Consider the following 57671-nt stretch of genomic DNA (forward strand, 5'->3'; position numbering starts at 1 on the left):
GGCGCCGTCACAGGCCAGGTGGATCTTGGTGCTCAATCCACCACGAGATCGTCCAAGGGCGTGATCCGATTGGTCCGTTTCCCGCTGCCCCCTTTGGCGCCCGCGGCGTGCTGGTGAGCCCGCACGATCGTGGAGTCGACCGAGACCAGCCAGTCGATGTCGGCGTTCGCGTCCGCCGCGGCTTGGGCGGCGGCGAGCATCTTCGCGAACGTGCCATCCAAGGCCCACCTGCGGAAACGGGTGTAGATCGACTTCCAGGAGCCGTACCGGGCGGGAACGTCACGCCACGGTGCTCCGGAGCGGATCTTCCACACGATGCCGTTGAGTACCCGGCGGTCGTCCTCACGCGGGCGACCGCCGGTGATCACCGACGGCAGGTGCGGTGACAACGATTCCCACTCGGCGTCGGTCAGCTCATAACGGCGGATCACGCCGTACATCATCCACGGTCATGATCCTTTGAAGACACAACCTAGGCGCGGGCACCCGCCCGATCCCGATGTCCCGCCTCACCTCCGACCGCCTGGCCGCCGCCCTTCGCGAAGCAACCACCAACCCCCACCGACGAGCCCGAGCCCAAGCCGTCTCGGCCCAGCTGGCCGCCGAGGACGGCCCGTCCCGCATCCTGACCTGGCTGAACACCCTCAGCTGACCAACACAACATCCACACCCAACCCGCGAAGGAGGTGACGCTGCGAAGGCGGATGGCGAAACCGGCGCGGCGGACGGGACGCCACAGGTGCCCACGATGCAGGAGCCCGGGTCGGCGTCGCGGACGGCCTGGCGCGAGGGCCTGCAATGCCGGGGGCGCGAGGAGTGACGCCGCGTTGCGGGAGGTGGACGCGACGGGCGCCCCTCCGAGGTGGCCCTTCCCGGGCGCGAGTGCGTGGCGCGCCAGGCAGGCGCGAGTGCGCGACGCGGGCGCACGCGTCCCGCACGGCGCGAGCGCGCGGCGTCACGTGGTCGGGCATGGGCATGGCCGAACGGCGCGAGCGTGAGCGCACCGTGCGGGCGTGCAGCGCGGGCGGCGCGGGAACGGCGCGGCACGGGAACGGCGCGGCACGGGAACGGCGCGGCACGGGAACGGCGCGGCGCGAGCGCCCAGTGGTGGGGTGCAGCGCGGCGTAGCGCGGGCATAGCGTGGCGTGGAACGCGCGAGACGCACGGCGCGGGCACGGCACACGGACACGCCGTGGGCACGGTGCGGCATGGCGTGAGCGCCCAGTGAGGGCGTACAGCGCGGGCACAGCGCGGGCGCGGCGTGAGCGCCCAGTGCGGCACGCTGCGCAGCGTGACGTGGACGCGGGACGCACGGCACGGCGCCGGCACGGCACGGGCGCGGCACCGCGCGGGCACGGCGCAGGCACGGCACGGCACGGCGCAGGCACGGCACGGCGCAGGCACGGCATCGCGCGGGCACGGCACGGCGCAGGCACGGCACGGCGCGCGCCGGGGGCACGGCGCGGCGTGAGCGCCCAGTGCGGCACGCGGCGCAGCGTGACGTGGACGCGGGACGCACGGCACGACGCGGGCACGGCACGGCACGGGCGCGGCACCGCGCGGGCACGGCGCAGGCACGGCACGGCACGGCGCAGGCACGGCACGGCGCAGGCACGGCACCGTGCGCGCCGGGGGCACGGCGCGGCGTGAGCGCCCAGTGCGGCGCACGGCGCAGCGTGGACGTGGACGCGCGGGACGACGTGGCCGAACAGCGCGAGCGGCAATCGGCATGCATCGGCGGGTAACGCGGGTGCGGATGCACGGCGCGAACCTGATGCACGGCGCGAGCGGCGGCCGTGAGGAGGCGGGCGGGGAGGTTGCTGGCGGCGGGAGGGAGGGCCGGCCACGCGGGACAACCCGGCTTGTGGGCAAGGAGGGTGACCGGCGACGGCCCGGCGAGTGGGCCACGTGGGGTTGATGTTGGGCGTACCTGAGGAAAACGAACGGAGGCCGCGCGGGGAAACGAGGGCGGTCGCGGGCGGGCTTGCTGCGGGGGCTCGAGATGGTGGTGGCGGTGAGAACAGAACAGCCCCCGCCGGGTGGGCGGGGGCTGCGGCAGTAAAGGCCTGCGCGGTTAGCGGTTGGCGATGGCGACGAACTCGCGCTCGGCCTCGCCGGTGTAGAGCTGGCGGGGGCGGCCGATCTTGGTGGCCGGGTCGAGCATCATCTCGCGCCACTGGGCGATCCAGCCGGGGAGGCGGCCCAGGGCGAACAGCACCGTGAACATCTTGGTCGGGAAGCCCATCGCCTTGTAGATGAGGCCCGTGTAGAAGTCGACGTTCGGGTACAGCTTGCGGGAGACGAAGTAGTCGTCGTTGAGGGCGATCTCTTCCAGCTGGAAGGCCAGGTCGAGCAGCGGGTCGGGCTTGTCCATCTTGGACAGCATGTCCTGGGCGGCCTTCTTGACGATGGCGGCGCGCGGGTCGTAGTTCTTGTAGACCCGGTGGCCGAAGCCCATGAGCTTGACGCCCTTTTCCTTGTTCTTCACGCGGTTCACGAACGAGGCGACGTCACCGCCCTCGTTCTTGATCTGCTCGAGCATCTCGAGCACGGCCGCGTTGGCGCCGCCGTGCAGGGGGCCGGAGAGGGCGTTGATGCCGGCCGACACCGACGCGAAGAGGTTGGCCTGGGCCGACCCGACCAGGCGGACCGTCGACGTGGAGCAGTTTTGCTCGTGGTCGGCGTGCAGCACGAACAGCATGTCGAGGATCTTGGCGATCTCGGGGTCCACGTCGTACTCGACCGTCGGCAGGCCGAACGTCATGCGCAGGAAGTTCTGCACGTAGTCGAGCGAGTTGTCGGGGTACGGCAGCGGGTGGCCGATGCTCTTCTTGTAGGCGTACGCCGCGATGGTCGGAAGTTTCGCCATCAGGCGGATGCCGGAGATCTCGACCTGCTGCTCGTCGGTCGGGTCGAGCGCGTCCTGGTAGAACGTGGACAGCGCGGTGACCGCCGAGGAGAGCACGGCCATCGGGTGGGCGTCCCGCGGGAAGCCGGAAAAGAAGCTGCGCATCTCTTCCTGCAGCAGGGTGTGCACCCGGATCTGGTCGGCGAACGCGGCCAGCTCGGTCGGCGTCGGCAGCTTGTCGTGGATCAGCAGGTATGACACCTCGAGGAAGCTGGCCTTCTCGGCGAGCTGCTCGATCGGGTACCCGCGGTATCGCAGGATGCCCGCGTCGCCGTCGATGTAGGTGATCGACGAGGCGCAGGACGCCGTGTTGACGAAGCCGGTGTCCAGGGTGACGAAGCCGGTCTCTTTCAGCAGCGAGCTGATCTCGATGCCACCGGGTCCCTCGGTGGCGGAGCGTACCGGCATCGACAGCTGGCCACCGGGATGGTCGAGCTTGACATCCGTCATGTATTTCCCTCACTTCACCGGCAGATGTCCCCAAGAACGTGAAGTTCACCGTAAACCCTCAACCTGAATGGGTCATCAGGCGGCCAAAGCTCTGAGGAATAGATCACGAAGAGCAGGAAATCCTCGCGGGCATAGATAATGGTTCCGGAGGTGGGAGTCGATGCGGACCCCAAGACAATCCCCCGTGGTCGTGGGCGTGAACGGCTCCGCGGCCAGCCTTGCCGCGGTACGCCTGGGCGCGCGTGAGGCCGTGGCCCGAGGCCGGAAGTTGCGGGTGGTGCACGCCTTCACCTGGCCCGACTCCCGTTTCGGACGCCCACCTCAGGGGTACGCCCAGTCCCGCCGTGAAGCCAGCCGCCTCGTCGAGCGGGCGGTCGCCGCGGCCCAGCGCTCGACGCCGGGGGTGAAGGCCAGCGGCCTGGTCTCCGACGGCCTGCCGATCCGGGTGCTGATCCAGCAGAGCCGCGGCGCCGAGCTGCTCGTGCTCGGCGACGAAGATCACGCTCCGGTCGACTCCGTGCTGTTCCAGGCGGTGTCGCGGGCCTTTTGTCCGACCGTGGTGGCGCGTGGCCCGCGTCCGCCGGCCGGTCCGCTGCTGGCGGGGGTCGACGGCTCCGACGAGTCATTACAGGCGCTGCAGCTGGCGGCCGAGGAGGCGGCTCGGCGCGCGGTGCCGCTCGAGGTGGCGCATGTGATCAACCGCAGGACTTCCAGTTCCGAGGGACAGGAGGTGCTCGACCGGGCGCTGGCAGCGGTGCCCGACGTACACGACGCGACCACCCGGCTGCTGGTCGGCGAGCCGGGAACCGCCCTGGTCCGGGCGTCGCGGACGGCCCGGATGGTACTGGTCGGGCCGCGCGGGAAGGACGGAACGCAACTTTTGGGGCCGGTGGCTCTCCAGTTGCTGCGGCGCGGTGCCTGTCCGACCTTGTTTGTCCACGGAACCACTGCCACGGGGCATTGGTCACCGGGTACGGTGCCTTCGGCGGGAACCCGGGCTTCCTGATCATCGGCGCCAGATTGGGCCCGCCAAGGGGGCTCAGTGTCAGGATCCGCGGGCGCCTCGTCCGCCGGCCGGAGGCTGTGGCGAGTGTTCGCCATGGTCGGCCTCGTCGCGACCGTGACCTATCTGGTGGCGAGCAGCCTCGGGCAGCTCGAGGTCGCGCTGCTCGCCTTCGTGGTGATCGGCGTCGGCACGATCTGGGCCTGCTTCGCCGGGCCCCGCCGCTACGGCGCCGAGCCGCGGTCGGCCTGGCTGCTGCTGGGTACGACCGCCTCGCTGTTCCTGGTCGGCGTGGTGACCCGCCCGTTCGTCTCCGGCCTGCGGGTCCCGGTCTCGCTGATCGCCGACCTGGTGATCATCCCGGGTTACTTCTCACTGGCCACCTGTTTTGTCGTGCTGCTGCGCAGCCGCAAGAGCCTGGACTGGCTGGCGGTGCTGGACGGGATGATCGTCTTCCTGGCCGGCGGGCTGCTCGGTGTGCTGCTGCTGGCCGCGCCGACCGCGGCGATCGGCGACCGGCCGGTGATCGTCTCGGCGCTGGCCACGGCGTACCCGATCTTCGACGTGGTCCTGCTGCTGCTCGTGGTCAACCTCACCTTCACCGCGACCACCTTCCCGATCAGCATGCTGACCTTCATCGGCTCGCTGCTGATGCTGTTCGCCGGCGACCTGGCCTACGCGATCATCGGGTTGTCGGGCAAGACCTACGACTCGCCGCTGCTGGACCTTCCGTACATTCTGGGCATGGCCGGGCTCGGCCTGACCGCGCTGCACCCGTCGATGGTCCACCTCGGCCGCGCCGCCCGGCGCCCGGTGCAGGCCTGGTCGTGGCGGCGGATGACCCTGCTCGCCCCGGCCGTGACCGTGCCGTTCGTGCTGCTGGTGCTGGTCGGCGACGAGTCGGCGGCCTACCGGCTGACCATCGGGGTGAGCGGCGCGCTGATGATGCTGCTTCTGCTGGGGCGGGCGGCCACCGCGGTGCGGGCGCAGGCGGCGGCTCAGCGGCGCTCCGAGCACCAGGCCATGCACGACCCGCTGACCGGGCTGCCGAACCGGCGGGCGATGTCCGCGCACATCGAGCGGCTGCTCATCGAGACGCCGCCGCTGGACGACCGGCGGGTCTGGGTCTACCTGCTCGACCTGGACGGCTTCAAGTGGGTCAACGACTCGTGGGGCCACGACACCGGTGATCAGCTGGTGATCGAGGTGGCGCGGCGATTACGCGCGGCGGTGCCGCACGGCATCCGGGTGGCGCGGACCGGCGGCGACGAGTTCCTGCTGGCGTACGTGGGTGAGAAGCCCGGCGCCCTGCGGATCGTCGACGAGATCCGGAGCTGCTTCACCCGCCCGCTGGCCGTGCACGACACCGAGGTGGTGATCAGCGCGTCGATCGGCATCGCGCACGCGGCGGCCGACGGTGACGCGGCGGTGACCGCGGAGGCGCTGATGCGGGACGCGGACACGGCGATGTACCGGGCCAAGGCCGAGGGGCCGGGACGCTCCACGATCTTCGACACGTCGATGCACGACCGGGTCCGCGAACGCATCGAGCTGGAGGCGGAGCTGCGCAAGGCGCTGGCCGACGAGCAGCTGCACGTCGCGTACCAGCCGATCGTGCAGTTGGACACCGGGCGCCCGCTGGGGGCCGAGGCGCTGCTGCGCTGGACCCACCCGACCCGGGGGCAGATCCCGCCGATGTCGTTCATCCCGATCGCCGAGGAGTCGGGGATGATCGCGCAGATCGGGACCTGGGTACGCGAGGAGTCGCTGCGCCAGCTGGCCGTGTGGCGCGCCGACGGCACCGTGGCCGACGACTTCTACCTCTCCATCAACGTCTCGCCGCGCCAGCTCAACGACGCCGACCTGCCGCTGATCGTGTCGGCCGAGCTGATCAAGTACGGCGTGCCGGCCCGCGCGGTCGCCCTGGAGATGACCGAGTCGGTGATGGTGGACGGCTCCAGCGTCACCTCGCGCGTCCTGTTCGAGCTGCGTGAGCTGGGCGTACGTCTGCTCGTGGACGACTTCGGCACCGGCTTCTCGGCGCTCGGCTACCTGCGCCGGTTCCCGGTCACCGGGGTGAAGATCGACCGCTCGTTCGTCTCCGGCCTGGGCTCGAGCCTGGAGGACGAGGAGATCGTCCGGGCCGTGGTGGCGATGAGCTACGCGCTGGGCCTGACCATCGTCGCCGAGGGCGTGGAGAACCGCGGGCAGCGCGACGCCCTGGCCGCGGTCGGCGTCACCCAGGCCCAGGGCTGGCTGTGGGGACCGGCGGTGGCACCGGGCGACTTCGCCGCGCACTGGCACGCGGGTGGCCCGGCCGCCCGGGCCGCGGCGAACGTGCCGCCGGGCAAGAACCAGCGGTCGACCGGCGGCAAGGCCAAGAGCCGCAATCAGCTGGCCGCGGAGAACTCGTAGCGCCGTACGACCTCGACGCCGTTGTTCTGTGGCACGCGCCGAAGGTAGCGGACGGCCACCCGGTCAGGCATTATTCGCGGCTACGGAAAGGCTTGCGGTCGCGCGGGGCGCGCCGATGGGTTACACAGGTCTAAGGGAAGGAGGGCGAAAAGTGATCGGACTGATCGGCGCGGAGTGCAACGTGTGGCTCGTCGTCGCCCTGCTCGCACTGGCCATTGGACTCGGCGGTGCCCTGCTGATGGCCGTACGCGACCGGGTGAGTTCCCGCTAGAGCTCGTACGCTGGGCCGCATGCGCTTCGCGACTTGGAACGTCAACTCGGTGAAGGCCCGCCTGCCCCGCCTTCTGGAGTGGCTGGGCGACACCGGACCGGACGTCCTGATGCTCCAGGAGACCAAGGTGGCGCAGGGTGAGTTCCCGTCGGCCGAGGTGGCGGAGCTGGGCTACGAGACGGCCGAGTACGGCCAGGGCCGATGGAACGGTGTGGCCCTGCTGTCACGGGTCGGGCTGGCCGAGGTGCGCAACGGCTTCCCCGGCGAGCCCGGCTACCCCGGCGCGGAGGCGCGGGCGATCAGCGCCACCTGCGGCGGTGTCCGGTTCATGTCGGTGTACGTACCGAACGGCCGCACTCCGGATGATCCGCATTACACGTACAAATTGTCGTGGTTATCGGCTCTGAAGACCGCCCTGGCCGGCGATGTGGCGGCCGGGCCGGCCGTGGTGGCCGGCGATTTCAACGTGGCGCCGACCGACGCCGACGTCTGGGACCCGGCCGCGTTCGCCGGGGCCACCCACGTCACCCCGCCCGAGCGTGCGGCCCTGGCGGCGATCCTGGGCCTCGGGTTCACCGACGTACCGGCCCGCCCCCTGAAGGGTGATCATCCGTTCACCTATTGGGATTACCGTGCGGGGATGTTCCACAAGAACATGGGCATGCGAATCGACCTGGTCTACGCCACCGCCGACCTGGCCGGCACGGTCAAGGACGCCGTGGTCGACCGTGAGGCCCGCAAGGGCAAGGGCCCGTCCGATCACGCCCCGATCGTGGTGGACCTCGATCGATGAGGCACGGGTGAGGCCGGTTTCTGTCAGACCTGGCACGTAGGGTGAGAAACAACGACGACCAGAGAGGGGGCAACGCATGACCGCGGACGGCACGGATCCCGATTTGCCGGCGCAGGCTACCGCGACGGTCTTGGCGCCGGCACCGGCGCTGCTGCGGGCCGCCCTCGACGCGACCTCCGAGGCCGTGGTGCTGTGCGCCGCCACCGACCACCAGATCCTGCTGGTCAACAACGCGGCTCACGCCCTGGCTCCCGAGCTGTCCGCGGGCATGTCGGCGGCGGCGTCACCGATCGTGGCGCTCACCCAGGCGATCACTCAGAGTCAACATACTTTCACCGCCGAGCACGACGGACGCCGGCTCCGTGGCGACCGCCGCGACCTCGGCGCCGAGCACTACGGCTGGTACCTGCAAGACGTCACCCCGCTCGAACGGGAACGGGCCCGCACCGCGTTCCTGGCCGAAGCCGGCCGCCGCCTGGCCGCGTCGCTCAACCACCGGCGCGCCCTGCGAACCACCGCCGAACTGGCCGTCTCCCACCTGGCCGACGCCGCCGTGGTCGTCCTGCCCTCCGAGCGCAGGCAGAGCGACTGGGTCCGGCTGGTCGGCGGCGGCACCGTCGACCAGGGCTCGCTGCGCGAACGCATGCTCGGCGAGGTGCCCGGGCTGGTCGAGGCGCTCGGTGGCTTCCCGCCCATCCCGAGCCGGTGGCTGGACGCCGGGCAGGTGCCCGGCTGGCTGCTGCCCGAGGGCTTTGGGCCGATCGGCGCGCTGCTGGTCACCCCGCTGCCCGGCAACGCCGAGCCGGCCGGCGCCCTGATCCTGGCCCGCCGCGGCACCGATGCCGCGTTCAGCGACGAGGACGAAATGCTGGCCCGCATCTTCGCGGCCCGGGCCGGCGCGGCGATCTCGGCCGCCATGCTCTACCGCGACCAGGTCGACACCACCGCGGTGCTGCAGGCCGACCTGCTGCCGCCCGAGCTGCCCCAGCCGGATGGCGTCGAGCTGATCGGGTCATACCAGGCCGCCCGCGAGGCGCTGCGGGTCGGCGGCGACTTCTACGACGTGTTCAAGCCGACGGCGCGGCGCCCCGAGACGGTCATCGCGCTCGGCGACGTGTGCGGCAAGGGCCCGGAGGCGGCCGTGCTGACCGGCAAGGTGCGCCAGACGCTGCGGGCGCTGCGGCTGGTCGACGTGCCGCCCGAGGAGATGCTCGGCGTGCTCAACCAGGCGCTGCTCGAGTCCGGCCGGCAGCACCGGTTCGTCACGCTGGTGGTCGGCTCGGTGGTCCGCTCCGAGCACGGCCGGGTCCGGCTCACCCTGGCCTCCGGCGGCCACCCGCCGCCGCTGGTGCTGCGGGCCGACGGCACGGTCGAGGAGGTGCCGACCTCGGGCACGCTGATCGGCGTCGTCCCGCACACCGTGGTCCACCCGGCCGACGTCGAGCTGGCACCGGGCGAGTTGTGCCTGCTCTACAGCGACGGGCTGACCGAGGCGCGGGGCGGGCCGTCCGGCACCGAACAGTACGGCGAGCTGCGGCTGCGCGACGCGCTGTCCAGCTGCGCCGGGATGCCGGGCGAGGCGGCGGTGGAACGGATCCGGCAGCTGGTCTCCGACTGGGTGCACGGCGGCATGCGGGACGACATCGCCATGCTGGCGGTGCGGGCTCCCTCGCGTACCCCCCTGAGCCTGCGCGGCGGCGGCGCGCGCAACACCTCGCCGTTCGCCATCGACGCCAAGCGCAACGACCGCCGTCCGAGGCAACGCGTATGACCGTCTTCACCACCAGCACCCACCGGTCCCTCGAGGATCCCGGCTTCCACGACTACTACCTGCGGATGGTCGGCGACGGTGACGAGTACGGCGCCATCGAGGCGGTCACCGGGCTGCTCGACCAGGGCGTGCCGGCCCAGCGGATCATGGTCGACCTGATCGCCCGCACCCAGCAGCGGGTCGGCGAGCTGTGGGCGGCCAACGAGTGGTCGATCGCCCGCGAGCACGCCGCCACCGCGATCAGCGAGCGGGCGCTGGCCGCGGTCGCCGCCCGGACCAACGAGCGCCCCCGGCTGGGACGGATCACCATCGCCTGCGTCGACGGCGAGTGGCACGCTCTACCCGTACGCATCCTGGCCGAGACCCTGCGCCTGGACGGCTGGCGGGTCGACTTCCTCGGCGCCAGCGTCCCCGGCCCGCACCTGGTCACCCATCTGCACCAGACCGGCCCCGACGCGGTCGCGCTGAGCTGCATGATCCCCACCCGGCTGCCCCGCGCGCACGCTGCCATCACCGCCTGCCGCACGGCCGGCGTGCCGGTCATCGCCGGTGGTCGCGGCTTCGGCCCGACCGGCCGCTACGCCGAGATGCTGGGCGCCGACGCCTGGGCCGCGACCGCCGAGCAGGCAGCCAGCCGCTTGGCCACCGACTGGCCGCCCGCCATGGACGACCCGTCCGTCTCGCCCTTCCTCGGCGACGACGAGTACACCTGGGTGGTCCGCCACCGCGGCGACCTCATCGCCACCGCACTGCGGCGCCTGGCCGCCGCGTACCCGCAGGTCAACCAATACGACCAGCGTCAGACCGACGCCACCGCCGAAGACACCGGCCACATCGTCGACTTCCTCGCCGCCGCCCTCTACGTCGCCGACGAACGCCTCTTCACCGACTTCACCGACTGGACCAACGCCGTCCTGCTGGCCCGCAATGTCCCGTCCCAGGCCCTGGTCGCCGGCCTCCTCGCCGTCCGCGACCAGCTGCACGACTGGCCCACCGCTCGGCACATGCTCGACGCCGCCGTTAATCGTTTGCGGCCCGCGCCGGACCCGGCCTAACGTGTCCGCATGATCTCCTGACGAAGCGCGCATCCCGATCTCTTCATGACCGTCGGCGGCCTTCGTCAGCCGTGGGGACAGCCATTCTTCGTGCCGACACTCTTCCCTTTCCCCGGCACCCGCCTCTCTCTTTCCGAGGAGGTAGCTGCATGCCTGAGCAGCCCTTCACCGTCCACGTCGACCTCGACGCCCTGGCCGTTCCCACGGCCCCGGCCCTTCCGCCGGCCCTCGACGGTGACGCACCCAACCGTTCCGCCAAGCGCCACCACGGTTCCGCCGACGGCCGCCTGGAGTCCCGCCAGCGTTCGGAACGCGAGCACTCCAGCCGCGCCGCCGGCCTCGGCAAGGGTCGGTCCTACGCCTTCCGCCGCAGCTGACATCCCTGAACGGCCCGGAACGCAGCTTGGGTTCTAGGAGTGGTCGCAACACCCCAGCTCGGGGGATGCGATGGATTTCGAGATCCGGGACCGGTCGGTTATCCAGGGCCGTCGACGTCTGACCCGCGAGCGTGAGGCATATCTTGCGCTCGTGGGTCAAGGCGTGGGATCAGGAGAATCGTGCAGGCCCGCGCCGCTCCCATCCCCGCGTCGTTTCCATCCCCGCGCCGCTCCCATTTCCCGACCGCTCCCATCCCGGGCCTGAGACCGCGGGTGCCTTCCTTTTCCGAGTACGGGCACAGCACAGTCCTGTCATCCGGGGCCGGCCGCCGTCGTTGGTCCCGCTCCGCGCGCCCACCGCCGGGTCGTCCCTTGTGGTCCCGCGCCACGTCCCCTGATAGCCCGCCTACCACTCCATCCCACCATTGGTAGGCCCCATGCGGCGCCCGCACCCCAAACACCGCCCCCACCCACAGTGGTAAACCCCGCGCGCCAACCGCGCCACGAACACCGCCCCCACCTACCACTCCGCCTCGCAGTGGTAGGGCTGCGCCGCGAACAGCGCCTCCGGCAAAACCTGCCCGAGCTCATCCACCTGCCCGCGCACCTGGGGCGACACCCGGAGTTGCGGGCCACCGTGGACCTGCTCGCCACCGAGCTGGAGCGGCCCCGCCTCGGCACCGACGCGATCATTCCGGCCCTGCTCGACACCCTGATCCTGCACATCCTGCGTACCTGAACCACTTCGCCCGGGTGCTGCGGGCGGGACGTGCGGATGCGCTGGGAGCGGCGGCGTTGCTGGGGACGGCTCCTGGTTCCTGGGTTCCGGGCGATGACGTTTGCGCTGTTGGGAGGCGGGACGGGTGCGGGGTGGGGAGCGCTCGGGTGCCGTTCGGTTACCGCGCTGTGGAAGGCTGCCGGGAGGCCCTAGCGTCTTCCGCATGACGAACGACTTCCTCGCCTTCGCCGCCCAGCAGCAGACCGCCGCCGAGATCGCCGCCGCGCTCGACGCAGCGGTGAACGCCGCGATGAGCGCCGACCTGGGAGCCGACCTGGCCGCCGCGATGGACGCCGCGATCGGCGCCGGCCACGGAGTGACGACGGGCACCGGCCACGGGGTCACGGCGAGCACCGATCTGGCCGGCGCCATGGGCGCCGAGGTCGCGACCGGCTCCGAGCTGGCCGCGGCGATCGGCACTGGAGTCGTGACGAGCGCCGAACTGGCCGCGGCTATGGGTGCCGGGGCCGATCTGGGGGGTGCGAGCGGCGCGGATCTGGGGGCGGCGCTTGAGCTGGTGCTCGACGCTGAGCTGGACCTCGAGGTCGAGGTGGGCCTGGACATCGAGCTGGACCTGATCGAGCTCGATCTGGACCTGCTCGGAGCCGAGGAGACCGTCGACCCGGTCAGCGTCGTCGAGACAGTCCTCGTGCCGGATTCGCCGGCCGCGCTCGAAGTTGTCGTCGTGCCCGACTCGCCGGAGGTGCTGGAGGCGGCCGTGCTGCCCGAGACGCCGGCGCCGTTGGAGTCGCTGGCGCTGCTCGACGGGCTGATGGCGCGGGTGGGGGTGGACGGGCTGGCCGCCGCGTACGCCGATACCGGTCTGCTCGCCCAGATCGACCAGCACACCGCGGCCGTGCGCGAGGCCCTGGCCGCCGCCGGTCGCCCGGCCGACGCGGACGGGCTGGCCTCCTACGCCAGGTCGATCTCGGCCGCGGCCGACCGGATGGGCCGCCCGATCCCGGCCGAGGGTGACGCCGATCTGGCCACCTGCGACTGGCGGCTACCGGACTGGCACGTGCTGCGCCTGGTGGCCGTATGTGCGATCGCCGAGTCGTCCGGTCTGCTGTGATTCGTAGCCGAAACACCTACACGACGGCTTTGTCTATATAGTCGGACAAATCTAGTTTCGGGGCATGAGAAGCAAACTCCTCGCCCTCCTCGCACTCCCCGGCCTGTTGTTAACAGGGGCACCCGCCCAAGCCGCGGCCACGTCGCCGGTCGTGGTGGGCCGCGCCACGGCCACATCGCCGCTGGTGGTGGCGAATGCGGCCACGTCGCCGGTTGTGGTGGCCCGGTACTCGTTCGACACGACCGTCGCCGGCAAGGTCCCGGATCTGTCCGGTCGCGGGGCGCCGCTGACCATCCGTACCGTGGACAAGGGTGCCGTCCGGTTCATCGCCGCCGGCACCGGCCGCTACATCGGTCTGCCGGTCCGCTGCCCGGCCACCGGTGCCTGCCCGCGGGCCCTGCTCGAAGGCACCAACGACGCCGATCTCAACCCGGGCACCCGCAACTTCCGGTGGGCCGCCACGATCAACGTCAGCAAGGCGCAGCTGGCCGGTTCGTCCAACGTCGTGCAGAAGGGCGTGGCGACGACCGAGAGCCAGTGGAAGATGCAGGTCGGCGAGACCCACGGCCGCGCCCAGTGTGTGGTGGTCGGCCGCGGTTCGGCCACGGCGTACCTGGTCCGCTCGTCGATCGCGGTGGCCGATGGCAAGTGGCACCGGATCCTCTGCAACCGGGCCGGTGGCTCGATGGCGATCTACGTCGACGGTGTGGCCCGCGGGTCGGTGTCGGTGCCAGTCGCGCTGACCATCAGCAACGACAAGCCGCTACGCCTCGGCGGACCCAACTTCAACACCAGCAGCGACATGTTCCACGGCTACCTCGACGACGTGTACGCCACGCTCGGCTGAGCCCCGGCGACAAGGCCGGGGCGGTGAACGGCGACCAGCGCTCCGCCCCGGGCCGAGCCCTGCGAAAGCGAAGGAACTCAACGCGAAGCCACGGCGGCAAACCCGCAAAAAGCGAAGGAGCTCAACGCGAAGCCGTGGCGGCGAGGCCCCGCGAAAAGCGACAGAACTCAGCGCGAAGCCGTGGCGGCGAGCATCGCGGCCGCTTCCGACTCGGGCACCGGCCGCGCGAAGTAGAAGCCCTGGGCCCGCTCGCAGCCCAGGGAGCGCAGCAGCTCGACCTGTTCGGCGGTCTCCACGCCCTCGGCGATCGTGCCCAGGCCGAGACCGCCGGCCAGGTCGATGATGGCCTTGACCAGCGTCCCGGCGGCCAGGTCGGCCGGTTCGGACGACGCCGGCATGAAGGAGCGATCGATCTTGATGTGGTCGATCGGGAGATCCCTGAGGTACGCGAGCGACGAGTACCCGGTGCCGAAATCGTCGATCGCCACCCGCACCCCACGCGACCGCAGCATGCTCAGGTGGCCGATCGCCTGCTCGGTCACCTGCCCGGACGCCACCAGCACGCCCTCGGTGATCTCCAGGATCAGGGCCGACGGCGGCAGGCCGGACGACCGCAGCGCGTCCAGCACCTTGGCCCCGAAGTCGTGTTCGCGGAGCTGGCGCGGCGACACGTTGACCGAGACGACGGCGTCGGTCCAGGAGGCGACGACCCGGCAGGCCTCGCGCAGCACCCACTCCCCGATCGGGACGATGAGGCCGCTGTCCTCGGCCAGCGGGATGAATTCGTCGGGTGGCACCATCCGGTCGCCGGGCGGCTTCCAGCGCAGCAGCGCCTCCACGCCGACCATGCGCTCGTCGGCCAGCCGAATCAGCGGCTGGTAGTAGACGACCAGCTCGTCCCGGACGATCGCCCCGCGCAGCCGTTCCACGGTCTCGGCCACGGCCAGCCGTTGCTCGCGCATCCGGCGGTCGAAGACCTTCACCTGGTCGCGGCCCGCCGCCTTGGCCGCGTGCAGGGCCAGGTAGGCGTCGCGCAGGACGTCGCCGGTGAGCAGGTCCGGGTCGACGGTACGCAGCCCGACGCTGGCGGTCGCGAACAGCTCATGCCCCTGCGCGTTGACCGGCCGCCGCATAGCCACCAGAATCTCGCCCGCTACGGCCTCGGCCGACGAGCAGGACTGAAGCACACCGGCCGCGCCGGCAACAGCCTCGGCCGACGAGCAGGACTGAAGCACACCGGCCCCGGCGGCAACAGCCTCGACCGACGAGCAGGACTGAAGCACACCGGCCCCGGCGGCAACGGCGTCGGTGGACGAGCCGGGAAGTAGTACGCCGAACTCGTCACTGCCGAGCCGCACGACCAGCGCCCGCCCGTCGAGCAGGCGCCGCAGCCGCTCGGCCACCGCGACCAGCAGGTCGTCGCCCATGGCGTACCCGAATCGGTCGTTGACCTCTTTGAACTCGTCCAGGTCGAGCACCATCAGGCTGCCCGGCGACTGGTGGCGGAGCATCGAGGTGAGCCGGTCGTGCAGCACGGTCCGGTTGGGCAGCCCGGTCATGTCGTCGTTCTGGGCCCGGTGCAGCAGTTCCCGCTGCAGCTGCTCCAGGGCCCCGGCGCGCTGCCGGACCAGCACGTTGAGCTGCCGCATCCGGGTCACGACGAGCGCCGCGGTGACGGCCGTGGCCCCGACCGGAACCACCACGTCGGCGTCGCTGAGGTCGCCGGATGCGATCTCGTTGAGCAGGAAGACCCCGCTCAGGATGGGGGTGGCGACGACCGTGGCGACGTAGATCCGGGAGGCGCCGATCCGGTCGGCCAGGGCGGTGTCGCTGGGCGGCTCGACCGGCCGGGCCATGCTCGGGTGCAGCGCCGCCGCGCCCATCGTCACGTTGGTGATCAGCCAGCACACCTGGCTCAGCAGGGGCGGGCTCATGGTGTTGGTCGCCGAGACGAACGAGACCACGCCGACGTCCAGGAACATCGCGGTGTCGGCGGTCAGCAGGCTCGCGCACGACACGGTGAGCAGCAGATACGAAACTGACCCGGCGTCGGTCAGCAGGAGCAGCCGGAAGGCCAGGGCGAGCAGGGCCATGTCCAGCAGCGGGAAGACCACGATGTGGGCCGGGCCGACCGCGCCACCGTGGACGAGCGGGTCGACCAGCAGCGTCCACCACACGACGGCCGCCCCGCTGGTGATGATGCCGGCCTCGGTGAAGCCGGCCGACCGGGTGCCCCGGGGCAGGCCGGGCAGGGTGGCCAGGGCGAAGGCCAGGGCCGGGAAGGTCAGGTAGTAGAGCAGGTCGGCGGCGCCGGAGAAGGCGAGGACGTGGGTCGCCTGGAGCACCGGCCAGGCCACGTTCGAGACCACGGCGATCGTGACCGCGAGGGCCAGAGCGCGCCAGCCGAACCGGTGCGCCGGCCGGTGGACCCGGATGCCGGTGATCACCGCCGGGATGACGGTCAGGCTGATCAGCAGCTGGAACGTCGACCGGACGGCACCGGACGGCGTGAGCAAGACGACGAGGAGGCTGAGCCCGCCCACGGCGAGCTGCCATAGCCACCACGGCCGAGTGTCCCGCACCGGACCACCGTCGCATGACGCCGAACAAGAGTGGGGCGGAACGGTACAGAAGGTACTACGCGGGCAGAGCGTCGATGGCTTTGTAGATGCGTTTGTCCGAAACCGGGTACGCCGTGCCCAGCGCCTGGGCGAACAGGCCCACCCGCAGCTCCTCGATCATCCACCGGATCTCGGTGCGGCCTTCCGAGGGCTGCAGCTCGCGGAATTCACGTTCGATCTCCTGCACCTGGGCCATCAGCTGCCGGTCGCGGGCCACGGTGCCGCCGAGCCGGTCGAGCCGGTGACTGATCGCCTTGAGGTAGCGGGGCAGGTGGTGCAGTTGTCTCCAGCCGGTCTCGGTGACGAAGCCGGGGTGGACCAGCCCGGTGAGCTGCTGCCGGATGTCGGCCAGCGCGGCGACCAGCGCCGGGTCGCGCGTACCGGACAGCCGTTGCCCCACCTCGTAGGCGGTGGCCAGCACCGACTGCACCTGCTTGACCACCGCGGCGGTGGCGTCGACGAGGTCGGCGCGCACCTGCTCGCGCAGCGTCATGAACCCGGCCTGATCCCAGGCGGGCCCGCCGGCGTCCTGCACCATGCGGTCCACCGCGGCGCCGGCGCAGTCGTCGAGGAGGTCGGCGATCGACCGGTACGGGTTGCCCCGCGACAACTCCAGCTTGGCCCGGTTGTCCAGCCGGCCCTGCAGGTAGCGGGCGGCCGGCGGCAGCGTGAGCAGGAGCAGCCGGCGGGTCCCGGCGCGCATCGCCACCCGCTGCTCGGCCTCGGTCTCGAAGACCCGGACGGCCACGCTGGCGCCCTCGTCGGCCAGCGCCGGGTAGACGGTCACCTCGAGACCGCCGCGGACCTGGGCGACCTTCCGCGGGACGGTGCCGAAGTCGGCGGTGGTGATGCCGGTGCGCTCGAGCCCACCGGCCGCGGCGGCGATCTCCGCGCGTACCGATGGAGCCAGCTCGCGCCGCAGCACCTCGAGGTCGCGGCCCTCCCCCAGCACCACACCGTGCTCGGACAGCACCCGGAAGTTCATCCGGAGATGCTCGGGTACGGCGTCGGGGCGCCAGGCGTCGCGCGGCACGACCACGCCGGTGAGGCGGCGCAGCTCGTCACCGATGGCGTCGGGCAGCGGGCCGCGGCGGGCCGGCACCCGGGCCAGCGCGGCGGCGGCCCAGTCGGGCACCGGGACGAAGCTGGTCCGTAGCTGCTTGGGCAGGGCGCGGATCAACGCGACCACGACCTCCGGCCGGAAGCCGGGCACCGACCAGCCGAAGTCGTCCGCGTCGAGCTTGTTGAGCAGTGGCAGCGGCACCTCGACGGTCACGCCGTCACCCGATTTGCCGGGCTCGAAACGGTATTTCAGCGGGAGCCGGACACCGTTGGCCATCCAGGCGTCCGGATAGGCGCCGACCTGCACGTCGTCCCGGCCCGCGTTGATCAGCTGCTCGCGGGTGAAGGACAGCAGATCGGGGCGGGAATGCCGCTCTTTCTTCCACCACGCGTCGAAGTGGCGGGCGGAGACGATGTCGGCCGGGATCACCGCGTCGTACAGACCGAAGATCGTCTCGTCGTCGACGGCGATGTCGCGCCGCCGGGACCGGTGCTCGATCTCCTCGATCTGGGCGATGAGCTTGGCGTTTTCGGCCACGAACCGGTGGTGTGTGTCCCAGTCGCCTTCGACCAGGGCGTGCCGGATGAACAGCTCACGGCTCAGCGCGGGGTCGATCCGGGCGTACCCGACCCGGCGCCGCGGGACGATCGGCAGCCCGTACAGCGTGACCTTCTCGAAGGCCATCACCGAGCCCTGCTTCTTTTCCCAGTGCGGCTCGCTGTAGCTGCGTTTGACCAGGTGCGGCGCCAGCGCCTCGGCCCACTCGGGCTCGATCCGCGCGTTCACCCGGGCCCACAGCCGCGACGTCTCGACCAGCTCGGCCGACATCACCCAGCGCGGCTGCTTCTTGAACAACGCCGACCCCGGGAAGATCGCGAACTTCGCGCCGCGCGCACCCAGGTATTCGCGCTTGTCGGTGTCCTTCAACCCGAGGTGGCTGAGCAGGCCGGACAGCAGCGCCGTGTGCACATTCGGCCCCGGCGAGACCTCGTCGCGGTCCTCTTTGACATTCAGTTCGAGGGTACGGGCGACCTGCCGCAGCTGCGCATAGATGTCTTGCCACTCGCGGACCCGCAGGTAGTTGAGGAACTCGGAACGGCACAGCCGGCGGAACTGGTTGCCGGACAGCTCCCGTTGTTTCTCGCGCAGATATTTCCAGAGCCCCAGGTACGAGAAGAAGTCCGACTCCTTGTCGACGAAGCGGCTGTGTTTCTCGTCGGCCTGCTGCTGCTTGTCGGCCGGGCGCTCGCGCGGGTCCTGAATGGACAGAGCCGCCGCGATCACCATCACCTCGGCCACGCAGTCCTGTTTGTCGGCCTCGATGACCATCCGGGCCAGCCGCGGGTCGACCGGCAGCTGGGCCAGCTTGCGGCCGAGCGTCGTGAGACTGCGCCCTTCGAGGGCGCCGAGTTCTTCGAGCAGCTTCACGCCGTCGGTGATGTTGCGCTGGTCCGGTGGGTCGATGAACGGGAACTTGGCCAGGTCGCCCAGGCCCAGGCTGGTCATCTGCAGAATGACGCTGGCCAGGTTGGTGCGCAGGATCTCGGGCTCGGTGAACTCCGGCCGCTGCTCGAAATCCTCCTCGGAATAGAGACGAATACAAATGCCGTCCGAGGTACGCCCACAGCGCCCCTTGCGCTGGTTGGCGCTCGCCTGCGAGATGTCCTCGATGGGCAGCCGCTGCACCTTGAGCCGGCTGGAGTACCGGGAGATGCGCGCGGTCCCCGGGTCGATCACATACCTGATGCCCGGCACGGTCAGCGACGTCTCGGCCACGTTGGTGGCGAGCACGATCCGCCGCGCCTGGTGCGACTGGAACACCCGGTGCTGCTCGGCCGCGCTCAGCCGCCCGTACAGCGGAAGAATCTCGGTGTTGCGCAGTTTGCGCTTTTCCAGCGCGTCGGCGGTGTCCCGGATCTCTCGCTCGCCGCTGAGGAAGACCAGGATGTCGCCGCTGCTCTCACCGGCCAGTTCGTCCACCGCGGCCGAGATGCCGTCGATCTGATCCTGCTCGGCGTCGACGTCGAGCGGGCGGTAACGGACCTCGACCGGGTAGGTCCGCCCGGTCACCTCGAGCACCGGCGCGTTGCCGAAATGCTCGGCGAACCGCTGCGTCTCGATCGTCGCCGAGGTGATGATCACCTTGAGATCGGGCCGGCGCGGCAGCAGCTCCCTCAGATAACCCAGCAGGAAGTCGATGTTCAGGCTGCGCTCGTGCGCCTCGTCGATGATCAGCGTGTCGTACCGCAGCAGCGACCGGTCGTTCTGAATCTCGGCCAGCAGAATGCCGTCGGTCATGACTTTGACCAGCGTGTCCTCGCCGGACTGATCGGTGAACCGCACCTTGTATCCCACCGTCGACCCGAGCGGCGTGCCCAGTTCCTCGGCGATCCGCTCGGCCACCGTGCGTGCGGCGATCCGGCGCGGCTGGGTGTGCCCGATCTGCCCGCGCACCCCACGCCCCAGCTCCAGGCAGATCTTCGGCAACTGCGTGGTCTTCCCCGAGCCGGTCTCGCCGGCCACGATCACCACCTGGTTGTCCCGGATCGCGGCGGCGATGTCGTCACGCCGGGCACTGACCGGCAGCTCGTCGGGATACTTGATCTCGGGCACGGACGCCGCGCGGGCATCCCGCCGGACGACGGCCGCGTCGACCTCGGCGGCGATCTGGGCGAGCGCCTCGGCCTTGCGCTCGTCGTCCCGGATCTTCCGGGTGCCCTCCAGGCGCCGCTGGAGCCGGCGCTCGTCGCGAGGTAACAGGTCGGACATGCGGCGGCGCAGCTCAGGCACGGTTACAGACATGGCGGAGCAAGCTTAGGCGGATCCCTCGCGAAACGCCGCGTGATTATCGCCGCCCTCGGGTGGCGTCCAGCTCAGGGCCGGCCGGCTGAGGCCACGCCCGCCCGACCGAAACGAAACAGTTTCGTTTCGGTCGGGGAGGCGGTACAGTTTCGCCCAGCGGGTACGAAACTGTTTCGTTTCGCTAAGGGAGGCGACATGGCCGAGCTGCGGATCCGGCGCATCGAGGGCGAGCGGGCGAAGGAGGTCTTCGAGGCCGCCGTGGGCGTGCTGGTCGCGGTGGGCTACGACCGGTTCACCTTCGACCTGGTCGCGGCGAATGCGCGAGCGAGCAAGGCCAGCCTCTACCGGCGGTGGGCGGGCAAGGCCGAGCTGGTGTCCGAGGCGGTCTGCTCGCTCGACAGCCAGGGTCCGGAGCTGCCCGACACCGGATCGCTGAGCGGCGACCTGCGCGCCCTGACCGGCATGCGGGGGTTCTTCGACGTCGAGCGGGCCGCTGTGGTCGGGGCGCTCGCCACCGCGATCCAGCGTGACCCTGAGCTGCACGAGGCGATGCGCCAGAAGCTGGTCGCGGACGGCACGCGTGATCTGCGGACTCTGCTCAACCGGGCGCGGGAGCGGGGTGAGATCCGGCCGGGGCTCGACATCGATCTGCTCAGTTCGGTCGTTCCGGGGCTGGTGCTGTTCCGGATGACCTTTGAGACGCCGGGGAAGTTCCCGGCCGATCTGGTCCGCGACATCGTCGAACAAATCGTGCTGCCCGCCGCGCTCGCCTGACGAGATCGTCATGACCGGCCGCCTGACGAAATCGCCACCACCACTCACCCGACGAGATCGCCACCACCACTCACCCGACGAGATCACTAACACCACTCACCCGACGAGATCACTAACACCACTCACCCGACGAGATCACTAACACCACTCACCTGACGAGATCGCCACCACCGCTCGCCTGACGAAATCGCCACGAACACTCGCCAGCCGCCGGCCCGGCGCCTCACGGTCGTCGGCGTATCCGTCGCAGAAACACGACTCCTGACGAAACCGGCCGCGAACACCTTCGCGGCGGGTTCGTCATGCCCATCCCCATGCCGGGAACGCCAGAAATCTGGCCGGATCGGCATGACCACTCTCCTGAAGGGACCATCATGATCACGGACTGGTTGCCGGCCGGATTCACGGCGAAGCGGATCGCCACCAACGGCACCACCCTCTCGGTGGCGGTCGGCGGCGACGGGCCGCCGATGGTGCTGCTGCACGGCTGGCCACAGACCGGGCGCATCTGGCGGCACGTGATGGCTCCGCTGGCCGAGCGGTACACGGTCGTCGTACCCGACCTGCGCGGGGCGGGGGCGAGCGATCGACCGGCCGGCGGGTACGCCAAGACGGCGCAGGCGCGGGACATGCGCGGCGTCCTCGACGCGCTGGGACTGAGCGGGCCGGCGGTGGTGGCCGGCCATGACATCGGGGCGATGGTGGCGTTCGGCTGGGCCGCCTCCCGGCCGGAGGAGGTGGCTGCGCTGGTGATGCTCGACGCGCTGCTGCCGGGGTTCGGGCTGGAGGAGATGATGAACGTGGCCGAGGGCGGCATGTGGCACTTCGGCTTGTTCATGACTCCGGCGGTGCCCGAGATGCTGTTCGACGGGCACGAGCTGGAGTTCGTCTCGACGATGTTCCCACTGCTGGGTCAGCCGGGCGTGTTCAGCGACGAGGATCTGGCGTACTACGCCGAGGCCTACCGGGGGCGGGACCGGCTGCGGGGCGGCTTCGAGCAGTACCGGGCGCTGCTGGCCGACGGCCAGGAGAACCGGGAACTGCTGGCGGGACGCAAGCTGGCCATGCCGGTGCTGCGGGTGTACGCGGGCGAGCACGACAACGATTGGCCTCCGGCCGAGTTCGCCGACCGGATCACCGAGGTGGCCGCGCCGACGGGTCACTTCGTCGCCGAGGAGAACCCGCGGTGGCTCCTCGACACCATGGAGAAGTTCCTGGCCACGGCTTAGGCCGAACCTCGCGGACCAGCCGAGGCCGAGGCACGGCCCAGCGTGAGGCCGAGCGAGGCACGGCCCGAAGTAAGGCCGAGCGTGAGGCACGGCCCAAAGGGGCCGAGCGCGAGGCGCGCCTCAGGTCCGGGCCACGGCGGCGGTGGCCGGCGATGCGATCCGCAGGGCCCCGGCGGCCAGGGGCATGGTGAAGTGGAAGCGGGTGCCGCCGCCGGGGTTGTCGGCCACGCCGATCTGGCCGCCGTGGCGTTCCACGATGCGGCGGCAGATGGCCAGGCCCAGGCCGGTGCCCGCGTAGCCGGCGGCGGTGCGGGCCCGGTGGAACGACTCGAAGATGTCGGGCTTGTCGTCGTCGGGGATGCCGATGCCGCGGTCGGCGATCTCCACCCGGCACCAGCCCGGGGCGGCCTGCGCGACGGTCACGTCGACCCGGGCCGGCTTGCCCTTCGGAACGTACTTGAGGGCGTTGCCGATCAGGTTGTCGAGGACGTGCCGGAGCATGGCGGGGTCGGCGTAGACGTCGGGCAGCGGGCCCACGTAGAAGTCGGGACCGGGACCGTCGCCGGGGCGGCGCGGGCCCGACCGGCCCAGGATCACGTCGTCGACCAGCGGGCCCAGCGCGACGGTCTCGCGCCGCAACGGGGCGTCCTTCGAGGTGGTGTACGCCAGCAGCGTGTCGATCTGCCCGGCCATCCGGTCGGCGGCCAGGGTGATCCGCTCCAGCGCCCGCACCGCGCCCGCCACCTCGGCCGAGTCGGGCGCCTCGGCCAGTTCGTCGGCGGCCGTCTCGCAGTGCCCGCGGACGACGGCCAGCGGCGCCTTCAGGTCGTGTGCGACGACACCGGCGAACACCGACAGATCCGTCTCGTACCGGCGCAGCTCGGTGATGTCGTGGAAGACCGCGACGGCACCGGGCTGGCCGGCGCTCTCGTCCAGCGGCCGGCCGTCGACGCTGATCAGGATGCCGTCGGGGCGTTCGGCGTTGCGTACGATCATCTCGACGCCGTCCGAGGACTCGCCCCGCAGCGCCCGGACCAGTGGCATCTCGTCGAGCGGGAACGGGGTCCGCCCGTCCGGCCGGAACAGCCCGTAGTGCTCCTGCCACTCCGCCGGGTTGCCGACGTCGTCGTCCACGCCGAGCAGCGCCTTCGCGGCCGGGTTGTGCAGCAGGAACTCGCCGTTGGCGTCGACCACGCCGACGCCGTCGCCGAGCCCGGCCATGATGGCGCCGAGCAGGCCGGCCTGGCGGCGGCTCTCGGCCTCGGCGGTACGCAACTCGGCGGTGGCCACCTGGACCTGCCAGCGGGCCTTGGACCGTCCGTTGGCCAGCACGTGCACCAGCGCCCCGAGCATCAGGGTGAGGGCGATGCCGCCGAGCAGCACAATGGCCGGCAGGTTGCTGCGGGCGCCGGGCAGGTAGGCCGAGTCGGCCCCGGTGACCAGGGTCCACTGCCGGTCGGCGACCGGGAAGGTGGCCTCCCGGACCAGGTCGCGGCGGTCGTGCGCGGTGTACGCGGCCACCCGTACCCGCCGGCCGTCGCCGTTGGTGGCCAGCAGTTCGCCGTCCAGCTGGTTCTGGCTGGCCGTGCTCAGCACGCCGCCGAGGAAGTCCTGGCCGCGCAGGCCCAGCACCATCCAGCCCTGGAACACGGGCGTGGTTGCGGGCGTGAAGACCGGCGCGACGAAGACGAACGAGAGCTGTTGCTGGCGCGGGGGCAGGCCGCGGTCGCGCAGCAGGATGTACGTGTCGGAGACCGTCGCCTGGCCGGTGCGCCGCGCCTCGATCAGGGCGGCGGTGGCCTCGGAGGACGCGGCGACGTCGAGCCCGGACGGGCTGGGGGTGCCGCCGTGCAGCGCCCGGCTGAAGATCGAGAAGTAGTGCTCGGGCGCGCCGGAGTGCGGGCGCAGGTTGAGGCCGGTGGAGCCGCGGGCCCGCCAGGTGGCCTGGGCGCCGGCGATCCCGTCGGGCGGTGTGGCCACGACGTAGGCGACCGAGATGGCGCCGAGCAGGTCGGCCGTGTCCAGGGGCGCGGTGACGGCGCGGAAGTCCGTACCGTCGAATCGGGTGTTGGTGCCGGCGCCGGCCGCGACCGCCTGCAGCAGGGTGCGGTACCGCCCGGTTTCGGCCGAGACCGCCGCCCGCGCCACCGCCGTGCGTTGGTCCATCACCCGGTCGGCGTTGGCCTGCTGGGCCGAGCGGAGGCTGCCGACCACGAGCAGGGTGACGGTGAGGCCGATGACCATGACGTTGGCCGCGAGCAGGGGACCGACGAAGCGACCACGGCGGCGGACCACCGCGGCGGCGGGATCGTCGCGTCGCTTCACTCAAGCGAGCATAAGACGCAAATCACCCCCGTCGGCGCGGTTCGGCCGACGGGGGTGAGAAGTGCTCGGCTACTTCCAGGTGTCGTACTGGTACAGCTTGTTCGAGGCCATGATGCCGGTGATCTTGGTGTAGTAGTTCGGGTCGGTGGCGTAGCCGGCCTTCCACACGGTCCAGATGAACTTGTTGGCGTTCTTCGTGTACGCGAAGGCGGGCTTGTACCGGCTGTTGACCTTGAGGAAGTTGCCGTGGTCGCGGAACGAGTTGGCCATCGACGAGTAGGTGCGGAACACGCCGGTGGTGTCGTAGCACTTGCCGGCCTTGGTGCACTCCTGGGTCTTGTACGTCTGGCAGCCGTTGGCGATCGTGCCGTACCGGCCGTTCTGGCACTTGATCCCGAAGTAGTTCCGGTGCGTGCTGGAGAGCGTGCTGCGGCCCCAGCCGGACTCGAGGATGGCCTGGGCGATGGTCACCGACGGCGGCACACCGTACTCCCGCCAGCCCTGCTGGGCGCCGGGCACCGCGGCCTTGATGAACTGCTCCGGGGTCACCGACGGCGAGGTGGCAGGCGGCGTGGTCGAGCCGGCGCAGGTGGGCAGGGCGGGGCTGATCACGTACGCGTGCGACAGGTAGAGCCCCGTGCTGGTCCGGTCCCACTGGGTGGTGGTGCGCACGGTGCCGGCCACGCTCTGCCCGGTGACCGCGCAGACCAGCAGGGCCTGGCGGCCGTTGTTCAGCTTCAGCACGACGTTGCCCGAGGTGTTCGGGGCGGTACGCACGTTCACCGGACCGGAGCTGCTCCTGATCTTGCCGGTGATGTACTTCGACGCGGTCGTGGTGGCCGGCTTGTTCTTCACCGGCACGGCCTGCGGCGTGGTGGTGGCGCACCGGCCGATGGCCTTGGTCGTGGCCACGTACGCGAACGAGATGTACCGGCCGGTCCCGAGCCTGGCCCACAGGTTCGAGGTGCGGATGGAGCCCTGCACGCTGGTGCCGGAGGTGACGCAGAGGACGGCGATCTTCTGGTTGTCTCGGACCGAGCCGACGATCGAGCCGCTCAGCGACGGCGTGGCCCGGACCTTGAGGTTGCTGTTGACCCGCACGGTGGCGGAGACGGTCGCGGCGTTGGCAGCGGCCGGCGCGGTGGCCAGACCTGCCCCTACGGCGGCCACCAGCAGCGTGCTGGTAAGCAGTCGACGGGCGGTGTGCGGCATGAGTGCTGGTCCCTTCCCTGGGGTCTCGTCCCCATGAAGGTCGCCAGTGGCCGTTGCCGGGCCAGGAGATGATCGGGTGCGCCTCGGTTGCCACCTTTCCGCTGTGAAGTGGGTGAGACCCTTGAGAAAGCTGTTTCGAATGGGGTCTCGCCGGGGCAATAGCGGCACGCGCCCCAGCCCCCCCCGGGAGGAATCAGAACCATGACGGCAGTGGCCACCCGCCGTACCCCAGCCAAGCCCGCGGCCCCGCGGCCGAGGAAACGACCGTCGAAGAAGGGCGAGCGGCGCGGCGCGTTGCACCTCGTCACGCCGCTGCTGGCGGTCGTGCTCGCCGCGGCCGGCGTCGCGGTGGTCTACCGCGTCTTCGTGCGCTCGGTGCTCGGGCAGAAGATCGACACCACCGCGCTGCGCAACTCCGGCATCGGGCACGAACGGGCCGTCGAGATCATGCAGCGGACCCTGAACGGGACCTCGCTGGCCAGCCTGGTGCTGGTCTGCGTGGCCATCGTGCTGATCGGGATCATCCGGCGGCGCGCCGACCTGGCCGTCGCCGCCGGCCTGATGGTGGCCGGGGCCAACGCCACCAGCCAGTTGCTCAAGACGCGGCTGCCGCGGCCCGCGCTGGACGGTTTCCCGATGCCCAACTCGTTCCCCAGCGGCCACACCACGGCGGCCACGTCGGTGGCGTTCGCGCTGGTGCTGGTGCTGCCGCTGGCGATCCGCGGGCTGGTGGCGCTGATCGGGGCGGCGTACGCGTCGATCATCGCCGTGGCCACCGTCTGGGCCGAGTGGCACCGCCCCAGCGACACCATCGCCGCCCTGCTGCTCGTTCTGGCCTGGGGTGGTCTCGTCACGTTCGGGCTGCGTCTGCGGCTCCGCCGCCGCAAGCCGGGGCCGATCGACCGGCCCAGCACCCTGGCCACCGTGCTGTTCGTGGTCGGCGGCGCGCTCTCGGCGCTGATCGCCGGCGTCGGCCTGGGCGCGGTCGTGCTCTCCGAGCGGGTGACCCCCGACCTGGTCTCCGGCCGGTTCGCGTTCCTGACCGGGGCGGCCGCGATCACCGCCGGCGTCGCCGTGGTCTTCCTGATCTGGGTGCGCCTGGCCGCGGGTGACCAGCCGGCCCTCGAATCGTCGGTCTCGACCGCCCGTTCCGAGGCCGTCGAGCCGAAGCCTAGGGAGGCAGACAATGACAACACCTGACGGCACCACCATCCCGCCCGGCCCGGCCGGCACTCCCGTCACCCCGGCGGCCGACCCGGCAGCGGCGGCCGGACCGACAGTGGCCGTCGCCACCTACCCCGACTACCCGTCCGCGCAGCGTGCGGTCGACTACCTGTCCGACAACAAGTTCCCGGTCGAGCGGGTCGCCATTGTCGGCACCGACCTGCGCATCGTGGAGAACGTGCTGGGCCGGCTGACCGTGGGCCGGGCGGCGCTGGCCGGCTTCGCCAGTGGCGCCTGGTTCGGTCTGTTCATCGGCCTGCTGTTCGGCATCTTCAGCGGCGCCAACTGGGTCGCGGCGATCCTGACCGGCCTGATCATCGGTGGGATCTGGGGGGCGGTCTTCGGCGCCCTGGCGCACGCGATGACCGGCGGGCGCCGGGACTTCTCGTCGCGCAGCTCGCTGACCGCCTCGCAGTACGCGGTGACGGTCGAGGCCGAGGTCGCCGACGAGGCCCGCGCGCAGCTCACCCGCCTCAACTGGAACGCCAGCCAGTGACGGCGTCAAACCCGAACCAGTGGTCGGCAAATCGGGCATCCGCATCGCGGATGCCCGATTTGCCGACCACTAACAAGGCTCAGAAGCCGGTGGCCAGTTCGGCCCGGAGCTTGGCCAGGGCCTTGGTCAGGAGGCGGGAGACGTGCATCTGGGAGATGCCGACCTGGTCGGCGATCTGCGACTGGGTCAGGTTGCCGTAGAAGCGCAGGGTGAGGATCTTCTGCTCGCGTTCGTCCAGGGTGGCCAGCGCCGGCCCCAGCGCGACGCGGGTCTCGGCCAACTCGTATTCGTAGTCCTCGCCGCCGAGGGTGTCGCCCAACTCGGTGGAGCCGTCGGCGCTGATCGGGGTGGACAGGCTGGTGGCGTTGTAGGCGCGGGCGCCTTCGAGGCCTTCCAGGACGTCTTCTTCGGTGACGCCGAGGTGGGTGGCGATGTCGGCGACGGTGGGGCTGCGGCCGAGGTTGTGGGTGAGGGTGGCGTTGGCCTCGGTGATCTGCAGGCGGAGTTCTTGCAGGCGGCGGGGGACGCGGACGGACCAGGTGCGGTCGCGGAAGTGGCGTTTGATCTCGCCGATGATGGTGGGGATGGCGTAGCCGGCGAAGTCGACGCCGCGTTCGGGGTCGAACTTGTCGATGGCTTTGATCAGGCCGACGTTCGCGGTCTGGACGAGGTCGTCGGTGGGTTCGCCGCGGCCGGAGTAGCGGTGGGCCAGGTGGCGGGCCAGAGGCAGCCACGCCTCGATGGCCCGATCGCGCAGCGCGGCGCGGTGATGGCCGGCCGGAGCGGCGGCCATCGCGTTGAGAATGCGTGCTGGTTCTTCACGTACGGTGATCATGGGGGTGGTCCTCCAGTAGCAGGCAGAGAGCCGTGCCCGCACGCGGCGACCGTTCTAACCACTTACGCTAGCCGGTCGTTGGACTCCTGACCAGCCGAAAGTATGAGTGACGTTCCGTAGTTAATCACCCAATCGAGGAATTGATCCGGGGGCAACGGCCGGGACAACAGGTAGCCCTGGACCACATCGCAGCCCTCGGTAGCGAGATACGCGTACGTCTCCTGGTCCTCCACCCCCTCGGCCACCACCTGCAGGTCGAGCGCGTGGCCGAGCTGCACGGCCGAACGCACCACCGCGCGGTCCCGGTGATCGGTGGCGCTGCGCTGCACGAACGACTTGTCGATCTTGACCTCGTGGATGGGCAGCTGGCGCAGCCGGCCCAGCGACGAGTAGCCGGTGCCGAAGTCGTCGATGGAAAGCTTCACGCCCAGCGCGTGCAGCCGCTCGATGGTGGCCGTGCTGCCCGCCGGGTCGGCCAGGATCGTGCCCTCGGTGATCTCCAGCGTCAGCCGGTGCGGCGGGTTCCCGGTCTGCGCCAGCAGCAACGCCACCGTCTCCGGCAGCTCGGCGTCGAGCAGGCTGTTGGGCGAGAGGTTCACCGCCACGTCGAGGTCGTACCCGCTGCGGGCCCACCCGGCCCGGCGGCGCAGCGCCAGCTCGAGCACGTGCAGGGTGAGCGGGCGGATCAGACCGCTGTGCTCGGCCAGCGGCACGAACACGTCGGGCGGGATCGCGCCCAGCTCGGGATGGTGCCAGCGGGCCAGCGCCTCGGCCCCGATCACCCGGCCGGTGCGCGGCTCGACCTTGGGCTGGAAGGCCACCACCAGGTCGCGGCGCTCGATCGCGGCGCGCAGGTCGGTGATCAGGGCCAGCCGCTCGGCGCTGTGCCGGTCCGCGCTCGGGTCGTAGACGCGCAGGCCGCTGTGGTTGCCCTTGGCCGCGTACATGGCCACGTCGGCCCGCCGGATCAGGGTCTGCGCGTCGTCGCCGTGCTGCGGGGCCAGCGCCACCCCGATGCTGGCCCGGGCGCTGACCGTCACCGGGTCCATCCGGACGCCCCGCTCGACCACCGTGCCCAGCTCGGCGGCGGCCGCCACCACCGCCTCGGCGTCGCCCGGCGTCGGCAGCAGCACGGCGAACTCGTCGCCGCCGAACCGGGCCACCACGCCGCGGCCGGCCACGTGCGCGCGCAGCCGGTCGCCGACCTCGCGCAGCAGCCCGTCGCCGGTGTCGTGGCCGAGCGCGTCGTTGATCTCGGAGAACCGGTCGAGGTCGAGCAGTATCACGGCCACCCCGCCACCGGACCCGCGCGCGGCGGTCAGCGCCTCGTCCAGCAGCTGCTGGAAGTAGCGCCGGTTGGGCAGGCCGGAGAGCGGGTCGTGCAGCGACAGGTGCCGCTTCTCCTCGACCTCGGAACGCAGCCGGTCGACCAGGTGGGCCCGGCCCAGCGCGGCCGAGGCGTGGTTGGCCAGGGCCTGGAACAGGGTCAGCCGGTCCGGTCCGAACGGCTCGCTGTCCGGCATGCCGCCGGTCACCACGAGCACGCCCCGCTCGCCGAAGGACGCGATCGGCACCGCCATCCCATGCTCGGTCAGCACCGGCTCGGCCGCGGTCAGCGCCGGGCCGAGCCAGGCGTCGTCGGCCGGCCACCCCAGCTCGGTGACCGTGGCGGTGGCCGGCCCGCGCAGGGCGTGATGGCGCAGCACGCCGTCGCCGCCCGGGATGACAAGCTCGGCGTTCTCCGCCCGCAGCACGTCACGCAGCCGGCCGAGGACCATGGTGAGCAGGTCGTCGACGCTCCGGACACCGTCCAGGGCGCTGGTGAAGGCGTACAGCTGCCGCACCTCGGCGTTGCCCTGGCCCAGCCGGTCGTACGCGCGATAGGCCAGGAAGAGCACCACCGCGACCACCGCGACCAGCGCCAGCGACCACCGATCCTGACTCGCCGCGGCGTAGCTGACCAGCGCGATCGTGGTGGTCACGACCACCATCCAGACACTGCGCAGGGTGGCCGGCAGCCGGCGCCACTCCCCCGGGTCGTCGTGCATGGCGATCACGGCGGTGAGCAGGACCGCGGCCACCACGTCGGCCAGCACCATCGCCGCGTACGCGCCCAGCCAGCCGCGCGGGTCGAGACCGTCGGCGGTGGCGTGCGGGGCCAGCGCCCGGAACACCAGCACCGCCACGCTCGCCTGCACCGCCAGCAAGGCCACGTTGAAGGCCAGCTTGGCGCCGCGCTGCCGGCGCAGCACCCGCAGCCCCAGGCCGCCGGCCAGCGCCCGGGCCAGGATCACCGTGACCGGGTCGAAGGCGAGCAGGCCGAGGACCATCGGGAACTCGCTCAGGTTGATCGCGTGCGCGCCACGCCGGACGCGTACGTACACCGTGAAGCCCTCGGTCAGCGCGAACAGCGCGCCCAGCGCGAGCAGCCACCAGCCGCCGCCCGGCCGGCTCGGCGCCGCGACGCCGGGCCGGGCGAGGACGGCCGTCAGCCCGGCGGCGACGACGGCCATCCCGGCCGTCAGCACACCGACCCGGGCGGCGGGGCGGCTCAGGCCCATGGCGCTCCCGACCAGTCGGCCGAGGCCCAGCTGCGGCCCGCCCACGACCGTCCGGCCCAGCTGCGACCGGTCCACTGCGCGTCCGCCCACGAGCGGCCGGCCCAGTTCGCGCCGGCCCACGAGCGGCCCGTCCACGCCACCGACGACCAGGTGCGCTGGCCGGACACGTCGGCGCCGAACGCCTTGCCGGCCCACAGGGTGCCGTTGAACGAGCCGTCCTTCCAGCTGTTCTGGGTCCTGGAGGCGGCGGCCCAGGTGCCCGCGCTCCAGGTCTTGCCGAAGATGTCCTTCTCGCCGCTGAGCATCACGTTGTTCGACGGGTCGTAGACGTGCACGCCACCGCGCGACTTCTCCAGTGTGCCGAGCCCGGTCGCGGCCACGTTGACCTGCGGCGCGCTGCTCGGCCGGGGGGTCGTCGCAGCGGTCAGGATGTCGATCTGGCCGCTGCCGGCGGCGTACGCGTCGGCACCGGTGATCGGCTTGGCCGTACTCATCAGCAGCCGTTTGACCTGGTCCGGGGTGAGGCTCGGGCGCTGCTGCAGGAGTAGCGCGACGGCGCCGGAGACGACCGCGGCGGCCTGCGAGGTGCCACTGCCGCGCAGAAAGCGCTGGGCCGGGTCGGCGGTCGTGCTCAGCCGGGCGGTGGGATAGGTGCGGTCGACATACGAGCCGGGTACGCGCAAAGAGACCACCGACCGGCCGGAGGCGAGCACGTCGGCGTGGCGGACGGCGTTGCCCCGGTTGCTGAAGTCGGCGACCACGTCGTCGGCCCGGGTCTCGGTGCCCTTCGCGTCGGCCGCGCCGACCGCGATCACGTCCGGGTCGGCCGCCGGCATGGTCAGGTTGTTCGCGGTGAAGCCGTCGTTGCCGGCCGACACCACCACCACGATGCCCTTCTGCCACGCCTGCTCGACCGCGAAGGCGAGCGGGTCGAGGGTGGCGGGCTGGGTCGACTCGGTGCCGAAGGACAGGTTGAGCACGCGGATGTTCAGGCCCGGGTCGGTGCGGTGCTCGACCACCCAGTCGATGCCGGCGATCACCTGGGACACGTCGCTGGCGCCGTCGGACGAGGCGACCTTGAGGGCGACGATGTGCGCGCCCGGGGCCACGCCGTCGAACCGGGCCGTGCCGGTCACGGTGGCCGGGTCACTGCCGGCGATGATGCCCGCCATGTGCGTGCCGTGGCCGTAGGTGTCCAGGTGCCGCAGGTTGGGCGCCTGGGACTCGAAGGACAGGTCGGGTCCGTTGATCACCTTGCCGGCGCTGTTCAGGCCGGGCACCGGGGAGACACCCGAGTCGATCAGCGCCACACCGATGCCGGCGCCGGTCAGCCGTACGCCGCTGGGCTTGGAACCGGCGTCCGGGTCGGCCCGGTCGGCCTTGTCGCCGCCGGCCCCGCGGATCACCGGGGCCAGCGGCGTGCTGCCGACCTGGTTGAGCCAGCCCTCACCGGACATCAGCCGGACCGGAGACGCCGCCGCGCCGGTCGTGGCGGCGGGATCCGCCAGCACGACCGGCCCGGTGACGGCTCCGGCCAGGGCCGGGGTGGCGGTGCCGAGCGCCAGCGCGGCGGCCGCTGTCTGCAGACGGGCCCGCATGGATCTCCTCACTCCGTCGAGACTGTGCGGGGTCCCTGATCGACCGGAACCGGCCGGACCTGAAGCAAAAGGCCGCGCCGTCAAGACCAGGTGATTGCCGGGCGCGCCGTCGTGGTACACACCAACGGAACATCCGTACGGCAGACAGGACTGACATGGCCATCCTCGGCATCGACATCGGCGGCTCGGGCGTGAAAGGCGCGCCGGTCGACACGGTCGCGGGCGAACTGCTCGAGGAACGGCACCGGGTGCCCACGCCGCAACCGTCCGACGTGTCGGCCGTGATCGACGCGGTCGCGGAGGTCGCGGCCAAGTTCGACTCCTACGAGCGGGTCGGCGTCACCTTTCCCGGCGTGGTCGTCGACGGTGTCACCAAGACGGCGGCGAACGTGGACAAGTCCTGGCTCGACGCGCCCGCGGCGCAGCTGTTCGCCGACCGGCTGGGCGTACCCACCACGGTCCTGAACGACGCCGACGCGGCCGGTGTGGCCGAGGTGGCCTACGGCGCCGGCCGGGACCAGCGTGGCCTGATCATGATGCTGACCTTCGGCACCGGCATCGGCAGCGCGCTGTTCCTGGACGGCACCCTGATCCCGAACACCGAGTTCGGCCACCTGGAGCTGGGCGGCCACGACGCCGAGGTCCGCGCGGCCGACCGGGCCCGCGAGGCCGAGGACCTGAGCTGGGAGGACTGGGCCGAGCGGGTCCAGGCCTACCTGCGGCACGTGGAGATGCTGCTGTCGCCGCGGCTGTTCATCATCGGCGGCGGGGTCTCCAAGAAGTCGGACAAGTTCTTCCCGCTGATCGACATCAGGACGCCGCTGGTGCCCGCGACCCTGCTGAACAACGCCGGCATCATCGGCGCCGCCGTGACCGCCCAGCTGGCCGCCGCCACCCCGATCCCGAGCAGGAGCTGAGCCACCGATGCCACGCACTGTCGCCACCAACACCAAGGTCTCGCGGGCCGAGCTGGAAGACTTCGTCCGGCCCCGGCACCACGCGATCCTGATGACCACCCGCCGCGACGGCCGGCCGCAGTCGTCGCCCACCACCTGCGGGCTGGACACCGAGGGCCGGATCGTGATCTCGACCTACCCCGAGCGGGCCAAGGCGATGAACATCCGGCGCAACCCGCTGGTCTCGGTCTGCGTGCTGTCCGACGAGTTCGGCGGCGCGTGGGTGCAGGTCGACGGGACGGCCGAGGTGATCGACCTGCCCGATTCGGTCGAGCCGCTGGTCGAGTACTTCCGGGTCATCTCGGGCGAGCACCCCGACTGGGACGAGTACCGGCAGGCCATGCGCGACCAGGGCAAGTCGCTCATCCGGATCACGATCGACGGCTGGGGCCCGATCGCCACCGGCGGCTTCCCCGCCCGCCTGGCCGACAGCTGAGGGCCACGTCACAGCGGCGGGCGGCCGCACGACTTGCCTCTGACGTCAACGTCAGCCCTTACGTTCGTGGCATTCGTCCCACAACGAGGGAGTCACGATGACGTCTACAGGGATTTCCCGGCGCCGGATCCTCGGCGCCGGCGCCGGTCTCGCGGCCGGGGTCATGGGAGCGGCGCCGGCGAATGCCGCCGGTCACCGCGCACGACCGGGCTCGGACCCGGCGGTCGCGATCACCGGGACCACGGTGATCGACCCGGCCGGCGGCGGGCGGGTGCACGACGTGACGGTGCTCGTCCGCGGCGGGCTGATCGCCGCCATCGGCGCCGCGCGCGAGGTGCGCGTGCCGGCGAGCGCCGAGGTCGTCGACGGGCGCGGCAAGTTCGTCGTGCCCGGCTTCATCGACTCCCACATCCACAGCAGCGGGCAGGAACAGATCGATCTGCCGTTGTTCCTGGCCAACGGGATCACCACGGTACGCGACATGAACGGCCAGGCGGTTCTGTACCAGTGGCGGGACCGGATCGCCGCCGGAACTCTGTTCGGCCCTCGCTACACCGTCGCGAGCAGCATCATCGACGGCATCCCGGCGCTGCTCGCGGGCACCGGTGCACCGCTCGTCACGGTCGCCGACGCGCAGCAGGCCAGGGCGGCGGTCCGGGCGGCGGTGGCCGGTGGGGCCGATTTCATCAAGGTGTACGTACGGCTCACGCCGGACGCCTACTACGCGATCGCCGACGAGTCGCGCCGGCTCGGCGTCACCTTCGCCGGCCACACCCCGGACGCCATCCCGCTGACCGCGGCGAGCGCCGCCGGCCAGCGCAGCTTCGAGCACGTCTACACCAACTGGTTCGACACCTCGGGCGCCGAGAGCGAGATCCGTGGCCGCCTCGCGAAGATCGAGGTCGGCGCCGGCGAGTTCAACAGCTGGTCCAACCAGACGCATCCGCTGGAGGTGCTGGCCGCACGGACATTCGACCCGGCCCGGGCCCGGAAGGTGTTCCGCCGGCTCGTCGCCGACGACTCGCACCAGGTGCCCACGCTGACCCAGAGCCTCGTGTTCGACCGGCCCGACCTGATCGCCGTGCACGACGACCGGCTGCGCTTCCTGCCGGCCGCCACCCGGGACATCTGGCAGGCCCAGCTCGAGCAGGTGTACCTGGCCGGGCGTACGGCGAAGGACGTGGCCGAGCATCGGGAGCTCTTCCCGGCCCGGGTGCGCTGGGTCGGCGCCGCGCATCGGGCCGGCGTGCCGATCCTGGCCGGCACCGACACCGGAACCCCCTACGTGTATCCCGGTTTCAGCCTGCACGACGAACTGGAGAACCTGGTCGCCGCCGGCTTGAGCCCGCTGCGGGCCCTGCAAGCGGCGACCATCGTGCCGGCCCGGTTCCTGGGGCTGCGCGGGGCCGGCACGGTACGCCGCGACGCCATCGCCGACCTGACCGTCCTGGACGCCGACCCACTGGCCGACATCCGCAACACCAGGCGCGTGCACGCCGTGGTCGTGCGGGGTGAGCTGATCAGCGCCGAACGCCGGGAGCAGATGCTCAGCGATGTCGTGACCGCCGCGAGCGGGGCACTGCCCGCGCGACTGGTGGGTTGCGCGTGCACTCCCGGGCTCCAGGCCGCCTAGACCAACACGCCCAGCAGGTAGTAGAGGTCGTCGCGGTGCATGTCGGCGACCGGCTCGACCAGGTCCGGGTGGCGCATCAGCACGGTGGCCACCCGGTCCTTCTCGTCCGGGACGAGCAGCCGGCGGAATTCCCCGCCGCGGCGGGCGTGCGGGCGCGGCTTACCCTCCGGGATCGGCATGGCGGCGACCACCGCGTCGACCGCGCGGCGGGCCAGGACCGGGTCGGCCAGCAGACAGGCGGCCCAGCTCACCACCACCTCGTCGACCCAGGTGCGCCAGCCCTCCTCGGCGGCGAACTCGTCCTCCGGCTCGGAACCGGCCCGCCAGTCCAGCACGGCCGAGCCGCCCGGCCCGGCGATGGCGACCAGCGCGGCGTCGATCACGGTCGGGTAGCGCAGCCACGCCGCCACGGTCACCGCCTGGCGGGCCTGCTGCTCGGCGCGGGCGTGGGTGGGCCCGTCCGGTGCGGGCGGAGGGTACGCACGGGCGAGCCAGTGTGCGCTCGCCGCGATGACCGGCGACAGGTCGCTGGAGGCTCCGGGCACGGGTGCATCCCCTCGTCGGCGCGCACCGGGCCGGCCCGCGTCATGGCTCACCACTCGGCGGGGCGGGGCCGGGGTTGAGGAGGGTCACCGCGATGGCACCGCACGGCAACCGGCGCGCAACGGGCCGGGCCGGGAGTTCTGATCAGGGGTCCGGAATGGGGCGGTTTCGCGGTCGGCGCGAGGCCCATCCTCGATGCGCCGGCCGGAACGCACTCCGGTAGGTTGAGAACTACCGCCGCCCGCCTGTTTCGGACTGCTCCATCACGGAGAAGTTCAGGTTAAGGCGCGTATCCGTCCTGGCCATTCTGATTACGGTGGAGATCATGACCGGACGCTTTCCCATCGAGGACGTAACCCCGTCGGTGTCCTGCGGTCGCTACCCCGCCAAGGCGGTGGTCGGCGAGCTCGTTCCGGTCTCGGCGGTGTCCTATCGCGAAGGACACCACGCGCTCGGCGTGAACGTGGTATGGCAAGGGCCCGACCGGCACAGCGAGCCGTTCACCCGGATGCGGCCGGGCGCGCCCGGCCTCGACGAGTGGCACGGCGTGATCAAGCCGGACGCGGCCGGCCGCTGGACGTTCACCATCGAGGCCTGGGACGACCCGTACCTCACCTGGCGCAACGCCGTGGTGAAGAAGATCGGCGCCGGGCAGGGCGTCGAGGACCTGGCCAACGATCTGGCCGAGGGCGCCGACGTGCTCGACCTGGCGGTCAAGATCGTGCCGGAGAAGCACCAGGACGAGGTCCGCGAGGCGGCCGCCGTGCTGCGCGACGAGGAGCGCTCGCTGTTCTCCCGGGTCTCCCCCGCGCTCGACCTGGAGGCGCTGCTCTGGGAGCACCCGGTGCGCCAGCTGGTCACCACCACCCGGTCGTACGCGGTCTGGGTCGACCGTGAGCGCGCGCTCTTCTCGGCCTGGTACGAATTCTTCCCGCGGTCCGAGGGCGCCGAGGTGGGCCCCGACGCCACGCCGATCAAGCACGGCACGTTCAAGACCGCGCAGGGCCGGCTGCCCGCCATCGCCGGGATGGGCTTCGACGTCGTCTACCTGCCGCCGATCCACCCGATCGGCAAGATCAACCGTAAGGGCCGCAACAACACCCTGGTCGCCCGGCCGGAAGACGTCGGCTCGCCGTGGGCGATCGGCTCGGACGAAGGCGGCCACGACGCGATCCACCCGGAACTCGGCACGCTGGACGACTTCCGCGACTTCGTGACCGCGGCCAAGGACCACGGTCTGGAGGTCGCGCTCGACCTGGCGCTGCAGGCGGCGCCCGACCACCCGTGGCTCAAGACCAACCCGGAATGGTTCACCACGCGGGCCGACGGCACCATCGCGTACGCCGAGAACCCACCCAAGAAATACCAGGACATCTACCCGCTGAACTGGGACAACGACTACCGCGGACTGCGCGACGAGGTGTACCGCGTGGTCATGCACTGGGTCGCGCAGGGCGTACGCATCTTCCGGGTCGACAACCCGCACACCAAGGCGCTCAACTTCTGGCAGTGGCTGATCGCCAAGGTCAAGGACGAGGAACCGGACGTGCTGTTCCTGGCCGAGGCGTTCACCCGGCCGGCCATGATGAACGGGCTCGGCAAGATCGGCTTCACGCAGTCGTACACATATTTCACCTGGCGCACCACGGCCTGGGAGATGAAGCAGTACATGCAGGAGCTGGTCGCCTCGATCGACTGGATGCGCCCGAACTTCTGGCCCAACACCCCGGACATCCTGCCGCCGCACTTGCAGAGCGGTGGCCCGCCGATGTTCAAAATTCGGACCGTCCTGGCCAGCATGCTCTCTCCGTCATGGGGCATGTACTCAGGGTTGGAACTTTTCGAGCACGTGCCGCGTCCCGGCGCGGAGGAGTACATCGACAACGAGAAGTTCGAGCTCAAGCCACGCGACTACGCCGCAGCGGAGCGGGCCGGGCGGTCGCTGGCGCCGTTCATCACACGGCTCAACCAGATCCGGCGGGACAACCCGGCCCTGCGCCGGCTGCGAAACCTCCGTTTCCACGAGATCGACAACGACTCTCTGCTCTGCTTCTCCAAGAGGGACGAGGAGTCGGGCAACACCGTGCTGGTGATCTGTTCGTTCGACTCGACGAACGTGCAGTGGGGCAACACCGTGCTGGACATGCCCGAACTGGGGCTCGACTGGCACGACCGGTTCCAGGTGACCGACCAGATCAGCGGCGCGAGCTACGAGTGGGGCCAGCACAACGCGGTACGGATCGACCCGTACGTCGAGCCGGCCCACGTCTTCGTCGTCGAACGACGCGAGTAGCAGAGGTCGTGCAACGGCGCGGCCGGTTCCTGGTTGAGATTCAGCGGTTGGGGTAGGTGGAGCAACAATGGACCTGACGGAAGACCTGGAACCGGTCGCGGACCACGATCCGAGCGAGGGCAGCCACGTCGAGGACGGCGTGGTCGAGCACCCGAACGCCGACGACTTCGAGCACGCCCGCTCGCTACCCGCCGACCGGACCTGGTTCCAGCGCGCCGTGTTCTACGAGGTGCTGGTCCGGGCCTTCTACGACTCCAGCTCGGACGGCTCGGGTGACCTGCGCGGGCTGATCGAGCGACTCGACTACCTGCAGTGGCTCGGCGTCGACTGCCTCTGGCTGCCGCCGTTCTACCAGTCGCCGCTGCGCGACGGCGGCTACGACATCTCCGACTTCTATCGGGTGCTGCCCGAGTTCGGCACCGTCGAGGACTTCGTGGCGCTGCTCGACGCGGCCCACAAGCGCGGCATCCGGGTGATCACCGACCTGGTCATGAACCACACCTCGGACCAGCACGCGTGGTTCCAGGAGTCGCGGCGCGACCCGGACGGACCGTACGGCGACTTCTACGTCTGGTCCGACACCTCGGACAAATACCAGGACGCCCGGGTCATCTTCGTCGACACCGAGGAGTCCAACTGGACCTTCGACCCGGTGCGGCGGCAGTTCTTCTGGCACCGGTTCTTCTCGCACCAGCCCGACCTGAACTACGACAATCCCGCCGTACAAAATGCCATGTTGGATGTTCTGCGGTTCTGGCTCGACCTCGGTATCGACGGGTTCCGGCTGGACGCGGTGCCCTACCTGTTCGAGCGGGAGGGCACCAACGGGGAAAACCTGCCCGAGACGCACGCGTTCCTCAAGCACTGCCGCAAGGTGATCGACGACGAGTTCCCCGGCCGGGTGCTGCTGGCCGAGGCCAACCAGTGGCCGGCCGACGTGGTGGAATACTTCGGCGACTCCAAGACCGGCGGCGACGAATGCCACATGGCGTTCCACTTCCCGCTGATGCCGCGCATCTTCATGGCGGTCCGGCGCGAGTCCCGCTTCCCGATCTCCGAGATCCTGGCCCAGACGCCGGCCATCCCGGACAACTGCCAGTGGGGCATCTTCCTCCGCAACCACGACGAGCTGACCCTCGAGATGGTGACCGACGAGGAACGCGACTACATGTACTCGGAGTACGCCAAGGATCCGCGGATGAAGGCCAACGTCGGCATCCGCCGTCGCCTGGCGCCGCTGCTGGAGAACGACCGCAACCAGATCGAGCTGTTCACCGCGCTGCTGCTGTCCCTGCCCGGGTCGCCGGTCCTCTACTACGGCGACGAGATCGGGATGGGCGACAACATCTGGCTCGGTGACCGCGACGGTGTGCGGACCCCGATGCAGTGGACCCCGGACCGCAACGCCGGATTCTCCACCGCCAACCCGGGCCGGCTGTTCCTGCCGGCCAACCAGGACCCGGTGTACGGCTACCAGGCGGTCAACGTGGAGGCCCAGCGGGACAGCTCGACGTCGCTGCTGAACTGGACCCGCACCATGCTCGCGGTCCGGCGCCGGCACGACGCCTTCGCCACCGGCACCTTCCGGGAACTCGGCGGGTCGAACCCCTCGGTACTAGCGTTCCTGCGCGAGGACGGGGACGATGTGGTGCTCTGCATCAACAACCTGTCCCGGTTCCCGCAACCGATCGAATTGAATCTGCAGCACTGGGCCGGATTCACGCCGGTGGAGCTGACCGGGCACGTCAACTTCCCACGCATCGGGCACCTGCCTTATCTCCTGACGCTCCCCGGGCACGGTTTCTACTGGTTCCAGCTCTGCGGGTCGGAGGATAAGCAATGACGCTGCCCTACGCCGAGTGGTTGCCGCAGCAGCGCTGGTACGCCGGCCGTACCCGCACCCTGGAGTCGGCCGAACCGGCGGTCACCACGGCGCTGCGCGACGACCTCGACCTCGTGCTGGTGGATGCGAAATACACCGACGGCAGCACGGACCGCTACCAGATCCTGGTGTCGTGGAACTCCGGGCCAATCGTGGAGTACAACGCGGTCGCGACCATCGGCACCGACGACGACCGCACCGGCTACGACGCGCTCTACGACCCGTCGGCGGCGCAATATCTGCTGTCGCTGATCGCCTCCGGCGCGACCGCCGGCGACGTCGTGTTCCAGCCCGAACCCGGTGCCACACTGCCGGTGGGCGCCTGGCCGCGGGTGTTCGACGCGGAGCAGAGCAACACCAGCGTGATCTTCGAGGAACAGGCCATCCTCAAGATCTTCCGGCGGGTGCAGCACGGCATCAACCCCGACGTCGAGCTCAACCGGGTCCTCGCCCGGGCCGGCAACCCGCACGTGGCCAAGCTGCTCGGCTCGTTCGACGCCGGTGACGCGCCGCTGGGCATGGTCACCGCCTACGCGTCGAACTCGGCCGAGGGCTGGGCGATGGCCACGGCCAGTGCCCGCGACCTGTTCGCCGAGGACGCCGAGCTGCGCGCCGACCAGGTCGGTGGCGACTTCCAGGGCGAGTCGTACCGGCTGGGCGAGGCGGTCGCGTCGGTGCACGCCACCCTGGCCGCCGAACTGGGCACCAGCGAGGTGCCGTTCCCGGTCGACACGCTGCTGAGCCGGCTCAGCGCCAACGTCGCCGCGGTGCCCGAGCTGCGGCCCACGGTCCCGGCCATCGAGGAACGATTCCGCAAGCTGAGCGGGGAGCCGGTCACCGTGCAGCGCGTGCACGGCGATCTGCATCTCGGGCAGGTGTTGCGTACGCCTCCGGCCTGGCTCCTGATCGACTTCGAGGGTGAGCCGGGTCAGCCGCTCGAGGACCGCCGCGCCCCCGACTCGCCGCTGCGGGACGTCGCCGGGGTGCTGCGCTCGTTCGAGTACGCCGCCTACCAGCTGCTCGTCGACACCGACGGCGACGACGACGGCCTGACCGCCCGGGCCCGCGAATGGGTCGACCGCAACCGCAATGCCTTCTGCGACGGGTACGCCGCGGCCAGCGGTTCGGACCCGCGCGAGCAGGGCACATTGCTGGCCGCCTACGAACTCGACAAGGCCGCCTACGAGGCCGCGTACGAAGCCCGGCACCGCCCCGGCTGGCTGCGCATCCCGTTGCGCTCCATCGCCCGGCTGGCCGGCTGAGCCACCATTCTGAGGAGAGTCATGACCGCGACGCCGAGCACCCCGTCCACCGCCGCCGACCCGCGCGCGATGAACGCGGTGATCGCCGGGGACACCCACGATCCGCACGCGATCCTGGGGGCCCACCCGGCCGGCGGCAACACCGTGATCCGCACCCTCCGCAAGGGGGCCAAGGAGGTCACGCTGGTCACCGGGGGCGAGCGCACCCCGATGACGCAGGTCCACCCGGACGGCATCTTCGCCGCCGAGGTGCCCGGCGCGGTGCTCGACTACCGGGTCGACGTGGACGGCACCGAGTGCGACGACCCGTACCGCCACCTGCCCACGCTGGGCGAACTCGACCTGCACCTGATCGGCGAGGGCCGGCACGAGAAACTATGGAAGGTGCTCGGAGCGCAGCCGCGGGACACCGGCGTGGGCTTCGCGGTGTGGGCGCCGGGCGCGCGCGGCGTGCAGGTGGTCGGGGACTTCGCGGGCTGGGGACCGTACGACGGGTGGCCGATGCGGTCGCTCGGGTCCAGCGGCGTCTGGGAACTGTTCGTGCCGGCCGCGCACCCGGGCACCCGGTACAAGTACAAGATCCTGGGCCGCGACGGGGTGTGGCGCGAGCACGCCGACCCGCTGGCCCAGCACACCGAGGTGCCGCCGGCCACCGCGTCGGTCGTCTGGCAGTCGTCGTACGACTGGTCGGACGGCGACTGGATGTCCGAGCGGGCTACCCGGCAGTGGCATCAGGAGCCGATGAGCGTGTACGAGGTGCACCTCGGCTCGTGGCGGCCCGGGCTCAGCTATGTCGAGCTGGCCGATCAGCTCGTCGAGTACGTCGTCGAGACCGGCTTCACCCACGTCGAGCTGATGCCGGTCATGGAGCACCCGTTCGGCGGCTCGTGGGGTTACCAGGTCACCGGCTACTTCGCGCCCACGTCCCGGTTCGGCACCCCCGACGAGTTCCGGCACCTGGTCGATCGGCTGCACCAGGCCGGCATCGGCGTGATCCTCGACTGGGTGCCCGCGCACTTCCCCAAGGACGAGTGGGCGCTGGCCCGGTTCGACGGCAGCCCGCTGTACGAGCACGGCGACTGGCGCCGCGGCGAGCACCCCGACTGGGGTACGTACGTCTTCGACTTCGGCCGCAAGGAGGTCCGCAACTTCCTGGTGGCCAACGCGCTCTACTGGTGCGAGGAGTTCCACGCCGACGGCCTGCGGGTCGACGCCGTGGCCTCGATGCTCTACCTGGACTACTCGCGCAAGGACGGCGAGTGGACGCCAAATCAGTACGGCGGCCGGGAAAACCTGGACGCGATCAGCTTCCTGCAGGAGATGAACGCGACCGTCTACAAGAACAACCCGGGCGTGATCACGGTGGCCGAGGAGTCGACCGCCTGGCCCGGCGTCACCCGCCCCACCCACCTGGGCGGCCTCGGCTTCGGCTTCAAGTGGAACATGGGCTGGATGAACGACACCTTGTCGTACATGGAGAAGGAGCCGATCTACCGGCAGTGGCACCACCACCAGATGACCTTCGCCACCGTGTACGCCTGGAGCGAGAACTACATCCTGCCGATCAGCCACGACGAGGTCGTGCACGGCAAGGGCTCGCTGACCGGCAAGATGCCCGGCGACCAGTGGCAAAAGCTGGCCAACACCCGGGCGCTGCTCGGCTTCATGTGGTCGTTCACCGGCAAGCAGCTCATCTTCATGGGCGCCGAGATGGGCGACGAGCAGGAGTGGTCGGAGGAGCGCGGCCTCAACTGGGACCTGCTGGCCGACTCGGCCAAGGGCGGCGGCGTCCGCCGGCTGGTGCAAGACCTGAACACGGTCTACAAGCGGGTGCCGGCCCTGTGGACCCAGGACACCGAGGCGAGCGGCTTCCGCTGGATCACCTCCGAGGACAGCCAGCACAACACGTTCTCGTACCTGCGCTTCTCCCCCAGCGGCGACATGCTGGCGGTGGTCGTCAACTTCGCCGCCGTACCGCACGAGGGCTACCGCATCGGCCTGCCCCGCCCCGGCCGCTGGCGTGAGGTCATCAACACCGACAGCACCCTGTACGGCGGCTCCGGCGTCGGCAACCTCGGCGAGGTGCACGCCGAGGAACTCCCTTGGCACGGCATGAACGCCAGCGCGTCGCTCCGGGTTCCCCCGCTCGGCGCCGTCTGGCTGCACTTCGAAGGCTGAACCGCACGCCTTTCGGCTTTTCACTGCGGCGACCGGCGGATCACTTTTACTGGTCAGGTTGCTGTGATGACTACACCCCATCGGGCCGCCTGGCGGCCCGATGGGGGCCGGGTGCGGGGGTGCACGGGTGACTGGCGCTGCGACCACACTGCCGGCCGGGGCGGGCCGGCGACGAGGCGTACTGACTCGTCTGATCGCTGATCGGCGGATCGGCACCAAGATCAACGCCGCGGTCTCGCTGATGGCCCTGGTCGCCACCGCGGTCGGCGTGCTCGCGATCGTCCGGATGGCGCAGATGAGCGAAGCCGCCGACGACCTGTATCAAATGGGTGTCCGGCCGATCCAGGAGATCGACAAGGTCAAGCTGGACATGGACGTCACCCGGCGCAACGTCCTCAACTTCGCCATCTCCCGCTCGCCCGAGAACCAGGCGAAGTACGAGAAGGCGATCGCCGCCAACGACGCCAGCTTCGCCGCCGACCTCAAGTCCTACCGGGACCTCACCAGGGAATCGGTGGCGGCCGACCAGCTCGCGGCCGCGTGGACCGAATACCAGAAGCTGCGCGACAGCGACCTGATGCCGGCCGCCCGCGCCCGGGACTTCGACGCGTTCGAGAAGGCCCGCGACACCATCACCCAGCCCGCCGCCGACAAGGCCTCCGCGGTCGCCCGCCAGCTCAGCGAACGAGCCAACGCCGACGCCTCGGCCCGGCGGCAGAAAGCCGCCGACGCCTACCACTCCTCCCGTACGGCGATCATCGTCATGCTGGCCGTTGGCGTCATCGGCGCGCTGACCGTCGGCGTGCTCATCGCCCGCGCCATCGTGACCGGGGTCCGGAAGGTCTCCCAGGTCGTGGCCGGGCTGGCCGCGTGCGACCTCACCGGTCACGTCCGTCCCGACTCGCGCGACGAGCTCGGGCAGATGGGCGCCGACCTCGACACCGCGGTCTCCTCCGTCCGCTCCACCGTCGGCAACCTGGCCGAGACCGCGACCGCTCTGTCCGGGGCGGCGACCCAGCTCTCCAAGCTCAGCGGCGAACTCTCCGGCGGCGCCGAGGAGGCCTCCGGCAAGGCGTCGGCCGCCGCCACCTCGGCCGAGCGGATCAGCACCAGCGTGCAGACCGTCGCGGCCGGCGCCGAGGAGATGACCGCCTCGATCCGCGAGATCGCCGCCACCTCGTCGCAGGCGGCCGAGGTGGCCAACGAGTCGCTGAGCCTGGCCCGGGACACCAGCGGCCGCCTGGCCGAACTGGGCCGGGCCAGCACCGAGATCGGCGACGTCGTACGGCTGATCACCTCGATCGCCGAGCAGACCAACCTGCTCGCCCTCAACGCCACCATCGAAGCGGCCCGCGCCGGGGACGCCGGCAAAGGCTTCGCGGTGGTCGCCAGCGAGGTCAAGGACCTGGCCCAGGAGACCGCCCGGGCCACCGAGGACATCACCGGCCGGATCGGCGCTATCCAGTCCAGCAGCGGCGGCGCCAGCACCGCGGTGGAACGCATCGAGACCGTGATCGGGCAGATCACCGACTACTCGACCACCATCGCGTCCGCCGTCGAGGAACAGTCGGCCACCACCAACGAGATGACCCGCTCGATCAGCGACGCCGCCAGCAGCAGCAACGAGGTGCTGGCCAGCTTCGCCGCGGTCGCCGAGGTCACCACTGCCACCTCGGGCAGCGCCCGGGCCAGCCGGGACGCCGCCGACCACCTCTCCGACCTGTCGATCAAGCTCAACGGGCTGGTCGCGCAGTTCAGATATTAATGCCGGGCCTCCGCCGACCGATGTAACGCGTCGTCCCCAAGACTCCGATCGGCGAGGTGACCATGACTCAGGACGCGACGCTGGCACCACCCGTCAACCGGCGGCACGGCACCAGCGAGGAGCCGTACGGCGTACGCCGCCCCGACCTGGCCGAGGCCCGCGAGGCGCTGCGCCGCCTCTACGGCGCCGACACCGCCACCGTGTGGGCCGACCTCATGCGCCGCTCCGGCCTCAGCGGCACCGAGAGCGACCCGGCGTCCCTGGCCAAGCTGATCGACGCGATGGCGGCGAGCGACCCGATCCTCGCCCTGTGCGCCCGCAGCCTCCGCATCCGCCAGGCGGCGCACACCCATCTGTCCGCCGCCCGCCAACTGATCATCGACGCCGTCTGACGGCGTCACCTCGCCGAGGAGACAGACGCATGGAACAGCACGACGCCGTCGCGAACCTGGACCGGATGCGGGCCATCGCCGCGTACGACCTGTTCGACCCGGGCCTCGCGGGCGAGTTGCGGAGCATCTGCCGGCGTACCGCCGACCGGCTCGGCCTGCCGCTCGCCGCCGTTCAGGTGGTGCTCGACGGGGCCACCGCGGTGCTGGCCACCAACGACGAGAACGACCTCCTCACCACCATGGGCGGTGCGCCCCGCGAGCACTCGCTGTGCGTCAACGTGGTCCAGGACCGCGCCCCCTATGTCGTCGAGGACCTGGCCGACCACCCCGAACACGCCGACAATCCCGGCCTGCTGCTCGGCCTGATCCGCGCCTACGCCGGCGTGCCCCTGGTCCTGCCCGGCGGCGAGATCCTCGGCACGCACTGCGTGATGAGCCCCCAGCCCCGCCCCTTCGGCCACGCCGACCTGGCCGAGCTGCGTACCGCGGCCGACGAGATCCTCAGGCTGATCGTGCGACACTGATCTCCTTTGTAGAGTGCCGGTGATGGAGGTACGACCGCTCGACGGTCCGCACCACCCACCCGGCTACGACATCCAGCTCTTGATCTTCAGGTGATCCATTCGCGGGCGAGGAGACCGAACAGCACGTCGTCGGTCCATTCGTTGTTGTGCCAGGTGTGTTCGCGGCGGAGGCCTTCGCGCCGGAAGCCGACGCGTTCGAGGAGGCGGGACGACGCGGTGTTGCGGGCGTCGCACTCGGCCGAGACCTTGTGCCGGCCGCGGACCTCGAACAGATGGTTGAGGACGGCCCGGACCGCCTCGGTCGCGTAACCCTGGCCCTGGGCGGCGCGCGACAGGGTGAAGCCGATCTCGGCCTGCATCAGGTTGTCGTGCGTGTGGACGCCCAGGTCGCCGATCAGGATGTGGTCGGACACGCGCTCGATGGCGTACTGGAACCAGCCGGGTGTGTCCGGGTCGCCGGCGGCCAGGTCGGCGGCCGTGGTCGCGGGGTTCCAGCCCTGGTAGCGGGCCACCTCGGGGTCGCCGCGGTAGGTGGTCAGGGCCGGGCCGTCGGAGGGGCGGAACCGGCGCAGGACCAGGCGCGACGTGGCGATCATGAGGTCAGGTGCAGATGTCGGCGACGATCACGCTGACGTTGTCGGGGGCGCCGGCGTCGAGGGTGCGGCGGACCAGCTGCTCGGCGCAGGCCTTGCGGTCGGGCTCGGTCGTCAGGACCTCGGCGATGCTCTGGTCCTCGACGTAATCGGTCAGACCGTCGCTGCACAGGAGGAAACGGTCGCCCTCGCGGATCGGGACCATGCGACCGGCGGGGCGGAACGGGCCACCCTGCACGGCCTGGGTGACCAGCGCCCGCTGCGGGTGGCGGCGGGCGTCGTCGGGGCTCAGCACGCCCTGGTCGACGAGCGCCTGCACGTACGTGTCGTCGCGGGTCAGCTGGGCCATCTCGCCGTCGCGGACCAGGTAGAGGCGGGAGTCGCCGACGTTGAGCGCGGCCACCCGGTCGCCGGCCAGCAGCATCGCCGTGACCGTCGTGCCCATGCCGTCGCGGGCGTCATCGTCGGCCACCGCCGCCTGGATGCGCTGGTTGGCCGTCTCGACGGCGTCGATCACCTCCTGCAGAGGCTCGCCGCCGTCGGGGTGCTCATCCACCACCGAAAGCGTTTTGACCAGGATGTCGCTGGCCAGCTCACCGGCGGGCAACCCGCCCATGCCGTCCGCGATCACGAGCAGCCGCCGGCCGACGAAGACCGCGTCCTCGTTGTTGGTCCGGACCAGCCCCTGGTCGGAGGCGCCGACCGCGCGGATGACGAACGTCATGTCTCCAAGCCTGCCAAACCCCGCCGTCCCCGTCTCTAGTACACGTTACGTAGGGTTGAGAGTGTGATGCCGGTGCCGATGGTAGGACGCGACGCCGCTCTGCGCGAACTCAGGGAGGCCTGGGCACGCGTCAAGCGCACCGGCCGGCCCGTGCCCGCGATCATCACCGGACTGCCCGGCACCGGCAAGAGCACGCTGGCCGCGGTGGCCGCGCCGACCGGCACGATCATGGGCCGGGCCCGGCTGCACACGCCCGCGCCCTACGACTGGCTGGCGTCGGCGCTGACCGGTCACGATCTGTCCGGCCTCGACCTGCCTCGCGACGCCCTCCGCTGGCTGGTGCAGGATCCGGACGTGCCGCGGGAGCGTTACACACCGGACGCGCTGCTGCGGATCGCCGTCGCCGCCGTTCGCGCCGTCGTCGCGGGCCGGCCCCGGGCGCTCGTGGTCGAGGATCTGCACGCCCTCGACCCGGCCAGCCTCAACCTGGTCGCCGAGCTGGCCACCGCCGACCTGCCGGCGCTGCTCCTGGTGACCAGCCGTCCCCCCGACGCCGCGGTCTCGCCGCTGCTGACCGCCCGCACCCTGGCCTGCCTCTCCGGCGTGCCCGGGGCGGTTCGCCACCACCTCGGCGCCCTCGACGCGGCCCAGGTCAAAAGCGTTCTCGACCACGTGTACGCGGACAGCACGCTGACCGCCGACCTGGCCGCCTCGGTGTGGCGCCGCACCGGCGGCAACCCGTACCGCCTGACCGAGCTGATCGCCGTCGAGGGCGCCACCGGCCCGTCCGGGCTGGCCCCGTGCCCCGCCCCGGCCCTGACCGCCCGCGAACGTGAGGTCCTGGGCCTGCTCGCCGAGGGTATGTCCAACAAGCAGATCGCCCGGGCCCTGGGCATCGCCGTCCGCACCGTCACCGTGCACGTGTCCAACCTGCTCCGTAAGACCGGCGCCACCTCCCGCACCGAGGCCGCCCTCAAGGCCGCCCGCACGTGAGCTGGTCCCGCCCGGGGTGTCGGCCCCGGGCGGGCTGTCAGCCGCGTGGAGGCTAGGCCTGCCGCCACAACTGGTTGAGGTTTCCGGTCTGGCAGTCCCAGATCACGCTGACCGCGCCGACCGTTGCGGTGCCGCCGTTGTCCAGGCAGAAGTTGTGCCCGCCGGAGTGGTTGGCGCTGACGACCCGCAGGAACCCGGGCACCTCGCTGACCACCACCTGCCAGCGTTCCGACAGGTCACCACCGCACAGGTGCTGCTTGACGTTGCGGCCGACGGTGGGGGTGGCGAAGTCGATGCACAGCCCGCTGTTGAGGTTGCGCAGGTTGACGAAGCCGCCGCCGACCGACACCGGCAGCCAGTTCTGGTTCGGGTCGGTGACGTTGGCGCTGTCCGGGTGGCAGGTGTTCTGCACCAGCGCCGTGTTGTCCAGCAGTGATCCGCCGGCCACCTCCAGGCACAGCCCGCTGGTCCGGCTGACCAGGGCGAACGCCGAACCTACGTGAAGTGGCGCCGCGCCGGCCCGAGTCGCGGCCCGGGCGGGCGAGCCCACGGCGACCAGGCCGAACGCCGCGACCAGCGCGAGAGCCAGGTGGGCCAGTCGGTTGATTCTGATCATCAAATCCCCCTCAGGAATCGTGTGCCTCGAGTCTTGGCCGGCCGGACCCGCGAACCACCGAGGTTGTTCCCATGTGGAAAGAGCTCTCAGCTGTTCGATTCGCGACTGCTCGATCACCGCGCCGCCGCATAACATCCGGTCGGGCACAGGCCGGACGGGGGTTTTCGGTGAACGGATGGGACATCGACGTGTCCGCGCTGCGCAGCTTCGTCGTGTTGGCGATCGTCCGGAGCTACACGACGGCGGCCCACGAACTCACCATCTCGCCGTCCGGGCTGACCAAGCGCATCCAGGCGCTGGAGCGGCGGCTCGGGACGCCGCTGCTCATCCGCGACCACGGCGGGGTCGGCGGGCTGACCCCGGCCGGACGCACCCTGATGCGCGGTGCCGCCGAACTGCTCAGCGCCTTCGACTCGATCTACCGCTCCTTCCGGCGCACCGTCGGTCCGGGGCTGCGGATCGCCATCCAGGGCATCGACCGGCTGGTGGGCGAACGCCGGCAGATGATGGCGGCCGGGCTCGCGCTGCGGGCCATCCATCCGGGTACCTCGATCGAGTTCTCCCTGCTGGGGTACGAGGAGCCGGTCGAGGTGTTGCGCGGCGGCCGGGCCGACCTGGTGCTGACCGCCCTGCCGCTGCCGCACGGCGACCTGGTGTCGACCCGGCTGTGGCCGATGCGGCGGGTCGGCGTGGTGTCGGCCCGGCATCCGCTGGCCCGCTGGGGCGAGGTGGACGCCGAGGAGTTCGCCGCGCACACGATGCTGCACGTCCCGACGATCTCCGCCGAGTTCATGTCCCTGTGGTCGCTGGGCGACACCCGTCCACTGGCCGGGGCCAAGCTGGTGGAGATCGAGCCCCGCAACTTCCGCGACGTGTACGAGAGCATCGTCTCGACCGGCGGAGCCCTGGCGGTCCACCCGGAGGCGGCCCGCAACCGCCCCCGCGACCTCCGGGTGCGAGCCGTGGCGCTGCGTAACGCGCCGCACACCTGGTATCACATGGCCAAACGCCGCGAAGTCCAAGATCCCCGTACGGAGACGTTCCTTCGCTTGTTGAGGGTGGCCACGCACGCAGGTGGAGCGGAGCGACCCTCGGCGGGAGCAGCGGTCTGGACCACCCACCCAGCCACGACATGATCTTGAATTTGAGCTTGATCCTGGTCTGGATCCTGGGGTTGCGGAGGGGCGGCGCGACAACATATACGCGCCTCAGTCACAATCGCCCAGTGACGGATTCGATTCATTCGCGGATTGCTACGGAGCTCGGGGTTCGGGAGGGCCAGGTAACCGCCGCGGTCGAGCTGCTCGACGGGGGCGCCACGGTGCCGTTCATCGCCCGGTACCGCAAGGAGGTCACCGGCACGCTCGACGACCAGCAGCTGCGCACCCTCGAGGAGCGCCTCGGATACCTGCGTGAGCTGGAGGAACGCCGCGCGGCGATCCTGGAGTCGATCCGGTCGCAGGGCAAGCTGGACGACGCGCTGGAGGCGCAGATCCGCGAGGCCGACACCAAGGCGCGGCTCGAGGACATCTACCTGCCGTACAAGCCCAAGCGCCGCACCCGCGCCCAGATCGCGCGTGAGGCCGGCCTGGAACCGCTGGCCGACCTGCTGATCGGTGACCCGACCCGGACGCCGCAGGACGAGGCGGCCGCGTTCGTCGACGCCGACAAGGGGGTGGCCGACGCGCAGGCCGCGCTCGACGGCGCCCGGGCGATCCTGATCGAGCGCTTCGCCGAGGACGCCGACCTGATCGGTGAGCTGCGCGAACGCATGTGGACGCGGGGACGGCTGGCGGCCAAGGTGCGCGACGGCAAGGAGACCGAGGGCGCCAAGTTCAGCGACTACTTCGACTTCGCCGAGCCGTTCCCGAAGTTGCCGTCGCACCGGATCCTGGCCATGTTCCGGGGCGAGAAGGAAGAGGTCCTCGACCTCACCATGGACCCGGCGGCGGAGCCGGACGAGGAGGACCGCTCGTACGAGGCGGCCATCGCCGGGCGCAACGGGATCGTCGACCAGGGCCGGCCCGGCGACAAGTGGCTGGCCGACACCGTGCGCTGGGCCTGGCGTACCCGCATCCTCATCCACCTGGGCGCCGACCTGCGGGTGCGGTTGTTCCAGGCGGCCGAGGAGGAGGCCGTCCGGGTCTTCGCCGCCAACCTGCGCGACCTGCTGCTCGCGGCACCGGCCGGCACCCGGGCGACGATGGGACTCGACCCGGGCTTCCGCACCGGCGTCAAGGTGGCAGTGGTCGACGGCACCGGCAAGTGCGTGGCGACGTCCACGATCTACCCGCACGTCCCGCAGAACAAATGGGACCAGTCCCTGCATACCCTGGCGACCCTGGCCAAGCAACACAACGTCGATCTGATCGCCATCGGCAACGGCACCGCCTCCCGGGAGACCGACCGGCTCGCCGCCGACCTGATCAAGCAGCAGCCCGACCTGAAACTCACCAAGATCGTCGTCTCCGAGGCGGGCGCGTCGGTCTATTCGGCCAGCGCCTACGCGTCACAGGAACTGCCCGGCATGGACGTGTCCCTGCGCGGCGCCGTGTCCATCGCCCGCCGCCTGCAGGACCCCCTGGCCGAGTTGGTGAAGATCGACCCGCGTTCGATCGGCGTCGGCCAGTACCAGCACGACCTGTCCGAGGTGAAACTGTCCCGCTCGCTCGACGCCGTCGTCGAGGACTGCGTGAACGCGGTCGGCGTCGACGTCAACACGGCTTCGGCGCCGCTGCTCACCCGGGTCTCCGGGATCGGCGCCGGCCTGGCCGAGAACATCGTCCTGCACCGCGACGCCAACGGCCGCTTCCGCTCCCGGGACGAGCTCAAGAAGGTGGCGCGCCTGGGCCCGAAGGCGTTCGAGCAGTGCGCCGGCTTCCTGCGCATCCCCGACGGCGACGACCCGCTCGACGCGTCGTCGGTGCACCCCGAGTCGTACCCGGTGGTCCGCACGATCCTGGCCAGCGCCGGCGCCGACCTCAAGGCGGTGATCGGGAACGGCTCGCTGCTGCGCGGCATCAAGCCCACCGACTTCGTCACCGACACGGTCGGCCTGCCCACGATCACCGACATCCTCAAGGAACTGGAGAAGCCCGGCCGCGACCCGCGCCCCCAGTTCGTCACCGCGACCTTCGCCGAGGGCGTCGAGAAGATCGCCGACCTCCAGCCCGGCATGATCCTCGAGGGCGTGGTCACCAACGTGGCCGCGTTCGGGGCGTTCGTCGACGTCGGCGTCCACCAGGACGGGCTGGTGCACGTGTCGGCGCTGTCGGACACGTTCGTCAAGGACCCGCGCGAGGTGGTCAAGTCCGGGGACGTGGTCAAGGTCCGGGTGGTCGAGGTGGACGAGGCGCGCAAGCGGATCTCGCTCACGATGCGGCTGCAGGACAAGCCGGCGGCGGCGCGCGATTCCCAGCCGCGGGGGGAGCGGCCGCAGCAGCGAGGCGGGGAGCGGGGTCAGGGCGGCGGCGGTCGAGGCGGCCAGGGCGGGCAGGGCGGTCAGCGTGGTGGGCAGGGCGGGCAGCGCGGCGGCGGTCAAGGCGGTCAGCGCGGCGGCGGGCAGCGCGAGGGCCAAGGCGGTCAGGGCGGTCAGCGTCAGGGCGCCGGGCAACGGCAGGGCGGCGGCGGGCAGCGTCAGCAGCAGCAGCAGTCGTTCAACGGCGGCGCGATGGCTGATGCTCTGCGCCGGGCGGGCCTGACGAAGGACTAGATCAAGAGCTTGGATGTCGTAGGTGGGTGGGTGGTGCTGACCGCTGCTCCCGCCGAGGGTCGCTGCGCTCCACGTGCGTGAGTGGTCGCCCTTTTTGGCGCTCCGCGCCCAGAACCATTGTGGAGCCGGCGGCCATATCACCCTTTCGTGGGACACCCAGGAGCAGGGCGCCGTCCGTTCGGCGGCGGCGTTTCGCGGCCTTTCGCGGGAGCCCCGGCCGGCGGGGCGGCATAGTACTGGACGAGGCGGCCGTGGACCGTCCACACACGCCGTTCACCTGATCGCGAAAGGCCTGCATCGCGATAACATCTGCGGCATGAGTCCGGAGGATCGGTTCGAGGAGCTGATCGCCGCGATGGCCGGCCTGGGGGTCACGCCACCCGCGGGCGGGCGCCGCTTCCACTCCCCCGCGCTGCGCTACGAGGGCCGGGTGATCGCCATGCTGAGCGGCCCCAGCCTGGCCGTCAAGCTGCCCCGCGACCTGGTCGACGAGCTGGTGTTCCGCGGCTACGGCACACACTTCGCCGGCCTGCGGGGCGAGCCGATGCGCGAGTGGTTCGTGCTCGCGCCCAGCTCAGACGTCCCGTGGCTGGAGCTCGCCAAGGAGGCTCTGTCCCACGCCCAGCGCACCCGCGCCTAGGTCACCTGAGCCACGAGACATGGCGGCGCCGGCGGGCCTGGTTCACCCGTCGCGCGCTGTCGCCACCCCGCGCGCCCGTGCTCCGGTCACGTCCCGTCGGCTGAACCGCGAGACGCGGGCCCGAGCGGATCATCCGGCGGGAACCACGGCGACCTCGGCCGGCCCGCCGAAGACCTCGCCGACCAGGATCCAGAGGGCGAGCCCGCCCAACAGCAGCGCGACCGTGATCAACACCAACAGCACTACCCGCGTCGTCAACGATGAGCGCTCCAGCTCGGCCGCCTCGAACGTCTCGTACGGCCGGGGAAGCGCGGCCGCATCGAACCCTCCCGGCAACGGATGCGCCCCGAACATATGCGGCTGCGTGGCCGACTCGAAGGTGTGCGGTGGCGCGGCCGGGCGCGACGCGGCCGGCTCGAAGGTGTACGGCGGCTCGAACGTGCGCGCGGGCTCAGCTGGTTGCTGCGGGCGCCGGGGCCGGGAGGTGCCGCCGCCGGCCAGTTCGTCGAGCACCTCGCGGGCGGTCGGCCGCTGCCGCGGGTCTTTGGCCAGCGTGCTCGCGACCAGCGAACGCAGCGGCTCGGTCAGGCCGTCCAGATAGGGCGGCCGGGTCAGGATGCAGGCCGCGGTGGCCGCGGGACTGTCGGCGTGGAACGGGGTGCGGCCGGTTCCGGCGTACGCGATCACGCAACCCCAGGCGAAGACGTCGGCGGCCGCGGTCAGTTCGGCGGCGAGGTCGTTGTCGAAGCGTTCGGGGGCCATGTACGCGACGGTGCCGACGAACTGGTCGGTGCGGGTGTGCCGGCTGGTCGCCTCGAACGCCCGGGCGATGCCGAAGTCGATCACCTTGGGGCGGCCCGGCCCCAGGAGCACGTTCTGGGGCTTGAGGTCGCGGTGGATCACCCCGGCGCCGTGGATGCCGACCAGGGCGGTGGCCACGCCCGCGGCCACCGCATGCAACCGGCCCGGTGGCAGCGGGCCCTCCCCGTCGACCACCTCGGACAGGGACGGCCCGTCGACGAATTCGGTGACCAGGTAGGGCGGGTCCCGTTCGACGTCGGCGTCGAGCAGCTCGGCGGTGCAGTAGGCGGGCACCTCGCGGGCCCGGTTGACCTCGCTGCGGAACCGGGCCGCGAACTGAGGGTCACCAGCCGGCCCGGTGTGCACGAGCTTGACCGCGACGAGCCGGCCACCGGGCGCCTCGGCCAGGAACACCACGCCCATGCCGCCCCGCCCGAGCCGCCCCAGCATCCGGTAGCGCCCCAGCCACTCCGGGTCGTTGCGCTGGAGCGGTTGGGTCCGGCGCGCCACGTCGACCCGGGGTTCGATCACCGTCGAACCGTAGTCGGGTCACCGCCCGAGGCGCCCACCGACCCCTCCGAGTGGTAGGCCCCAGCGGCGTCCGAGCCCCGAACGCCGCCCGGGGCTACCACCGAACCAGAGTGGGAGGCCCCAGCGGTATCTGAGGCGTGAACGCCGCCCGGGGCTACCACTGGGGGTTTGGGGCGGGTGGCGAGCAGGACGGTGGCGGCGGCCAGGAGGATCAGGGCGGCCAGGAGCCAGGGGGCGCCGGCGCCGGCCACGGAGGCGGCCACGGATTCCTGCAGGTGAGTGGCCGCGGCGACCACGGGGTCGGTGCCGGCGGTGCGGCGGTCGGCCGCCACCCGGAGTTCGTAGGCGCCGTACCAGGTCACGTAGCCCCCGGTGAGGATGAGCACGGCGCCGGTGATGCGCGGGGTCAGGGCGGACAGGCGGCGCATCCGGGCGATCAGCGAGTCGCGGACCAGCGCCACGGCCACCGCGGCGACGGCGATGACCAGGCCCATCCCGGCGCTGTAGGCCAGGAACGGGCCCAGCCCGTCGGCCCGCTCGCCGGCCACCACGATGGCCAGGAACGGGCCGGCGGCACAGCCCAGCGAGGCCAGGGCGTACGCCGCGCCGAAGGCCACCGTCGACCACACCGAGCCGGTGAGCCGCGGCGCGCGCAACCCACCGCCCAGCGGGGGCAGCGAACGCCCGGTCAGCAGCCAGCCGCCGGCCAGCGCGAGGCCGGCGCCGAGGGCCACGGTCAGCCAGGGCAGCCGGGGTTGCAGCAGATCCTCGACCGGCCGGAGCACCAGCCCGAAGGCGCCGAACACCAGCACGTACCCCACGGTCAGCAGGACGGCGCAGCGCAGGGCCCGGCCGACGGCCTGGACGGATCCGCCGGGGCGGTCGCCGGCGACCAGGACCGAGAGGTACGCGGGCAGCAGCGCGAACCCGCACGGGTTGACCGCCGCCAGCATCCCGGCCGTGACCGCCAGCGCCAGCACGGTTCAGCCCACCAGGGTCTTCACCTTGGCCGGCAGGTCCACCGAGTCCAGATAGCTGCTGGTGACCACCTTACCGGCCGCGTCGACCAGCACGTACGTGCTCTGCTGGGTGATGCCGAACTTCCGCCACACCGCCCCGGCCTGGTCGTCGAGGGTGCGGACATCGGGGATCTCCAGGTCGCTGACGAACTCGTGCATCTCGGCGTTGCTGCCGAGGCCGGCGACACCGAGGACGCCGAGCTTTCCGGCGTACTCCTGCTGGATCTCCTGCACCGAGCTGGCCTGACCCGCGCAGGTCGCGCACCACGGCGCCCAGAACCAGAGCAGCGCGGGCTTCCCGGCCAGCGTGGCCGCGTCGAACTGCTTGCCGTCCAGGGTCGTGCCGGTGAACGACAGGACGCCCGTCGCGGGTGCGGCCGGCGTGGCCTTGGCCGTGGTTCCGCACGCGGCCAGCGAGAACAGCACCAGGACGGCGAGCAGTTTGCGGATCACTTCGGAGCTCCCTCCAGCCGCAGCGCGAGCGCCGGGCAGACGTTGACCGCCTTGCGGGCGCCGTTCTCCAGCCACGGCGGCAGCGGGGTCTGCGGGAAGGCCGGGAACCCGTTCGCGTCGAGCCGGATGATCTCGGGGGCGACGGCCGAGCACAGCCCGTGCCCGTCACAGCGCGACCAGTCCACGGCCAGCTTCCGCGCGCCCTGCTCGGCCTGGTAGGGCAGCGGCAGAACGCCCCGCACCTGTTTGCCGCAGCCCTCGCCGTTGGCGTGGGCCTCGACGTCGCGGGCGAACACCTCCAGCGCCGACAGCGCGAACCGGGACGTGCCGTCGGGGTGGCTGCACGCGCCCCGGCCCTTGACCACGCCGGCCGCCGCGCGTACGTGTTCGAGGGCGCTGCCGCCCAGGGCGACCAGCGTCACCGCGCGGGCCAGGTCGGGCAGGCCCATCCGGCACGGGCCGCACTGGCCGGCCGACTCGCCGGCGAGGTATTGCACGACCTGCGCGGCCTCGCCCAGCGGGCAGGTGGCCGAGCCGATCGGGATGAGCATGCCGGCGCCCAGCGTGCCGCCGACCGCGGCGAAGCCCTTGCGCGAGATGGTGACCGTCTCGGCCGCCTCGGCGCTGATCCACTTGCCGTGGTAGCCGCCGACCAGCAGGCCGGGGCCGATGTCGGCGCCGCACATGTTGAGCACGTCCATCAGCGAGGTGCCGGTGGGTGCCTCGATGACGGCGGGCGAGCTGGCCGAGCCGCCCACGGTCAGCATGACCGTGCCGGGCTCCTCGGGGATGCCGACCGCGTTGTACTCCCACGGCCCGAGCCGGGCGGCGATGGCCAGCTGCGAGTAGGTCTCGGCGTTGGACAGCAGGGTGGGCAGGCCCATCACGCCGTTGTCGCTGGAGCGCACCTTGCGGCCGGGCGGGATGTGGGCCTCGCCGTTGATGCCGCGGACCAGGGCGCCGCCCTCGCCGGAGATGAACCGGTGGGGCACCACGACGATCCGGGTCGGCACCGGCATCCGGCGCTCGGCCAGCGCCGCGGCCAGCGAGTCCTGGCCGATGTTGTCGTCGGCGACGCCGATCACGATCTCTTCGGCGTCGAGGGCGGCGGCGGCGAGGGCGGCGCCATCCAGGATCAGGTGCGGTCCCCGGGTGAGGATCGCCTTGTCCTTCCACGAGGGCGGCTCGCCCTCGGTGGCGTTGACGACGATCACCGGCGGCAGGTCCTGACGCCGGCACGAGTCG

At 71.2% G+C, this 57671-nt stretch carries 45 protein-coding genes (1 of these 45 running past the window's edge); 28 read left to right on the forward strand and 17 right to left on the reverse strand.

Features of this window, described 5'->3' with window-relative positions:
• Window positions 1–32: 32 nt before the first annotated feature.
• On the reverse strand, window positions 33–431 hold the full coding sequence (locus tag ACGFIO_RS26435) for an IS5 family transposase (RefSeq protein WP_392829560.1): 399 nt from the start codon (window positions 429–431) through the stop codon (window positions 33–35).
• 68 nt (window positions 432–499) lie between these two features.
• Between ACGFIO_RS26435 and ACGFIO_RS26440 the strand changes: the two genes are divergently transcribed.
• Complete coding sequence (locus ACGFIO_RS26440) at window positions 500–652, forward strand: hypothetical protein (protein ID WP_392829562.1); 153 nt, start codon at window positions 500–502, stop codon at window positions 650–652.
• Between the two features lie 1422 nt (window positions 653–2074).
• On the opposite strand, the gene ACGFIO_RS26445 is transcribed toward ACGFIO_RS26440, so the two are convergent.
• On the reverse strand, window positions 2075–3358 hold the full coding sequence (locus ACGFIO_RS26445; RefSeq protein ID WP_392829564.1) for a citrate synthase: 1284 nt from the start codon (window positions 3356–3358) through the stop codon (window positions 2075–2077).
• A gap of 160 nt (window positions 3359–3518) precedes the next feature.
• Between ACGFIO_RS26445 and ACGFIO_RS26450 the strand changes: the two genes are divergently transcribed.
• The 9 genes from ACGFIO_RS26450 to ACGFIO_RS26490 all read left to right on the forward strand — a co-directional run bounded on the left by ACGFIO_RS26450 (window position 3519) and on the right by ACGFIO_RS26490 (window position 13740).
• Window positions 3519–4364 carry a universal stress protein gene (locus tag ACGFIO_RS26450; protein WP_392829566.1) on the forward strand — a complete coding sequence of 282 codons (846 nt, stop codon included), beginning with the start codon at window positions 3519–3521 and terminating at the stop codon, window positions 4362–4364.
• A gap of 36 nt (window positions 4365–4400) precedes the next feature.
• The gene (locus ACGFIO_RS26455) at window positions 4401–6776 is read left to right on the forward strand and encodes a putative bifunctional diguanylate cyclase/phosphodiesterase (protein ID WP_392829568.1); all 2376 of its coding nucleotides are present in this window, start codon (window positions 4401–4403) and stop codon (window positions 6774–6776) included.
• A 290-nt stretch (window positions 6777–7066) separates the two neighbouring features.
• Window positions 7067–7840 (forward strand): exodeoxyribonuclease III, encoded by a 774-nt coding sequence (locus tag ACGFIO_RS26460; protein WP_392829570.1) that lies wholly within the window; start codon window positions 7067–7069, stop codon window positions 7838–7840.
• Window positions 7841–7916: 76 nt separating this feature from the next.
• Complete coding sequence (locus ACGFIO_RS26465) at window positions 7917–9611, forward strand: PP2C family protein-serine/threonine phosphatase (RefSeq protein WP_392829572.1); 1695 nt, start codon at window positions 7917–7919, stop codon at window positions 9609–9611.
• Complete coding sequence (locus ACGFIO_RS26470; RefSeq protein ID WP_392829573.1) at window positions 9608–10666, forward strand: B12-binding domain-containing protein; 1059 nt, start codon at window positions 9608–9610, stop codon at window positions 10664–10666. The genes ACGFIO_RS26465 and ACGFIO_RS26470 overlap by 4 nt, the downstream gene beginning before the upstream one ends.
• Window positions 10667–10815: 149 nt before the next feature.
• Complete coding sequence (locus tag ACGFIO_RS26475) at window positions 10816–11043, forward strand: hypothetical protein (RefSeq protein ID WP_392829575.1); 228 nt, start codon at window positions 10816–10818, stop codon at window positions 11041–11043.
• A 475-nt stretch (window positions 11044–11518) separates the two neighbouring features.
• Window positions 11519–11782, forward strand: coding sequence for a cupin domain-containing protein (locus ACGFIO_RS26480; RefSeq protein ID WP_392829577.1), 264 nt, complete (start codon window positions 11519–11521; stop codon window positions 11780–11782).
• Window positions 11783–11984: 202 nt separating this feature from the next.
• Window positions 11985–12893 (forward strand): DUF6401 family natural product biosynthesis protein, encoded by a 909-nt coding sequence (locus ACGFIO_RS26485; protein ID WP_392829579.1) that lies wholly within the window; start codon window positions 11985–11987, stop codon window positions 12891–12893.
• Between the two features lie 64 nt (window positions 12894–12957).
• Complete coding sequence (locus ACGFIO_RS26490; RefSeq protein WP_392829580.1) at window positions 12958–13740, forward strand: LamG-like jellyroll fold domain-containing protein; 783 nt, start codon at window positions 12958–12960, stop codon at window positions 13738–13740.
• Between the two features lie 167 nt (window positions 13741–13907).
• On the opposite strand, the gene ACGFIO_RS26495 is transcribed toward ACGFIO_RS26490, so the two are convergent.
• Both ACGFIO_RS26495 and hrpA read right to left on the reverse strand, forming a co-directional pair.
• A complete protein-coding gene (locus ACGFIO_RS26495) occupies window positions 13908–16322 on the reverse strand; it encodes a putative bifunctional diguanylate cyclase/phosphodiesterase (RefSeq protein ID WP_392829582.1) in 2415 nt (804 codons plus the stop codon).
• A gap of 55 nt (window positions 16323–16377) precedes the next feature.
• Complete coding sequence (gene hrpA / locus ACGFIO_RS26500; protein ID WP_392829584.1) at window positions 16378–20226, reverse strand: ATP-dependent RNA helicase HrpA; 3849 nt, start codon at window positions 20224–20226, stop codon at window positions 16378–16380.
• A 195-nt stretch (window positions 20227–20421) separates the two neighbouring features.
• On the opposite strand from hrpA, the gene ACGFIO_RS26505 reads away from it, so the two are divergent.
• A complete protein-coding gene (locus ACGFIO_RS26505) occupies window positions 20422–21000 on the forward strand; it encodes a TetR/AcrR family transcriptional regulator (RefSeq protein WP_392829586.1) in 579 nt (192 codons plus the stop codon).
• A gap of 374 nt (window positions 21001–21374) precedes the next feature.
• Window positions 21375–22229, forward strand: a complete 855-nt coding sequence (locus ACGFIO_RS26510; RefSeq protein WP_392829587.1) for an alpha/beta fold hydrolase — start codon at window positions 21375–21377, stop codon at window positions 22227–22229.
• 120 nt (window positions 22230–22349) lie between these two features.
• On the opposite strand, the gene ACGFIO_RS26515 is transcribed toward ACGFIO_RS26510, so the two are convergent.
• Window positions 22350–24554 carry an ATP-binding protein gene (locus ACGFIO_RS26515; RefSeq protein ID WP_392829589.1) on the reverse strand — a complete coding sequence of 735 codons (2205 nt, stop codon included), beginning with the start codon at window positions 24552–24554 and terminating at the stop codon, window positions 22350–22352.
• Window positions 24555–24623: 69 nt separating this feature from the next.
• Window positions 24624–25766: a sporangiospore maturation cell wall hydrolase GsmA gene (gsmA, locus tag ACGFIO_RS26520; protein ID WP_392829591.1), complete on the reverse strand. Its 1143-nt coding sequence runs from the start codon at window positions 25764–25766 to the stop codon at window positions 24624–24626.
• Between the two features lie 201 nt (window positions 25767–25967).
• On the opposite strand from gsmA, the gene ACGFIO_RS26525 reads away from it, so the two are divergent.
• Together ACGFIO_RS26525 and ACGFIO_RS26530 are read left to right on the forward strand one after the other, a co-directional pair.
• Window positions 25968–26966: a phosphatase PAP2 family protein gene (locus ACGFIO_RS26525; protein WP_392829593.1), complete on the forward strand. Its 999-nt coding sequence runs from the start codon at window positions 25968–25970 to the stop codon at window positions 26964–26966.
• Window positions 26953–27486 (forward strand): general stress protein, encoded by a 534-nt coding sequence (locus ACGFIO_RS26530; protein ID WP_392829595.1) that lies wholly within the window; start codon window positions 26953–26955, stop codon window positions 27484–27486. The genes ACGFIO_RS26525 and ACGFIO_RS26530 overlap by 14 nt, the downstream gene beginning before the upstream one ends.
• Window positions 27487–27565: 79 nt before the next feature.
• Here the strand turns inward: ACGFIO_RS26530 and ACGFIO_RS26535 are convergent, their stop codons facing one another.
• The 3 genes from ACGFIO_RS26535 to ACGFIO_RS26545 all read right to left on the reverse strand — a co-directional run bounded on the left by ACGFIO_RS26535 (window position 27566) and on the right by ACGFIO_RS26545 (window position 32480).
• On the reverse strand, window positions 27566–28321 hold the full coding sequence (locus ACGFIO_RS26535; protein WP_392829597.1) for an RNA polymerase sigma factor SigF: 756 nt from the start codon (window positions 28319–28321) through the stop codon (window positions 27566–27568).
• 62 nt (window positions 28322–28383) lie between these two features.
• A complete protein-coding gene (locus tag ACGFIO_RS26540; protein WP_392829599.1) occupies window positions 28384–30957 on the reverse strand; it encodes a putative bifunctional diguanylate cyclase/phosphodiesterase in 2574 nt (857 codons plus the stop codon).
• Entirely contained in the window at window positions 30873–32480 is a 1608-nt protein-coding gene (locus tag ACGFIO_RS26545) for a S8 family serine peptidase (protein ID WP_392829601.1), read from the reverse strand. Before ACGFIO_RS26545 ends, ACGFIO_RS26540 begins: the two co-directional genes overlap by 85 nt.
• A 155-nt stretch (window positions 32481–32635) precedes the next feature.
• On the opposite strand from ACGFIO_RS26545, the gene ppgK reads away from it, so the two are divergent.
• The 3 genes from ppgK to ACGFIO_RS26560 all read left to right on the forward strand — a co-directional run bounded on the left by ppgK (window position 32636) and on the right by ACGFIO_RS26560 (window position 35505).
• Window positions 32636–33397, forward strand: a complete 762-nt coding sequence (gene ppgK / locus ACGFIO_RS26550; protein WP_392829602.1) for a polyphosphate--glucose phosphotransferase — start codon at window positions 32636–32638, stop codon at window positions 33395–33397.
• 7 nt (window positions 33398–33404) lie between these two features.
• On the forward strand, window positions 33405–33872 hold the full coding sequence (locus tag ACGFIO_RS26555; RefSeq protein WP_392829604.1) for a PPOX class F420-dependent oxidoreductase: 468 nt from the start codon (window positions 33405–33407) through the stop codon (window positions 33870–33872).
• A 97-nt stretch (window positions 33873–33969) separates the two neighbouring features.
• The gene (locus ACGFIO_RS26560; protein WP_392829606.1) at window positions 33970–35505 is read left to right on the forward strand and encodes an amidohydrolase family protein; all 1536 of its coding nucleotides are present in this window, start codon (window positions 33970–33972) and stop codon (window positions 35503–35505) included.
• On the opposite strand, the gene ACGFIO_RS26565 is transcribed toward ACGFIO_RS26560, so the two are convergent.
• On the reverse strand, window positions 35502–36050 hold the full coding sequence (locus ACGFIO_RS26565) for a hypothetical protein (RefSeq protein WP_392829608.1): 549 nt from the start codon (window positions 36048–36050) through the stop codon (window positions 35502–35504). The genes ACGFIO_RS26560 and ACGFIO_RS26565 overlap by 4 nt on opposite strands.
• A 323-nt stretch (window positions 36051–36373) precedes the next feature.
• Here ACGFIO_RS26565 and ACGFIO_RS26570 point away from each other — a divergent pair, with 323 nt between their 5' ends.
• From ACGFIO_RS26570 to ACGFIO_RS26600, 7 genes are all read left to right on the forward strand, one after another.
• Window positions 36374–38341 (forward strand): maltotransferase domain-containing protein, encoded by a 1968-nt coding sequence (locus ACGFIO_RS26570; protein ID WP_392829610.1) that lies wholly within the window; start codon window positions 36374–36376, stop codon window positions 38339–38341.
• Between the two features lie 67 nt (window positions 38342–38408).
• Window positions 38409–40184 carry a maltose alpha-D-glucosyltransferase gene (gene treS, locus ACGFIO_RS26575; RefSeq protein ID WP_392829612.1) on the forward strand — a complete coding sequence of 592 codons (1776 nt, stop codon included), beginning with the start codon at window positions 38409–38411 and terminating at the stop codon, window positions 40182–40184.
• Window positions 40181–41485 carry a maltokinase gene (locus ACGFIO_RS26580; protein ID WP_392829613.1) on the forward strand — a complete coding sequence of 435 codons (1305 nt, stop codon included), beginning with the start codon at window positions 40181–40183 and terminating at the stop codon, window positions 41483–41485. Before treS ends, ACGFIO_RS26580 begins: the two co-directional genes overlap by 4 nt.
• A 69-nt stretch (window positions 41486–41554) precedes the next feature.
• A complete protein-coding gene (gene glgB / locus ACGFIO_RS26585; RefSeq protein WP_392830008.1) occupies window positions 41555–43663 on the forward strand; it encodes a 1,4-alpha-glucan branching protein GlgB in 2109 nt (702 codons plus the stop codon).
• Window positions 43664–43790: 127 nt separating this feature from the next.
• Window positions 43791–45428, forward strand: coding sequence for a methyl-accepting chemotaxis protein (locus tag ACGFIO_RS26590; RefSeq protein WP_392829614.1), 1638 nt, complete (start codon window positions 43791–43793; stop codon window positions 45426–45428).
• Window positions 45429–45484: 56 nt separating this feature from the next.
• Complete coding sequence (locus tag ACGFIO_RS26595; protein ID WP_392829616.1) at window positions 45485–45820, forward strand: hypothetical protein; 336 nt, start codon at window positions 45485–45487, stop codon at window positions 45818–45820.
• Window positions 45821–45849: 29 nt separating this feature from the next.
• The gene (locus tag ACGFIO_RS26600) at window positions 45850–46344 is read left to right on the forward strand and encodes a GAF domain-containing protein (protein ID WP_392829618.1); all 495 of its coding nucleotides are present in this window, start codon (window positions 45850–45852) and stop codon (window positions 46342–46344) included.
• A gap of 86 nt (window positions 46345–46430) precedes the next feature.
• On the opposite strand, the gene ACGFIO_RS26605 is transcribed toward ACGFIO_RS26600, so the two are convergent.
• Both ACGFIO_RS26605 and ACGFIO_RS26610 read right to left on the reverse strand, forming a co-directional pair.
• Window positions 46431–46940, reverse strand: a complete 510-nt coding sequence (locus tag ACGFIO_RS26605; protein ID WP_392829620.1) for a GNAT family N-acetyltransferase — start codon at window positions 46938–46940, stop codon at window positions 46431–46433.
• A 4-nt stretch (window positions 46941–46944) separates the two neighbouring features.
• Window positions 46945–47661, reverse strand: a complete 717-nt coding sequence (locus tag ACGFIO_RS26610; RefSeq protein ID WP_392829622.1) for a PP2C family protein-serine/threonine phosphatase — start codon at window positions 47659–47661, stop codon at window positions 46945–46947.
• Between the two features lie 78 nt (window positions 47662–47739).
• On the opposite strand from ACGFIO_RS26610, the gene ACGFIO_RS26615 reads away from it, so the two are divergent.
• Window positions 47740–48654: a LuxR C-terminal-related transcriptional regulator gene (locus ACGFIO_RS26615; RefSeq protein ID WP_392830010.1), complete on the forward strand. Its 915-nt coding sequence runs from the start codon at window positions 47740–47742 to the stop codon at window positions 48652–48654.
• A 52-nt stretch (window positions 48655–48706) separates the two neighbouring features.
• Here ACGFIO_RS26615 and ACGFIO_RS26620 read toward each other — a convergent pair whose 3' ends face one another.
• Complete coding sequence (locus ACGFIO_RS26620; protein ID WP_392829623.1) at window positions 48707–49270, reverse strand: RICIN domain-containing protein; 564 nt, start codon at window positions 49268–49270, stop codon at window positions 48707–48709.
• A gap of 167 nt (window positions 49271–49437) precedes the next feature.
• Between ACGFIO_RS26620 and ACGFIO_RS26625 the strand changes: the two genes are divergently transcribed.
• From ACGFIO_RS26625 to ACGFIO_RS26635, 3 genes are all read left to right on the forward strand, one after another.
• A complete protein-coding gene (locus ACGFIO_RS26625; protein ID WP_392829625.1) occupies window positions 49438–50406 on the forward strand; it encodes a LysR substrate-binding domain-containing protein in 969 nt (322 codons plus the stop codon).
• An 89-nt stretch (window positions 50407–50495) separates the two neighbouring features.
• Window positions 50496–52982, forward strand: a complete 2487-nt coding sequence (locus ACGFIO_RS26630) for a Tex family protein (RefSeq protein ID WP_392829627.1) — start codon at window positions 50496–50498, stop codon at window positions 52980–52982.
• A gap of 316 nt (window positions 52983–53298) precedes the next feature.
• On the forward strand, window positions 53299–53622 hold the full coding sequence (locus tag ACGFIO_RS26635; RefSeq protein ID WP_392829629.1) for a hypothetical protein: 324 nt from the start codon (window positions 53299–53301) through the stop codon (window positions 53620–53622).
• A 129-nt stretch (window positions 53623–53751) separates the two neighbouring features.
• Here ACGFIO_RS26635 and ACGFIO_RS26640 read toward each other — a convergent pair whose 3' ends face one another.
• The 4 genes in view from ACGFIO_RS26640 to ACGFIO_RS26655 are tightly spaced (at most 3 nt apart) and all read right to left on the reverse strand, a layout consistent with a single transcriptional unit that may run on beyond the window.
• On the reverse strand, window positions 53752–54954 hold the full coding sequence (locus tag ACGFIO_RS26640; RefSeq protein WP_392829630.1) for a serine/threonine-protein kinase: 1203 nt from the start codon (window positions 54952–54954) through the stop codon (window positions 53752–53754).
• A complete protein-coding gene (locus ACGFIO_RS26645) occupies window positions 54951–55934 on the reverse strand; it encodes a cytochrome c biogenesis CcdA family protein (RefSeq protein ID WP_392829632.1) in 984 nt (327 codons plus the stop codon). The genes ACGFIO_RS26640 and ACGFIO_RS26645 overlap by 4 nt, the downstream gene beginning before the upstream one ends.
• 3 nt (window positions 55935–55937) lie before the next feature.
• Window positions 55938–56423, reverse strand: a complete 486-nt coding sequence (locus ACGFIO_RS26650; RefSeq protein ID WP_392830012.1) for a redoxin family protein — start codon at window positions 56421–56423, stop codon at window positions 55938–55940.
• Window positions 56423–57671 carry the 3' portion of an NADH-ubiquinone oxidoreductase-F iron-sulfur binding region domain-containing protein gene (locus ACGFIO_RS26655; protein WP_392829634.1) on the reverse strand. It continues 221 nt past the right edge of the window, so the window shows 1249 of its 1470 coding nt (coding positions 222–1470); its start codon lies off the right edge, out of view; its stop codon occupies window positions 56423–56425. The genes ACGFIO_RS26650 and ACGFIO_RS26655 overlap by 1 nt, the downstream gene beginning before the upstream one ends.

The organism is Actinoplanes sp. NPDC049265, from assembly GCF_043197135.1.
Lineage (GTDB): Bacteria > Actinomycetota > Actinomycetes > Mycobacteriales > Micromonosporaceae > Actinoplanes.

Coding starts and splice junctions, on each gene's coding strand:
- ACGFIO_RS26560 (WP_392829606.1), top strand. CDS start 33,970: ATGACGTCTACAGGGATTTCCCGGCGCCGGATCCTCGGCGCCGGCGCC.
- ACGFIO_RS26445 (WP_392829564.1), bottom strand. CDS start 3,358: ATGACGGATGTCAAGCTCGACCATCCCGGTGGCCAGCTGTCGATGCCG.
- ACGFIO_RS26570 (WP_392829610.1), top strand. CDS start 36,374: ATGACCGGACGCTTTCCCATCGAGGACGTAACCCCGTCGGTGTCCTGC.
- ACGFIO_RS26510 (WP_392829587.1), top strand. CDS start 21,375: ATGATCACGGACTGGTTGCCGGCCGGATTCACGGCGAAGCGGATCGCC.
- ACGFIO_RS26485 (WP_392829579.1), top strand. CDS start 11,985: ATGACGAACGACTTCCTCGCCTTCGCCGCCCAGCAGCAGACCGCCGCC.
- ACGFIO_RS26580 (WP_392829613.1), top strand. CDS start 40,181: ATGACGCTGCCCTACGCCGAGTGGTTGCCGCAGCAGCGCTGGTACGCC.
- ppgK (WP_392829602.1), top strand. CDS start 32,636: ATGGCCATCCTCGGCATCGACATCGGCGGCTCGGGCGTGAAAGGCGCG.
- ACGFIO_RS26615 (WP_392830010.1), top strand. CDS start 47,740: ATGGTAGGACGCGACGCCGCTCTGCGCGAACTCAGGGAGGCCTGGGCA.
- ACGFIO_RS26465 (WP_392829572.1), top strand. CDS start 7,917: ATGACCGCGGACGGCACGGATCCCGATTTGCCGGCGCAGGCTACCGCG.
- gsmA (WP_392829591.1), bottom strand. CDS start 25,766: ATGCCGCACACCGCCCGTCGACTGCTTACCAGCACGCTGCTGGTGGCC.
- ACGFIO_RS26605 (WP_392829620.1), bottom strand. CDS start 46,940: ATGATCGCCACGTCGCGCCTGGTCCTGCGCCGGTTCCGCCCCTCCGAC.
- ACGFIO_RS26620 (WP_392829623.1), bottom strand. CDS start 49,270: ATGATCAGAATCAACCGACTGGCCCACCTGGCTCTCGCGCTGGTCGCG.
- hrpA (WP_392829584.1), bottom strand. CDS start 20,226: ATGTCTGTAACCGTGCCTGAGCTGCGCCGCCGCATGTCCGACCTGTTA.
- ACGFIO_RS26600 (WP_392829618.1), top strand. CDS start 45,850: ATGGAACAGCACGACGCCGTCGCGAACCTGGACCGGATGCGGGCCATC.
- ACGFIO_RS26505 (WP_392829586.1), top strand. CDS start 20,422: ATGGCCGAGCTGCGGATCCGGCGCATCGAGGGCGAGCGGGCGAAGGAG.
- ACGFIO_RS26545 (WP_392829601.1), bottom strand. CDS start 32,480: ATGCGGGCCCGTCTGCAGACAGCGGCCGCCGCGCTGGCGCTCGGCACC.
- ACGFIO_RS26530 (WP_392829595.1), top strand. CDS start 26,953: ATGACAACACCTGACGGCACCACCATCCCGCCCGGCCCGGCCGGCACT.
- ACGFIO_RS26470 (WP_392829573.1), top strand. CDS start 9,608: ATGACCGTCTTCACCACCAGCACCCACCGGTCCCTCGAGGATCCCGGC.
- treS (WP_392829612.1), top strand. CDS start 38,409: ATGGACCTGACGGAAGACCTGGAACCGGTCGCGGACCACGATCCGAGC.
- glgB (WP_392830008.1), top strand. CDS start 41,555: ATGAACGCGGTGATCGCCGGGGACACCCACGATCCGCACGCGATCCTG.
- ACGFIO_RS26460 (WP_392829570.1), top strand. CDS start 7,067: ATGCGCTTCGCGACTTGGAACGTCAACTCGGTGAAGGCCCGCCTGCCC.
- ACGFIO_RS26555 (WP_392829604.1), top strand. CDS start 33,405: ATGCCACGCACTGTCGCCACCAACACCAAGGTCTCGCGGGCCGAGCTG.
- ACGFIO_RS26635 (WP_392829629.1), top strand. CDS start 53,299: ATGAGTCCGGAGGATCGGTTCGAGGAGCTGATCGCCGCGATGGCCGGC.
- ACGFIO_RS26440 (WP_392829562.1), top strand. CDS start 500: ATGTCCCGCCTCACCTCCGACCGCCTGGCCGCCGCCCTTCGCGAAGCA.
- ACGFIO_RS26450 (WP_392829566.1), top strand. CDS start 3,519: ATGCGGACCCCAAGACAATCCCCCGTGGTCGTGGGCGTGAACGGCTCC.
- ACGFIO_RS26525 (WP_392829593.1), top strand. CDS start 25,968: ATGACGGCAGTGGCCACCCGCCGTACCCCAGCCAAGCCCGCGGCCCCG.
- ACGFIO_RS26475 (WP_392829575.1), top strand. CDS start 10,816: ATGCCTGAGCAGCCCTTCACCGTCCACGTCGACCTCGACGCCCTGGCC.
- ACGFIO_RS26490 (WP_392829580.1), top strand. CDS start 12,958: ATGAGAAGCAAACTCCTCGCCCTCCTCGCACTCCCCGGCCTGTTGTTA.
- ACGFIO_RS26610 (WP_392829622.1), bottom strand. CDS start 47,661: ATGACGTTCGTCATCCGCGCGGTCGGCGCCTCCGACCAGGGGCTGGTC.
- ACGFIO_RS26535 (WP_392829597.1), bottom strand. CDS start 28,321: ATGATCACCGTACGTGAAGAACCAGCACGCATTCTCAACGCGATGGCC.